At 49.0% G+C, this 55,340-nt stretch carries 67 protein-coding genes and 1 tRNA gene (1 of these 68 running past the window's edge); 31 read left to right on the forward strand and 37 right to left on the reverse strand.

Features of this window, described 5'->3' with window-relative positions; translation table 11 throughout:
* Both priS and QFX39_RS00010 read right to left on the reverse strand, forming a co-directional pair.
* Window positions 1-938, reverse strand: a 938-nt coding sequence (priS, locus tag QFX39_RS00005) for a DNA primase catalytic subunit PriS (RefSeq protein ID WP_300477107.1), incomplete at its 3' end; no start/stop codon positions are given.
* Between the two features lie 4 nt (window positions 939-942).
* Window positions 943-2,256, reverse strand: a complete 1,314-nt coding sequence (locus QFX39_RS00010) for a DNA primase (protein ID WP_300476086.1) — start codon at window positions 2,254-2,256, stop codon at window positions 943-945.
* A gap of 281 nt (window positions 2,257-2,537) precedes the next feature.
* On the opposite strand from QFX39_RS00010, the gene metG reads away from it, so the two are divergent.
* The 4 genes from metG to QFX39_RS00030 all read left to right on the forward strand — a co-directional run bounded on the left by metG (window position 2,538) and on the right by QFX39_RS00030 (window position 7,634).
* Entirely contained in the window at window positions 2,538-4,496 is a 1,959-nt protein-coding gene (metG, locus tag QFX39_RS00015) for a methionine--tRNA ligase (RefSeq protein ID WP_300476088.1), read from the forward strand.
* A gap of 53 nt (window positions 4,497-4,549) precedes the next feature.
* Complete coding sequence (locus QFX39_RS00020) at window positions 4,550-6,127, forward strand: DUF530 domain-containing protein (protein WP_300476091.1); 1,578 nt, start codon at window positions 4,550-4,552, stop codon at window positions 6,125-6,127.
* Between the two features lie 8 nt (window positions 6,128-6,135).
* A complete protein-coding gene (locus QFX39_RS00025) occupies window positions 6,136-6,600 on the forward strand; it encodes a DUF1699 family protein (RefSeq protein ID WP_300476094.1) in 465 nt (154 codons plus the stop codon).
* Between the two features lie 62 nt (window positions 6,601-6,662).
* Window positions 6,663-7,634 carry a multidrug transporter gene (locus QFX39_RS00030; protein ID WP_300476097.1) on the forward strand — a complete coding sequence of 324 codons (972 nt, stop codon included), beginning with the start codon at window positions 6,663-6,665 and terminating at the stop codon, window positions 7,632-7,634.
* A 116-nt stretch (window positions 7,635-7,750) separates the two neighbouring features.
* Here QFX39_RS00030 and QFX39_RS00035 read toward each other — a convergent pair whose 3' ends face one another.
* From QFX39_RS00035 to QFX39_RS00065, 7 genes are all read right to left on the reverse strand, one after another.
* A complete protein-coding gene (locus QFX39_RS00035) occupies window positions 7,751-8,632 on the reverse strand; it encodes a tetratricopeptide repeat protein (protein WP_300476100.1) in 882 nt (293 codons plus the stop codon).
* A 149-nt stretch (window positions 8,633-8,781) separates the two neighbouring features.
* Window positions 8,782-9,468, reverse strand: a complete 687-nt coding sequence (locus QFX39_RS00040; protein WP_300476103.1) for an RAD55 family ATPase — start codon at window positions 9,466-9,468, stop codon at window positions 8,782-8,784.
* Window positions 9,465-10,160 (reverse strand): RAD55 family ATPase, encoded by a 696-nt coding sequence (locus QFX39_RS00045; RefSeq protein WP_300476106.1) that lies wholly within the window; start codon window positions 10,158-10,160, stop codon window positions 9,465-9,467. The genes QFX39_RS00040 and QFX39_RS00045 overlap by 4 nt, the downstream gene beginning before the upstream one ends.
* Window positions 10,161-11,336 (reverse strand): ATPase domain-containing protein, encoded by a 1,176-nt coding sequence (locus tag QFX39_RS00050; RefSeq protein ID WP_300476109.1) that lies wholly within the window; start codon window positions 11,334-11,336, stop codon window positions 10,161-10,163.
* 2 nt (window positions 11,337-11,338) lie between these two features.
* Window positions 11,339-11,716: a roadblock/LC7 domain-containing protein gene (locus tag QFX39_RS00055; protein ID WP_013295793.1), complete on the reverse strand. Its 378-nt coding sequence runs from the start codon at window positions 11,714-11,716 to the stop codon at window positions 11,339-11,341.
* Between the two features lie 115 nt (window positions 11,717-11,831).
* Entirely contained in the window at window positions 11,832-12,359 is a 528-nt protein-coding gene (locus QFX39_RS00060) for a hypothetical protein (RefSeq protein WP_300476117.1), read from the reverse strand.
* 40 nt (window positions 12,360-12,399) lie between these two features.
* Window positions 12,400-12,843: a hypothetical protein gene (locus tag QFX39_RS00065; protein ID WP_300476121.1), complete on the reverse strand. Its 444-nt coding sequence runs from the start codon at window positions 12,841-12,843 to the stop codon at window positions 12,400-12,402.
* Window positions 12,844-12,921: 78 nt separating this feature from the next.
* On the opposite strand from QFX39_RS00065, the gene QFX39_RS00070 reads away from it, so the two are divergent.
* The 5 genes from QFX39_RS00070 to cobM all read left to right on the forward strand — a co-directional run bounded on the left by QFX39_RS00070 (window position 12,922) and on the right by cobM (window position 15,788).
* Window positions 12,922-13,335, forward strand: a complete 414-nt coding sequence (locus tag QFX39_RS00070; RefSeq protein ID WP_300476123.1) for a methyl-coenzyme M reductase family protein — start codon at window positions 12,922-12,924, stop codon at window positions 13,333-13,335.
* A 111-nt stretch (window positions 13,336-13,446) separates the two neighbouring features.
* Window positions 13,447-13,668, forward strand: coding sequence for a hypothetical protein (locus QFX39_RS00075; protein WP_300476126.1), 222 nt, complete (start codon window positions 13,447-13,449; stop codon window positions 13,666-13,668).
* A gap of 143 nt (window positions 13,669-13,811) precedes the next feature.
* Window positions 13,812-14,054, forward strand: coding sequence for a TIGR00304 family protein (locus tag QFX39_RS00080; protein WP_013295798.1), 243 nt, complete (start codon window positions 13,812-13,814; stop codon window positions 14,052-14,054).
* A gap of 10 nt (window positions 14,055-14,064) precedes the next feature.
* Window positions 14,065-14,937 (forward strand): DUF166 family protein, encoded by an 873-nt coding sequence (locus tag QFX39_RS00085; RefSeq protein WP_300476130.1) that lies wholly within the window; start codon window positions 14,065-14,067, stop codon window positions 14,935-14,937.
* Between the two features lie 119 nt (window positions 14,938-15,056).
* A complete protein-coding gene (gene cobM, locus QFX39_RS00090) occupies window positions 15,057-15,788 on the forward strand; it encodes a precorrin-4 C(11)-methyltransferase (protein ID WP_300477110.1) in 732 nt (243 codons plus the stop codon).
* Window positions 15,789-15,877: 89 nt separating this feature from the next.
* On the opposite strand, the gene QFX39_RS00095 is transcribed toward cobM, so the two are convergent.
* Window positions 15,878-16,261 carry a CopG family ribbon-helix-helix protein gene (locus QFX39_RS00095; protein ID WP_300476132.1) on the reverse strand — a complete coding sequence of 128 codons (384 nt, stop codon included), beginning with the start codon at window positions 16,259-16,261 and terminating at the stop codon, window positions 15,878-15,880.
* 116 nt (window positions 16,262-16,377) lie between these two features.
* On the opposite strand from QFX39_RS00095, the gene QFX39_RS00100 reads away from it, so the two are divergent.
* The 4 genes from QFX39_RS00100 to QFX39_RS00115 all read left to right on the forward strand — a co-directional run bounded on the left by QFX39_RS00100 (window position 16,378) and on the right by QFX39_RS00115 (window position 19,137).
* Window positions 16,378-17,265 (forward strand): zinc ABC transporter substrate-binding protein, encoded by an 888-nt coding sequence (locus tag QFX39_RS00100; protein WP_300476135.1) that lies wholly within the window; start codon window positions 16,378-16,380, stop codon window positions 17,263-17,265.
* Window positions 17,266-17,270: 5 nt separating this feature from the next.
* Window positions 17,271-18,017 (forward strand): metal ABC transporter ATP-binding protein, encoded by a 747-nt coding sequence (locus QFX39_RS00105; protein ID WP_300476137.1) that lies wholly within the window; start codon window positions 17,271-17,273, stop codon window positions 18,015-18,017.
* Window positions 18,018-18,022: 5 nt separating this feature from the next.
* Complete coding sequence (locus QFX39_RS00110) at window positions 18,023-18,829, forward strand: metal ABC transporter permease (protein WP_300476139.1); 807 nt, start codon at window positions 18,023-18,025, stop codon at window positions 18,827-18,829.
* Between the two features lie 101 nt (window positions 18,830-18,930).
* A complete protein-coding gene (locus QFX39_RS00115; RefSeq protein WP_013295805.1) occupies window positions 18,931-19,137 on the forward strand; it encodes a hypothetical protein in 207 nt (68 codons plus the stop codon).
* Here the strand turns inward: QFX39_RS00115 and rpiA are convergent.
* Genes rpiA through QFX39_RS00130 form a run of 3 tightly spaced genes read right to left on the reverse strand, consistent with a single transcriptional unit; the run spans window position 19,127 to window position 21,305 of the window.
* The gene (rpiA, locus tag QFX39_RS00120; protein WP_300476143.1) at window positions 19,127-19,804 is read right to left on the reverse strand and encodes a ribose-5-phosphate isomerase RpiA; all 678 of its coding nucleotides are present in this window, start codon (window positions 19,802-19,804) and stop codon (window positions 19,127-19,129) included. The two genes, QFX39_RS00115 and rpiA, sit on opposite strands and share 11 nt — an antisense overlap.
* A 13-nt stretch (window positions 19,805-19,817) precedes the next feature.
* Window positions 19,818-20,261, reverse strand: a complete 444-nt coding sequence (locus QFX39_RS00125; RefSeq protein ID WP_300476146.1) for a UPF0179 family protein — start codon at window positions 20,259-20,261, stop codon at window positions 19,818-19,820.
* Entirely contained in the window at window positions 20,262-21,305 is a 1,044-nt protein-coding gene (locus QFX39_RS00130) for an NAD(P)-dependent glycerol-1-phosphate dehydrogenase (protein ID WP_300476149.1), read from the reverse strand.
* Window positions 21,306-21,439: 134 nt separating this feature from the next.
* On the opposite strand from QFX39_RS00130, the gene proS reads away from it, so the two are divergent.
* The 4 genes from proS to thiD are packed head-to-tail and all read left to right on the forward strand — an operon-like array spanning window position 21,440 to window position 25,007.
* Window positions 21,440-22,837 (forward strand): proline--tRNA ligase, encoded by a 1,398-nt coding sequence (gene proS / locus QFX39_RS00135; RefSeq protein ID WP_300476152.1) that lies wholly within the window; start codon window positions 21,440-21,442, stop codon window positions 22,835-22,837.
* 12 nt (window positions 22,838-22,849) lie between these two features.
* Window positions 22,850-23,551, forward strand: a complete 702-nt coding sequence (locus QFX39_RS00140) for a hypothetical protein (protein WP_300476155.1) — start codon at window positions 22,850-22,852, stop codon at window positions 23,549-23,551.
* On the forward strand, window positions 23,548-24,219 hold the full coding sequence (gene cofC / locus QFX39_RS00145) for a 2-phospho-L-lactate guanylyltransferase (RefSeq protein WP_300476157.1): 672 nt from the start codon (window positions 23,548-23,550) through the stop codon (window positions 24,217-24,219). The genes QFX39_RS00140 and cofC overlap by 4 nt, the downstream gene beginning before the upstream one ends.
* Before the next feature lie 8 nt (window positions 24,220-24,227).
* A complete protein-coding gene (gene thiD / locus QFX39_RS00150) occupies window positions 24,228-25,007 on the forward strand; it encodes a bifunctional hydroxymethylpyrimidine kinase/phosphomethylpyrimidine kinase (RefSeq protein WP_300476159.1) in 780 nt (259 codons plus the stop codon).
* 311 nt (window positions 25,008-25,318) lie between these two features.
* On the opposite strand, the gene QFX39_RS00155 is transcribed toward thiD, so the two are convergent.
* The 3 genes from QFX39_RS00155 to QFX39_RS00165 all read right to left on the reverse strand — a co-directional run bounded on the left by QFX39_RS00155 (window position 25,319) and on the right by QFX39_RS00165 (window position 28,551).
* Complete coding sequence (locus QFX39_RS00155; RefSeq protein WP_300476162.1) at window positions 25,319-26,341, reverse strand: adenylosuccinate synthetase; 1,023 nt, start codon at window positions 26,339-26,341, stop codon at window positions 25,319-25,321.
* A gap of 81 nt (window positions 26,342-26,422) precedes the next feature.
* Window positions 26,423-27,751 (reverse strand): ATP-binding protein, encoded by a 1,329-nt coding sequence (locus QFX39_RS00160; protein ID WP_300476165.1) that lies wholly within the window; start codon window positions 27,749-27,751, stop codon window positions 26,423-26,425.
* 227 nt (window positions 27,752-27,978) lie between these two features.
* Window positions 27,979-28,551 (reverse strand): hypothetical protein, encoded by a 573-nt coding sequence (locus tag QFX39_RS00165; protein WP_300476168.1) that lies wholly within the window; start codon window positions 28,549-28,551, stop codon window positions 27,979-27,981.
* A 248-nt stretch (window positions 28,552-28,799) separates the two neighbouring features.
* Between QFX39_RS00165 and QFX39_RS00170 the strand changes: the two genes are divergently transcribed.
* Window positions 28,800-29,231, forward strand: coding sequence for a zinc ribbon domain-containing protein (locus QFX39_RS00170; protein ID WP_300476171.1), 432 nt, complete (start codon window positions 28,800-28,802; stop codon window positions 29,229-29,231).
* Window positions 29,232-29,256: 25 nt separating this feature from the next.
* On the opposite strand, the gene QFX39_RS00175 is transcribed toward QFX39_RS00170, so the two are convergent.
* Entirely contained in the window at window positions 29,257-29,712 is a 456-nt protein-coding gene (locus QFX39_RS00175) for an MGMT family protein (protein WP_300476173.1), read from the reverse strand.
* Window positions 29,713-29,760: 48 nt separating this feature from the next.
* On the opposite strand from QFX39_RS00175, the gene QFX39_RS00180 reads away from it, so the two are divergent.
* The 4 genes from QFX39_RS00180 (at window position 29,761) to QFX39_RS00195 (ending at window position 34,428) form a co-directional block, all read left to right on the forward strand.
* On the forward strand, window positions 29,761-32,007 hold the full coding sequence (locus tag QFX39_RS00180) for a PAS domain S-box protein (RefSeq protein WP_300476175.1): 2,247 nt from the start codon (window positions 29,761-29,763) through the stop codon (window positions 32,005-32,007).
* 44 nt (window positions 32,008-32,051) lie between these two features.
* Window positions 32,052-32,981, forward strand: a complete 930-nt coding sequence (locus QFX39_RS00185) for a magnesium transporter (RefSeq protein ID WP_300476178.1) — start codon at window positions 32,052-32,054, stop codon at window positions 32,979-32,981.
* Between the two features lie 65 nt (window positions 32,982-33,046).
* Window positions 33,047-33,433, forward strand: a complete 387-nt coding sequence (locus QFX39_RS00190) for a hypothetical protein (RefSeq protein ID WP_300476180.1) — start codon at window positions 33,047-33,049, stop codon at window positions 33,431-33,433.
* Window positions 33,434-33,567: 134 nt separating this feature from the next.
* Complete coding sequence (locus tag QFX39_RS00195; protein WP_300476182.1) at window positions 33,568-34,428, forward strand: sulfurtransferase; 861 nt, start codon at window positions 33,568-33,570, stop codon at window positions 34,426-34,428.
* Between the two features lie 25 nt (window positions 34,429-34,453).
* On the opposite strand, the gene QFX39_RS00200 is transcribed toward QFX39_RS00195, so the two are convergent.
* The 4 genes from QFX39_RS00200 to QFX39_RS00215 all read right to left on the reverse strand — a co-directional run bounded on the left by QFX39_RS00200 (window position 34,454) and on the right by QFX39_RS00215 (window position 36,489).
* Window positions 34,454-35,251 (reverse strand): type II CAAX endopeptidase family protein, encoded by a 798-nt coding sequence (locus QFX39_RS00200; protein WP_300476184.1) that lies wholly within the window; start codon window positions 35,249-35,251, stop codon window positions 34,454-34,456.
* A complete protein-coding gene (locus tag QFX39_RS00205) occupies window positions 35,241-35,459 on the reverse strand; it encodes a hypothetical protein (protein ID WP_300476186.1) in 219 nt (72 codons plus the stop codon). Before QFX39_RS00205 ends, QFX39_RS00200 begins: the two co-directional genes overlap by 11 nt.
* Before the next feature lie 71 nt (window positions 35,460-35,530).
* Window positions 35,531-36,091, reverse strand: coding sequence for a DUF2953 domain-containing protein (locus QFX39_RS00210; protein WP_300476188.1), 561 nt, complete (start codon window positions 36,089-36,091; stop codon window positions 35,531-35,533).
* An 8-nt stretch (window positions 36,092-36,099) separates the two neighbouring features.
* The gene (locus QFX39_RS00215) at window positions 36,100-36,489 is read right to left on the reverse strand and encodes a GerW family sporulation protein (protein WP_300476190.1); all 390 of its coding nucleotides are present in this window, start codon (window positions 36,487-36,489) and stop codon (window positions 36,100-36,102) included.
* A gap of 106 nt (window positions 36,490-36,595) precedes the next feature.
* On the opposite strand from QFX39_RS00215, the gene QFX39_RS00220 reads away from it, so the two are divergent.
* The gene (locus QFX39_RS00220) at window positions 36,596-37,090 is read left to right on the forward strand and encodes a hypothetical protein (protein WP_300476193.1); all 495 of its coding nucleotides are present in this window, start codon (window positions 36,596-36,598) and stop codon (window positions 37,088-37,090) included.
* Window positions 37,091-37,224: 134 nt separating this feature from the next.
* On the opposite strand, the gene QFX39_RS00225 is transcribed toward QFX39_RS00220, so the two are convergent.
* On the reverse strand, window positions 37,225-37,686 hold the full coding sequence (locus tag QFX39_RS00225) for a GyrI-like domain-containing protein (RefSeq protein WP_300476195.1): 462 nt from the start codon (window positions 37,684-37,686) through the stop codon (window positions 37,225-37,227).
* 70 nt (window positions 37,687-37,756) lie between these two features.
* Window positions 37,757-38,176 (reverse strand): EamA family transporter, encoded by a 420-nt coding sequence (locus tag QFX39_RS00230; protein ID WP_300476198.1) that lies wholly within the window; start codon window positions 38,174-38,176, stop codon window positions 37,757-37,759.
* 194 nt (window positions 38,177-38,370) lie between these two features.
* On the opposite strand from QFX39_RS00230, the gene galE reads away from it, so the two are divergent.
* The 3 genes from galE to QFX39_RS00245 are packed head-to-tail and all read left to right on the forward strand — an operon-like array spanning window position 38,371 to window position 42,583.
* Window positions 38,371-39,339 carry a UDP-glucose 4-epimerase GalE gene (gene galE, locus QFX39_RS00235; protein ID WP_300476201.1) on the forward strand — a complete coding sequence of 323 codons (969 nt, stop codon included), beginning with the start codon at window positions 38,371-38,373 and terminating at the stop codon, window positions 39,337-39,339.
* A 35-nt stretch (window positions 39,340-39,374) separates the two neighbouring features.
* Window positions 39,375-41,312 carry a hypothetical protein gene (locus QFX39_RS00240; RefSeq protein WP_300476203.1) on the forward strand — a complete coding sequence of 646 codons (1,938 nt, stop codon included), beginning with the start codon at window positions 39,375-39,377 and terminating at the stop codon, window positions 41,310-41,312.
* Between the two features lie 8 nt (window positions 41,313-41,320).
* Window positions 41,321-42,583, forward strand: coding sequence for a CPBP family glutamic-type intramembrane protease (locus QFX39_RS00245; protein WP_300476204.1), 1,263 nt, complete (start codon window positions 41,321-41,323; stop codon window positions 42,581-42,583).
* Between the two features lie 27 nt (window positions 42,584-42,610).
* Here QFX39_RS00245 and galU read toward each other — a convergent pair whose 3' ends face one another.
* The 4 genes from galU to QFX39_RS00265 form a co-directional block, all read right to left on the reverse strand.
* Entirely contained in the window at window positions 42,611-43,465 is an 855-nt protein-coding gene (gene galU, locus QFX39_RS00250; RefSeq protein ID WP_300476206.1) for a UTP--glucose-1-phosphate uridylyltransferase GalU, read from the reverse strand.
* A gap of 40 nt (window positions 43,466-43,505) precedes the next feature.
* A complete protein-coding gene (locus QFX39_RS00255; protein ID WP_300476208.1) occupies window positions 43,506-44,129 on the reverse strand; it encodes a hypothetical protein in 624 nt (207 codons plus the stop codon).
* 11 nt (window positions 44,130-44,140) lie between these two features.
* Entirely contained in the window at window positions 44,141-44,380 is a 240-nt protein-coding gene (locus tag QFX39_RS00260; RefSeq protein WP_013295836.1) for a hypothetical protein, read from the reverse strand.
* 119 nt (window positions 44,381-44,499) lie between these two features.
* Window positions 44,500-44,823: a DUF167 domain-containing protein gene (locus tag QFX39_RS00265; RefSeq protein WP_300476213.1), complete on the reverse strand. Its 324-nt coding sequence runs from the start codon at window positions 44,821-44,823 to the stop codon at window positions 44,500-44,502.
* A 148-nt stretch (window positions 44,824-44,971) separates the two neighbouring features.
* On the opposite strand from QFX39_RS00265, the gene QFX39_RS00270 reads away from it, so the two are divergent.
* Window positions 44,972-45,055 (forward strand) — tRNA-Leu (locus QFX39_RS00270).
* A gap of 79 nt (window positions 45,056-45,134) precedes the next feature.
* On the opposite strand, the gene QFX39_RS00275 is transcribed toward QFX39_RS00270, so the two are convergent.
* Together QFX39_RS00275 and QFX39_RS00280 are read right to left on the reverse strand one after the other, a co-directional pair.
* Complete coding sequence (locus tag QFX39_RS00275) at window positions 45,135-45,572, reverse strand: DUF371 domain-containing protein (RefSeq protein ID WP_300476216.1); 438 nt, start codon at window positions 45,570-45,572, stop codon at window positions 45,135-45,137.
* A 66-nt stretch (window positions 45,573-45,638) separates the two neighbouring features.
* Window positions 45,639-45,809 carry a hypothetical protein gene (locus tag QFX39_RS00280; protein ID WP_300476221.1) on the reverse strand — a complete coding sequence of 57 codons (171 nt, stop codon included), beginning with the start codon at window positions 45,807-45,809 and terminating at the stop codon, window positions 45,639-45,641.
* Window positions 45,810-46,028: 219 nt separating this feature from the next.
* On the opposite strand from QFX39_RS00280, the gene QFX39_RS00285 reads away from it, so the two are divergent.
* On the forward strand, window positions 46,029-46,469 hold the full coding sequence (locus tag QFX39_RS00285; RefSeq protein ID WP_300476224.1) for a GIY-YIG nuclease family protein: 441 nt from the start codon (window positions 46,029-46,031) through the stop codon (window positions 46,467-46,469).
* Here QFX39_RS00285 and QFX39_RS00290 read toward each other — a convergent pair.
* The 8 genes from QFX39_RS00290 to QFX39_RS00325 all read right to left on the reverse strand — a co-directional run bounded on the left by QFX39_RS00290 (window position 46,466) and on the right by QFX39_RS00325 (window position 52,214).
* Window positions 46,466-46,648: a hypothetical protein gene (locus QFX39_RS00290; protein ID WP_300476227.1), complete on the reverse strand. Its 183-nt coding sequence runs from the start codon at window positions 46,646-46,648 to the stop codon at window positions 46,466-46,468. The genes QFX39_RS00285 and QFX39_RS00290 overlap by 4 nt on opposite strands.
* A 1-nt stretch (window position 46,649) precedes the next feature.
* Window positions 46,650-47,447 carry a Ni-sirohydrochlorin a,c-diamide reductive cyclase ATP-dependent reductase subunit gene (cfbC, locus tag QFX39_RS00295; RefSeq protein WP_300476229.1) on the reverse strand — a complete coding sequence of 266 codons (798 nt, stop codon included), beginning with the start codon at window positions 47,445-47,447 and terminating at the stop codon, window positions 46,650-46,652.
* 22 nt (window positions 47,448-47,469) lie between these two features.
* On the reverse strand, window positions 47,470-47,940 hold the full coding sequence (locus QFX39_RS00300; RefSeq protein ID WP_147671836.1) for a CBS domain-containing protein: 471 nt from the start codon (window positions 47,938-47,940) through the stop codon (window positions 47,470-47,472).
* Window positions 47,941-48,143: 203 nt separating this feature from the next.
* A complete protein-coding gene (locus tag QFX39_RS00305) occupies window positions 48,144-49,334 on the reverse strand; it encodes a peptidase U32 family protein (protein WP_300476235.1) in 1,191 nt (396 codons plus the stop codon).
* A gap of 80 nt (window positions 49,335-49,414) precedes the next feature.
* Entirely contained in the window at window positions 49,415-50,818 is a 1,404-nt protein-coding gene (purF, locus tag QFX39_RS00310; protein WP_300476237.1) for an amidophosphoribosyltransferase, read from the reverse strand.
* A 39-nt stretch (window positions 50,819-50,857) separates the two neighbouring features.
* Window positions 50,858-51,700, reverse strand: coding sequence for a toprim domain-containing protein (locus tag QFX39_RS00315; RefSeq protein WP_300476240.1), 843 nt, complete (start codon window positions 51,698-51,700; stop codon window positions 50,858-50,860).
* Entirely contained in the window at window positions 51,701-51,883 is a 183-nt protein-coding gene (locus tag QFX39_RS00320; RefSeq protein ID WP_013295845.1) for a 50S ribosomal protein L37e, read from the reverse strand.
* A gap of 94 nt (window positions 51,884-51,977) precedes the next feature.
* Window positions 51,978-52,214, reverse strand: coding sequence for an LSm family protein (locus QFX39_RS00325; RefSeq protein ID WP_013295846.1), 237 nt, complete (start codon window positions 52,212-52,214; stop codon window positions 51,978-51,980).
* Window positions 52,215-52,444: 230 nt separating this feature from the next.
* On the opposite strand from QFX39_RS00325, the gene QFX39_RS00330 reads away from it, so the two are divergent.
* The 3 genes in view from QFX39_RS00330 to QFX39_RS00340 are tightly spaced (at most 23 nt apart) and all read left to right on the forward strand, a layout consistent with a single transcriptional unit that may run on beyond the window.
* Window positions 52,445-52,930, forward strand: coding sequence for an RNA-binding protein (locus QFX39_RS00330; protein WP_300476252.1), 486 nt, complete (start codon window positions 52,445-52,447; stop codon window positions 52,928-52,930).
* A 3-nt stretch (window positions 52,931-52,933) separates the two neighbouring features.
* Window positions 52,934-53,629 carry a 2-amino-5-formylamino-6-ribosylaminopyrimidin-4(3H)-one 5'-monophosphate deformylase gene (gene arfB, locus QFX39_RS00335; protein WP_300476255.1) on the forward strand — a complete coding sequence of 232 codons (696 nt, stop codon included), beginning with the start codon at window positions 52,934-52,936 and terminating at the stop codon, window positions 53,627-53,629.
* Window positions 53,630-53,652: 23 nt separating this feature from the next.
* Window positions 53,653-55,340: the 5' portion of a ribonucleotide reductase N-terminal alpha domain-containing protein gene (locus QFX39_RS00340; protein WP_300476258.1), read on the forward strand. Its footprint extends 433 nt past the window's final position; only the first 1,688 of its 2,121 coding nucleotides appear in the window; the start codon lies at window positions 53,653-53,655; the stop codon falls past the right edge of the window.

Genomic DNA, 55,340 nt, shown 5'->3' on the forward strand with positions numbered 1-55,340 from the left:
GGAACGGCACTCTTAAGGGGATCAAATGTCTCAGGGTTCTTAACCTCCATGCAAATCATGCTGACCTTTGAGTGGAGTGATGTGGGGAGTCTCAGTATCCTCTTGAGGTCAATTGTGACCTTGGCATCCACCATCTTCATGTTTATCCCTGCAATCCCGGCAACCAGCCGGGGGTAGACCCTTGGGCCTATCCTCCTCTTGAACTCCCCCCACCTGTCCTCAAGGAGGAGTTCCCTGTTCTTCACAACTTCACGGACCGTCCTTGCCGTGACATTCTCTATCCTCTCATCACCCCTCATGTGGAGGAAGACGTGCTTCGCCCTCTCTGTGAAGACCCTGTGGTACCCTAGGGGGATGGAGAAGTGTTCCATCTCATAGGATTCGCCGCTGTGTATGAATTTCCTCCTGGGCCTGCGTGCACCGGCGGTGTACCTCAGGATCTCAGCCCTCACCTCTGATCCAAGTTCCATGACCCCCGGGTCAAGGACCCTTATATGGTATCCCCTCCCCGAGTATACCACGTGCACGTCCCCCAGTCCCAGGTCACCCCTGAGGGTGTCAACCATCATGAGGACCAGTTCCCTTGCCTCATCAAGGCACGTTTCACAGACCCCCTCACAGTCACATGACCTCACAGGAAGGTCCTTGGCGTCCACGTCAAAGATGAGTTCAGATCGCTGCCATCCCCTCCTCTTACCCGGCTCCCTGTAGAATGCGACGGAGGAGTATGCTGCAAATGGGAACCTTGCCCTCATGAACCTTGAAAGGCGTTTCTCATCATCGAATACCCTGTACCTGTCGCTGGGGCCCCTGCCTGTGTGGTCAAATCCGAACTCCCTCATATGGATGTTCCTGGCTATGAATTCCGGGAGTTTCCTTACATCCCACTCTTCACGGTAGTACCTCTTCCTCTCAAGGGGTGTTGCGGCCTCAAAGATCCTATCAGTCCTCCCCTTCCTGTTCTGACTTCCCCCTGTGGAGCTCCCACCTCTTCCTGTTGTAGTAGGTGAGGGGGTTGGTGATCCTCCTGCAGAGCTCATCGGGTCTGCAGAGGTCGGGTAGGTGTATTTTGATCTTCTCGCAGCTCATGGGGGTGTACCATTTACTCTCACCCTCATGTTCGGGTTCCGGTTCATCATGAACCCCAAATCCCAGCTTCGCGGTTATGTTCAGCTTCTCCTGGGGGTCGTCCTCAAATAGGGGTGGTTCACACCTCTCTGCTGCCCCATATATTATGGGGAGTATCTCCTCCCTGATCACCCGCAGTTCAGGGTCAAGGTCTGAAACCTTAAGGGGTGTCCTGTCCCTGAAGACCGACGGGTATAACCTTGCATAGGATATGAATGAGGTGAGCAGGAGGACTATGGCGTCGTTCCTGTTACCGGACTTCACACCATCCAGGGTCCCCCTTATGCATGGGGGGAATGCATCCGGGACGAGTTTACCTGGCCCTGCAGATTTAACCGGCCCGCCCCTGAATGATGTGACCTCATTAACAGTCTCCCTTATCCTTTCTGCTGTTTCAAGGATGATGGGGTGGGGTTCCACTGTGGAGCTCATCTCAGCGACCCTCTCAATGTATTCCTCAGTCTTCTGCATTATTATACGGGATATCATTGTCTCCTTGAGTTCCAGACCCACAAGTGCCTCGTAGAGACTCCTGGGGTCCCTGTCAGTTATCAGATCCTGGAATGTCATGAGGAATTCATCCTCATCAATCACCACCCTCCCCCTGTGGAGTATGAGGTCCGTGAGCCTCAGCTTACCTGATCCGATGAGTTCTGATAGTTCCATCCAGCTGGTTCCTTCGGATCCAAGTTCAATGAGGACTTCCTCGATTATCTCATCCCTTTCACCTCCAAGGATCCTGAAGCGGTCCTCCACAAGGGCCCCTGTAGATTCAACAACCAGTCTTACCTCCCTCGACCCCCTTCTGAAACCTGCCCCTGCCGCCTGTGCAAGGACATAGAATGCAATTACATCGTACTCCTCTATTTCGGGGTTCATGAGGTATGCGTAGTCCCCATGGTCAAAACCCCTCCTCTGCCGCCTGAGGTACCATTCCAGTCTCTTGATGGCAAGGTCACCTATGCTCCCCGGGAGTAGTGAATTGTCATCAAGGTTCTGGCCCCTTGTACGTTTAACCGTATCGAGGAGTGCGCTGCTGACCTCAAATACCGTCTCAGGGGATCCATAGTTTCTTACAATTTCCCTGGCATCCTCTGAGAATGGGTTTATGAAAAGTGAAGACACCATGTTTAAACTGTTTACTGATATGACCCATAAAGATATGGGTACATGCTTCACAGTTACCATGATATAGCAGTTCAGCAAGGATTCTGCCCAGAAGCCATGAAAGGGCACATATAAACCTTGATGTTCTGAAGGGGCCCCTGAACTGGTTCCATGAAAATGGAGATGGTTTTAAATTCCCTCACATAAATTTATATAGAGGTAAACCGTAAATTTAAACTGTATCTTAATGATATTACCCCATCTTATTCTAACCCGTTTCATGATTCAAGGAGGAGTTTGAGTTGAGCAAAGTATTTATCACCTGCGCACTTCCCTATGCCAATGGGCCCACGCATCTCGGTCATCTGAGGTCAACCTACATACCCGCAGATATATATGCAAGGTACAGGCGGCTGCGGGGTGACGATGTCCTGTTTGTGTGCGCCACAGATGAACACGGGACACCCATAGCCGTCAAGGCAGAGAGTGAGGGCCTGGAACCCATTGAAGTTGCCACACGGTACCATGATATGATAAAACGCGACCTTGAGGAATGCGACATATCCTTTGACAGTTTCACAAGGACAACCGATGAGCTGCACTACGACATAGCCCAGAATTTCTTCCTGAAACTCTATGAGAAGGGTTACATATACGAGAAGGACATAAAGCAGCTCTACTGCAACAGCTGCCAGCGTTTCCTCCCGGATAGATACGTTGAGGGGACCTGTCCCCACTGCGGAGGTGAGGGTGCCCGTGGAGACCACTGCGAGAGCTGTGGAAGGCACCTTGAACCCCTCCAGCTTGAGGATCCCATGTGCATGGTGTGCGGGTCGGAGCCAGTGGTGAGGGATTCAAGGCACTACTTCTTCCGCCTCAGCCAGTTCCAGGATGAACTCATGGAATGGATTGAGGAATCAGATATGCCCTCAAATGTCAAGAACTATGCCCTGCAGTGGCTCAGGGAGGGCCTCAGGGACTGGATACTCACAAGGGACATGGACTGGGGGGTCCCTGTACCCCTTGAGGGAAATGATGGTAAGATAATCTATGTCTGGGGTGAGGCCTTCCTCGGATACATTTCATCTGCTGCAACCTGGAGCAGAAGAACCGAAAGGCCCTGGAGGGACTACTGGGATGCAGGCGCAGTTCACTTCATAGGAAAGGACATAATATACCACCACGCCATATTCTGGCCTGCCCTGCTCATGGCCTACGGGTGCAGAACTCCTGAGAACATCATAGCCGGGGAGTACCTCTCACTTGAGGGGAGGAAGATGTCCACCAGTAAGAACTGGGTTGTCTGGACATCAGATTTCCTTGAAAGATTCCCCAGGGACCTTCTGAGGTACTACCTCACAGTCAACGCCCCCCTGACCAGGGACACCGATTTCTCATGGGACGACTTCCAGAGGAGGGTCAACGATGAACTGGCGGATGTCCTTGGAAACTTCCTCCACCGGACATTCTCCTTCACAGGGAGGTTCTTTGATGGCAGGGTACCTGAACCATCAGAACTCACACCAGAGGACGAGGAGTTCCTCAACTCCATAAGAAGAGCCCCTGATACTGTGGGTGAGCTCCTGGAGAACTTCCAGTTCAGGGACGCCATGATGTCAGTGATTAAACTTGCAAAGAAGGGTAACAAGTACTTCAACGATCAGGAACCATGGAAGGCCATTAAGGAGTCACCTGAGAGGGCCTCAACATGCCTCTACCTCTGTAATCTCCTTGCGGCCAACCTCGGGAAACTCCTAATGCCCTTCATGCCGTCCTCAGCAGAGAGGGTGCTCTCCATCATGAACATGGAGGATGAATCATGGGGCTTTCATGAACCTGAACCGGGTAGGGTCGTAGAGAAGGCCCGGCCCCTCTTCTCAAAGATACCCGATGAGGTAATCGAGGAGGAGAAATCAAAACTCATCAAGGAGGAGGATAGTGTGTCTGAAACCGTGACAATCGATGACTTTGCAGCCCTGGACATCAGGGTGGGTATTATAAGATCAGCTGAGAGAATAGAGGGGTCAGATAAGCTCCTCAAACTCATGATAGACGTGGGTGAAAGGGAAATGCAGGTGGTTGCGGGTCTTGCAGAGAAGTACAGCCCCGAGGATCTCCTTGAAAGGAAGGTTACCGTCCTTGCCAACCTCAAACCCGCCAGACTCTTTGGTGTTAAATCTGAGGGTATGGTCCTTGCAACCGGTGAATCACTGAACATACTGGACCCCGGTGATGCAGGTATCGGTGAACGGATAATGTAGATGTGATACAACCTTCTGATAATTCGGTATGCTGTGCCTGGCTGGAGAATAGTATGAACGAATCAGGTCTAATTGCAAGGTCAGAAAGGTTTCTGGAGGGTATAAGGGATAGAAGGATCTCTGAAGACGATCTTAAGTCGCCGGAAGCACTCCTTAATCTTTACATCTACCTCCGGGGAAACCTTGAGGAGCTTCAGGATCTGAAGGAGGCCATGGAGCTGAGGGGCTTCAAGTACCCCTTCAGGTCAATATCCGGGTACAGCACCCACCAGTCCCCTGAAATCGCTGAGGACATCCATGACATAAAGAGGCACGCCCAGTACTTCCGCATGAAGGCATCTGTAAAGAAGAACCTCCTTGACAGGGTTAACTCCGCAATCTCATCCCACAGGATAGCCCTTGGTAACATTGAGGAGTACGTTTTCCTCACGTGCCATGAATGTTCAAGGACCCTGCGGCTGGGGGAGGTGGAGCTCCATGACCCGGCAGGGGGTGTTGAATGCCCCTGCGGATCAGATAACCTGAAGGTCAGGTTCAATGACCGGGCACTCTCCAGGCCGGAGATAATACCGCACCTCCCCCTCTCAGGGGATTACATGGTGAAGATGTCCGAGCTGAGCCTCTGGGCCAGAAAGGCCCTCAAGAAGATAATGAGGCTACTTAAAAATGAAAAGAAGGGGGCTGTAAGATCGGCCACCCTGGTTATAAGGGTCCTTGAGGATGGTAGGTGGATCAGAAGGCGCATAACCCTTGACAGTGAGGATGATGACTACGAGAGGATGCTGAGGCAGAGGTATGGGCCAAATGTGAGGGTGGAGCTGATACAGTTCCACAGGAAAAAATCCAGCATAGTGAATGACAGGTACACGAGGACCGCCCTTGCACTTGCATATGCCGGGCTATCCCAGAGGATAATAGATGAGATACGGGATGCGGTCTACAGGGAAAACCTGAGGGATTACGATGCCGTGGAGAGGTACCTGGAGATAGTCTTTGATGCCAGAACATATTCACCTGATCTCAGGATTTCCGAGGATGAACTCAGTGAGGTCCGATTGCAGAGGATGCACAGGCTAATCCATGAAGCAGGTCTTGGTGATGAGAACGGTAACCTGAACCCCCTGCTAAAGGAGGACCTGGAGACAATGGAGGAACTCAAGAGGGAGGTCTTCAGGGATGTTCCCGTGAACCTCATTCTCTGGGACGTTGCCTTTTACTACCTTGGAACATCCCTGGACCGCCGCTCCAAGTATTCTGGCCCCTTCCCCAACCTCAGACCCGTACTTGACAGGACACAGGTGAGGACCTTCGATGAGTTCAGTGAGGACGCCCTGGAACTCCTCAGAGGGTACTGGAACTGTGGAATGGTCTACATTGAGAACCTGGGGGATGTTCTCCTGAGGAAATTTGAAATTGAGGAGAAAATGAAGGGCCTGCACATGAAACCTGACCCCCTTGCATTTGGTGCTGCTGTGCTGCACATGGAGGCAGGTATTGATGCTGAAACATGCGCCGAACTCTTTCATGTGAATGTGGAGGACGTGGCCGATGAGGAGAGGAGCATTGAAAACCTGGGTAAGCCATCTACCGACAGGGCTAAAATGTTTCTTAACCTTATAAAAGGTGATTGAGTGGTTTTATGGCAGAAAAGATCCATTTGAATCAGCCCCTTACTTCAAGGCGGATAATTGAGATCCTTGAGAATAATCCTGACCTCAAGAAGATCACATGCCCCATAAGCCTCTATCACCGCACATCAAAGAGGTATCTTGAGGCCCTTGAGGAACTTGGAGTGGAGGTTGAACCCGTTAAGAGAATCGGGAGACCCCGGAAGTACACAGAAAAGGACGTTAAGATGGTTCAGAAACTTTTAAGGGAGGGTAAAACTCCAAAACAGATTTCGGGTATCACAGATATACCTCTGAAGACCGTCTACTATCTCAAGGGTGATATGAAACTGAAACGGGGCAAGAAGAGGAAGTATGACAAGAACACGCGCCTCAGAGTTCGTGAAATGGCCAGAAAGGGCGTTCCAGCCAGAAAGATTTCTGATGAGCTGGGGATACCCCTCAGAACAGTATACTATATAGTTAAGAATGGCTGATTATCTGAAAATTTATAAATGAATGGGTGCAGTTAATACTATAGGATAAAGCCGGTGATTTTATGGTTCTGAACTTTACACTTGAATATCCATCTGTACTTATCGTATCAATAATCTGCTGTATCATCTCATTTACATCAACGTATACAGTTATGCCAAAGCTCATAAGTAAACTCAAGGATGCCAACGTCGTTGGAAACGACATACATAAAATTTCAAAGCCCATCGTCGCGGAGATGGGTGGTATCGGGATACTCTTTGGGTTCACGATAGGAATGTTTCTCGGTATGTACTTTTTCCCGCGCCTCCACTACGAACTCATGGTGACGCTCCTTGTGATACTCCTCGTGGGTATAGTGGGGATGGTTGATGACCTTGTGAGGCTATCATCACGTGAAAAACTCTTCCTTCTATTCCTTGCAGGTCTCCCCATAATATGGGTGGCCCCCCCCAACGTTGGGATACTCTACATGATCATGATGCCCATTGCAGTCTCAATAGCATCAAACCTCACTAACATGCTGGCAGGCCTGAATGGTATTGAATCCGGTCTGGGTTCAATCGCAATGATATCCCTCACCGCCTCATGTATCATAATGGGCAAATACAATGTCTCCATAATAACCATGGCAATGCTCGGGGCCCTCCTGGCGTTCCTCATCTACAACAGGTACCCATCTAGGGTATTCCCCGGGGACGTGGGAACCCTAATAATAGGGGCCTGCATAGCCTCTGTTGCATTCATAGGTAGGATAAAGATAATAGCACTCATCGTCCTCCTCCCCAACATCATAGACGGTCTCCTGAAGTTCTACAGCGCAGGTGTCGTTGAGAGGCACAGGCACAGCCCCACAGAAATCTCAGAGGACGGTAAACTCATAGTACCCCCTGAGGGATTCAACTCCCTCATAAGGTGGATACTGAGAAGACCCATGACCGAGAAGAGGGTTGTGATGATAGTGTGGTCAATTGGGGTATTCTTCGGGGCCCTTGGGGTTATACTTGCATTCATACTCCCTCTGGACCCCTTCTAAGAATTTCTATGATGAGAAACTTTAGAACCTCAAGTGTTCAGGTACTAAGTCACCCGTCAGAGGCTTTAGGACCTGTTGTTGAGGTACCTCACAGCATATTATCTGCTTTTCTGACCTCAGAAACTGTAGAGCTTGTTGAGGAGCTCAAGGGTAACGGACTCCATCTCCCTCTCATCCAGTTTCTGGAATATTTCAACAGCCCCCCTGAAACCTGATGCAACACCCTCAGGGTTGTTCTCTATAAAGTCGAGGACCCCCATGAGGACCATTACAACGGCAAGTCCCATATCATTGTTTGTATTTTTGAAAAGATCCTCTGCCTTCTTAAGGTACTTTCTTGACTCGCTGAAATCCTCATTTTTAAGTGAATAGGCCCCCAGGAGCAGGAGCAATGACGCCTCTGTGGCTGTATCGCCAATATCCCTTGCAATCTGGTAGGCCTCCCTTATCTGGGATATGGAGTCCTCATAGGACTGTGACTGGTACATTGTAAGTGATTCAACCCTTTCCACGAGTCTGTCCAGGAATGGCTCGATGGCACCGAGGTCCACCTCTGCCATCTCAGGTTCAGCCTCCTCCTGGAGGCGGTTGAGGCTTGCTATATCTATGGCCTCCCTGATCTTTTCGACCTCCTTGATCTTTTCCCTCAGATCCTTTCTGAGTGGTGAATTAACAGAGTTATAAATCCGGAGCGCCTCCTTAAAGTACTCCATTGCAGTCTTGATTTTCCTATCACTGAGGTAGACGTCACCCATGGAGTCGAGGGCAAAAGCCATGAGCTCCTCGTCATTCATGTCCGAGGCCACCTTGTAGGCCCTTTCAAGGTAATCAAGTGCCTCACGGGTATCGCCCTCATCAGCATAAAAGGTGGCTATCCTTATGAGGGTGTCAAATTCCTCCTCAAGGAGTTCCTCAAGTTTGCGCAGGTACTTCTCCAGTGATTCGCCGCCCTCATCTCCCTTGAGAAAATCAAATATGCTCAGAATAATTAATATCATCTTCACAGCCCCGGATGTTCTAATAAAATATTATGTGGATATTAATTTAAATAGATATCCGCTAAAAGGAATCTGACAGTTAAACATCAGCCCATTGGAAATCTACAGCCAGAATCACCCCACAAATAAAAAGACATTAAGGAGTACCATCAGCCCACCAGAAGACCCTGTTCACCTATCCTGTAGGGCGCCTCCCTGGTCCCTGAGGGGGTACTGGCAGATATCATGGAGCCATCCATGCGGATATGCACATCAAAGAGGTCAGGGATCGCATTCTCTATTTCTGGATCAGCAACCCCCTCTGTGTAGGCCACCAGTCCTATTCCTTTAGCCTCCCTCACACGGTTATTGTAGGCCTTGAGCACCCTGAGCACAAGCCGCGGGGGGTTGAATGCCAGGAGAATTGATGCAGAGTCAAATGCTGAAAGGAATATGGCTGATTCCTGGTAGAGGCTCCTTGTGGCTATACCGACCTTGACCATGAGGTCTGTGGTGTTCTGAAGGGCCGAATACCTTATGTTCCCTGAATCCTGGGGTTTACCACCTCCAAGTCCTGTTGGGAGATCAATTACATGCATTTTATCACTGAAGGTCTGGATGAACCAGTTAAAGGCCATCGTATTCCTCTGCAGGTCCCTGTAACCATATTCTGCCGCTATGAAGAGACATGGGTTTCCAGCCTGGAGTCCCCTGTAGATGAACTCCATTGCAAGTACGGATTTGCCTGCCTTGGGGGGACCTGTGACCAGCATGACTGAACCAGGCTCCAGTTCACCCAGGATATCATCAAGTCCAGCTATACCGGTGGTGTAGTTCTCACTCATGATATCCCTCATGGGTTGACCTTAAGGCCCTTATCGTCTATGGTGTAGGGGGCACTGGCCCTTCCGACTCCTATCATGGCCTCAACTGTAAGTTCAGATCCATCGAGGTGTATTATGTTATCCACAACTGCCTTGAGCATGGTCTCAACCTTGGGGTCTGCTGATCCCTCGGTGTAGGTGACAATGGCAGTTCCGCCAGCGTCCTTGATCCTCATTATGTATGCTGTGAGGACTCGGACTATCAGCATCTCATCATTGAATGCCATTAGAGTTGTGAGGGAGTCCAGGACAGACCTGAATATGCTGTAGCCTGCAGTTATGTTCCTTATGGCAACCCCCAGTTTCACCATTATATCGGTAGGGTTATTCACAGATGATGAAAGATAGGTGTTGCCAGCATCAGATGCAGGTCCTGAGATGCTTGATATCGCGTCTATCACATATAGGAGTTCATTCTCCATGTAACTCTCAGCATCCATACCAAGAACCTGCATGTTCCTCTTGAGGTCCGCCAGGCCATAGTCTGTGGATATATAGAGACAGGGTTCACCCCTATCAGCACCCCCAGCCGCGAAACCATAACTGAATATTGATTTACCAACCTTCGGGGGCCCATAGACAAGTGTAACAGTATTTTCAGGGATCGCACCCCCACCAATGAGTTCATCAAGGCCCCTTATTCCTGAGGGAATTCTAACAATCATTTAACCACCATAGAGAAGTCCGAGGAGGGTTTCAAGTGCTTCTTTAACTCCCAATCCCTCTTTGAGTGAAACAGGTATTATAGGGACATCACCTCCAAGCTTCATCCTTGTTCTTATCTCATCAGGTGAGAGTGCCCCTGGAAGGTCCTGTTTATTGGCAACCACAACCTTTGGTATGGCCTCTGCCCTTGTCTTTCTTATCATCTCCTTGGCCCTAGCGAAGGTTTCAGGTGCGGTTGAGTCCACAAGTATGAATGCCCCAACAGCCTCCCTTGAGAGAACATCCAGTATTAGGTCGAATCTCTCCTGTCCTGGTGTACCGAAGATATCCGCCATGAACCCCTTATACTCGAGGTGACCTATGTCCATTGCAATGGTCGTTGGGAACGCCGAGAGGGCCTTTCTGTCAACAGAAACTGCTTTTGTGGATATGGACTTCACAAATGTGGATTTCCCTGAATTGTAGGGACCAGTCACCAGTATCTTGGGCACATAGACCTTAACTCCACCTGGCTGTACAACAAAGAAGAGAACCATGGTTTCAGGGGGCTTGGACCAGTCAGAATGGGCAACCATGAACCCCTGTCCTATTATGACCCTCTCCTCAATGGTCCTCAGATCAACGACACAGTCCATCAGTGATCTCAGTTTATCCATCAGCTCCCTTTCATAGTCCCATTCAGTGAAGAGGTAGACAAGGTTGACATCCAGTTCAGAGGCCCTCCTGTTCCATGCCTCAACAATTTCAAGGGTCTCACCGTTGCCCAGGTAATCTATTATTACAGATAGGCAGTTTATTACCCCCACACCACCAGGAATATCCTCTATTGCACTCAGAACTGTTTCCTTTATCTCTGAGTAATCACTGACAGTGTAACGCTCCTCTGATGGCATTCCAAGGAAGGGCGAACTTCCATCAACAAAAAACATGTTCCCATTCTCAATGTGGGCCTCTATGTCCCAGCCATAGGATCTGAATTCATATATTATGCTCTCAGGTTCCTCAACGTTGGTGAATATGAACCCCTTCCCACCCTCACCAAGGCGCCCGTTGAGCATCTGGTAACCGAATGCCTCATAGTCAACTCCGGGGGATGCCGAGAACATCACAGAAGCCCCCTCCCTCACTCCGCCGCCCAGGAGGTCGTCGAGTTTCGGGATGTAAGTCCTCTTCATGTTCACATCTCCCTTAGAATTTCATCAACCTGCGCTGCCCTTGAATCCATTTCAAAGAGCAGCAGACCAAGCTGTGCCTCCGGTTCTGCCAGGGCCGTGAATATGGCCTTCTCACCTGCAGGTTTGAGAATGATTATACCCTTCTCGGTTCTCACGGTTATCTCAGAAACGCCGCCAGTGTTCATCTGCCCTGATGCCGCCTCTGCAGCACCCATTATGGTTGAACAGAGGGCTGAGAATATCCTGGCATCAACATCTGGAGGTGTCCGTGCGTTTATGAGCAGCCCTTCCTTTGAAACAATACCTGCAGCCCTTATCTGACCGACCTGCATAAAAGCAGAGAGCACATCATCCAGTTTTTCCTTCTTTGTTTTGGCCATCAATACACCCCAGTGACTCGGTAACCGGTATCAGGAAGTGTCCCCGGCGATGAGTATTACAGTTTAATTATGTTGTTAACCCTTTATATCAGTTTACATCTGGCTACGGTGTAATCTAATGAGGAACCCACACCGCCTCAGATGTTGTGAAGACGTAGTGATATGAAAAGGCAGGGTTGTGGTAGGTACCGGTCAGGTTCTCTGTCCTGAAGGTCCGTGAGATGGATCTCCTCATACAGAAGTTCACCCTGTCAGAGAGGGACTCCCTCAGGAAAGACTCCATAGGTGGGCCAGAGAGCCATGCCCTCAGACGGAACTTCCTCCGCCCGTATGTGCTATTGTAGCCCTCGTCAATCATCTCAACCCTCAGAACCCTGACACCTGATGGCTGGAGTAGGGCCGGCTTCTGGTTCTGGTACTCTTCAAAGGTAACAGCAGGGTAGACTGCAAGGGTGTCAGTAGTAACCCCCTCCAGGGCCCCTGTTTTAGCAGCTGAATGGGCCGCCAGGAGTTCAAGCTGCATTCCAGCCTGACCAGAGATGAGTATGGCAATGAGGAGCCCGGCACCTGTAAGTAGCAGGTACTCAAGGGGTACCTGCCCTCCAGTGCAGCCATAGATATTATCTGCCCTCAGATTTGTCACAGATGAACCCCCCAGAGACTCCTCGTAGATATATCCAAGCTCAGAGCCTCACCTCCGAGACCATGAGGAGGGTCCTGTTATTTCTGCATGTGTTCCGTATTGAGTATTTCCTGCCTGCCTCAAGGTTAATTGATGCAGGGTTCCCCCTTGAGTCCGCAATGATAACAGGGCATATATCTGAGAACCCCCTGTAACCATCCGCCCAGCCATAGACCCCGGTTGAGTTGACCCTCAGCCTGTAGGCTGATGTGTGGTTGAGACGTGGTGGGAGTTCAACAACAACCTCACGGCCCGGGCCCCCTGCAACTGCAAGGTCAACGGCACATGCCACATCATCCATAAGTATGCGAAGTTCAAGAAGTCCCTCCTCATGGTGAACACCATCAATCCTTGAACCAGCAATGGCAACCATGGTGGATAAAAGCAGAACCATGAAAAATGTTGATGTTACGGCGTCAGCTAATAGAACTCCATGTGAATCCATGATAGTAATTAATAAATTTTTATATATAAATATTACTAACTGATGTATAGATATAGTTTGATGCACATAAACCCTTACATGTATTCCCTAGTGGTCTTCACAGGGGGGCCCCATAACTTCCATGAACTTGAGGAATTTGTTGAGGATGCCGGTGGCCTCATAATCCAGAGGGACACATTCAGCGTTCACAGGGGCCAGTACTTCCTGAGAAATGAGGTCAGAGTCCTGTGCATCATTCCCAGCGCAGATGAAGACACTCTCAGAGAGACCGCCCGCAGGATAAAGGGGGAAATAGAGGGCCTTGATGCTGATCAAGATGTCCTTGAGAGGATACAGTCCCTTCTTGAGGTCTATGATAGGCTCGCAGAAGAACCCTCATGGACCCCCCAAGAGGATATTGTGGCCGATGACGGCCTCCTTGATGAGATGGTTGACATGGAACTCATTGAGAGAAGAAAGATGGGCCATAGGGTTGAGTACCGTCTGCTATGAGATTCTATGCTGACAAAAATTCAGCGGGTCCATCATAACATCACAGGATCCATGTCATCCAGATTTATCTAGGTGGTCTTTAAGATTAGTATAGGAGCTGGAGGATTTAATATGGCAAATGAAATAAAACAGCTTGTGATAGGCATAAGTAGAGATGGAGAGATAATCGTAAAGAGTAACAGGGGGAGGATCTACCCGGTTAAGGTATCATCAGACCTCAGTTTCAGCTGTGAGGACCTCTTCAGGCACACCGATAGGGAACTCTACGCCACAATAAATACCGAGGTCCAGCCCTGGGAATGTGTGTCCATTGAATACGTGGAACCAGAGTAAAATCATCAGCTATTTATTTCATTCAGAGACATTGACTTAGCAGCCACTGACACACAACATACCACTTATAAAATGGGGAGTACAATAGCTGTACTGAGACCAGATACACAGTAATAGAATACAATACTTGAGTGGAGGATATCATGAGGGGAGAAATTCTCATAACCGCAGGAGTAATCCTTATAATCACAGGCATACTTTTAACATTCATTGGAGGAGCCCTCAGCGCCTCCCAGACAAGGGATAAGGGGGAGGTTAAGGCCGCGGGAGTTGTAATGATAGGGCCCGTGCCCATAATCTTTGGCAGCGACAGGAACATGGCCATCACAGGGGTTGTGCTCGCCCTGATCCTCATGGTGGTTGCATACATACTGTTCTACAGATAGGTGTGCTTCCATGAGGATCATAATGGTGGCCTGTGGAGAATACGGCGCCAGGGTGGTTAATACCGTCGCTGCCCATGGGCTGGCACCGGACATAGTGGCTGTATTTGATTATGATGACTATTCTGGTGAATTTCTGGATGATCCCTCATCACTTCTTCCCCCAGAAATCCCTGATGCAGATCTCACAGTAGCTGCGGGACTCTTCGGTGACCTTAACCTTGTAGCAGCTGAAATAGCCGTTGAATCGGGATCAAAGGCCCTCATAATTGAATCCCACGCGCCGGGTCAGCTTCCTGAAGGCCTTAAATCTGAAATTTCCAGGATGGTTGAATCAGTCGTCTTTCCATCACCCTTCTGTTCACTTGATACTACAGGAAATCCCTTTATTGACTCATTTGCCTCAGGATTCGGGAAGCCTGAGGTGGACATGGATGTGAAGGAGAGTGTCCTTGCAGTCAGGGTTAAAAGAAGCGCCCCCTGCGGTTCCACCTTCTACGTCGCAGAGAGGATAAGGGGGGTTCCCCTCCCTGAGGTGGATGTGGCTGCCGGTGAAGGATTCCACAACTACCCCTGCCTGGCGTCCATGGAAGCTGACCCTGTACTGGGGGATACCCACCTGCATGTTGCAGGTTACCTCACAAGGGAGGCCTTCAAGAGGGCTGCAGGTGTGCCGGGGGTTCATGCCCACGTGAACCCCAGGGAATGTCTGGGAGAGGATTGTGGCTTCCTCTGCATGGATGTCTGTCCCCTTGTCAGGTTATCCATGAATACCATAAGGAGGGGTGTGACTGCAGAGGTGGATCCCTTCTCCTGCGGTGCCTGTGAGAGGTGCGCCAGGGAGTGTCCCCAAGGGGCCATAGAAATGATAAACCCGCGGCCATGACGGGATCCACATGATAACACCATCAGGATGTAAAAAAGGAATAACACAGAGGAGAGGATAATCTGAAAGGCACAGAAAACCCTGAAGTTGATGAAAAGGTTACAGGTGAGGTTGTATTCATAGGTGCAGGTCCAGGAGACCCTGAACTCATAACACTGAAGGCCATAAGGGTTCTTGAAAGGGCCGAAGTTGTGATATACGCCGGTTCACTTGTAAACAGAAAGATCCTGGAATACGCGCCAGGTGCAGAGGTCCATAACAGCGCCCATATGAACCTTGATGAGATAACGGAGATCATGGTGGATGCCTGCAGGGCCGGTAAAACCGTGGCGAGGGTTCACACAGGAGACCCCTCCATTTATGGGGCCATCAAGGAGCAGATGAGGGTTCTTGATGAGAAAGGAATTCCATACAGTGTTATACCTGGCGTCAGTTCCGTTTTTGCAGCTGCAGCCGCCCTGGGGGCCGAACTTACACTTCCTGAGATTTCTCAGACCGTCATAATAACACGTCCTGCCGGAAGAACACCTGTGCCGCCCTCAGAGAGCATCGAGGAGCTTGCAAGACACGGTTCAACCATGTGCATATTCCTGGGTGTCCACATGATAGGGGACATTGCAGAAAGGCTAATGAAGCACTACCCACCTGACACCCCCGTTGCCGTGGTTAAAAGGGCCTCATGGCCTGACGAGGAGATTGTGAGGGGTACACTGGCGGATATATCCATGAAGGTACGTGAGGCCGGTATAAAAAAAACTGCCATGATAATCGTGGGAAGGGTTCTCGATCCAGGGGAGTTCAGAGCCTCCAAGCTCTATGACGCCGGATTCAGCCACGAATACAGGTCCTGAACAAATTTTATCCTCAACATTATTCTTCCTGAGGCCGACTTCAGCCACAGGTCCTACAGATTTTATTTTTTTTAGGTTACCCCCTGAAATCAGAATGTAAAGAGCTTTATGTGGGCCATTTTCCCGCAGGCCATGAACCTCTCTGTGAGTTCCCTCACCCTTGAGGACTCGCCCTCAATTATGAAGAGTTCCAGGCACTTCCCATCCTTGAGGTGACTGTGTATCTGGGTGCTGATTATATCCTCATAGTCATGTTTTATGTCTGTCACCATGTCCTCGGCATTTCTATGGTGTATTAGAAAGAGAACCGCGTTTATATCTCCCCTCAATTCCTGCATGTTTCTTTTCTCATCTATCAGAAGCCTTGCAGCAGCCCTTATAACATCGGATCTTCCTGAGAATCCCATCTCATCCCTAAGTGCATCTATCTCCGCGAGGAGCTTTTCACTGAGTGAAACACTGACCACAACCATGAATCACTCTATTTTAATAAGAATTTATATACTTTATGCTAAATTTTATTAAATTATGCTCCAGATATTAACAATTTTTATATGTTTTCAGAAACATAGATTAAGTGGGTGGTTGGATGGAAAGATGGAAGATAGGTGCAATTGCACTCATAACCATACTCTCCATGAGTGGAATGTACGTCTTCACATCAGAGACGTCAGATGAACCAGATCAGGAAAAACTGATTGTTGCGGTTACAGTAATGCCCCAGAAAGAGTTTGTGGAGGCAGTTGCAGGGGACCGGGCAGAGGTGGTTGTCCTGGTGCCAGAGGGCGCCGACCCACACACCTATGAACCCCAACCTGAGACACTCAGGAAGGTTTCAGAGGCAAGGGCATACTTCATTGTTGGATCCGGCCTTGAATTCGAAACCCACTACCTCGAAAAAATAAGGACACTTAACCCCAGTATGAGGATAATAAACACTTCAGAGGGGATAGAGTTCATCCCATCAGACATTGAAGATCCACATGAATCAGCCGAGAGCCCATACGACCCCCACGTGTGGACATCACCCAGAAACGCAATGGTGATGGTGAACAACACACTGAGGGGGCTCCAGGAGATTGACCCCCAGCACAGCAGATACTACAGTGAAAACGCTGCCACCTACCTTGAAAGGCTGCATGAACTGGACATGCGGATCAGAATGGAGCTTAAAAACAGAACCGGTGAGAGCATACTGGTCTACCACCCCGCCTGGGGCTACTTCTGCAGGGAATACGGGTTAAAACAGGTCGCAATTGAAAGGGAGGGAAAGGAACCCGGTCCGGCAACATTATCACAGATAATCCAGGATGCCAGAAGGAAGAACATAAGGGTTGTAATTGTATCACCACAGTTCAGCAGGAGAAATGCAGAACTCATTGCAGAGGAGATAGGTGCAGGAGTTGCCGTTGTGGACCCGCTGGGTGGAAACTACACAAGGAACATTGAGGAGGTACTGAGGGCTCTTAAGGGGTGATGGAAATGCTGGCAGTTGAGATGAGGGATGTGAATTACCATGTGAATGGCAGGCCCATACTTGAGGATATCAACCTTGAGGTGCCTGAAGGTGAGGTCCTCGCAGTAATCGGACCCAACGGTGGGGGTAAAACAACACTCCTGAAACTCATAACAGGACAGATAAGGCCATCTTCAGGAACTGTGAAGGTGCTGGGGAAAAATCCTGAGGATACCAGGGAAAGGATCGGATACCTCCCCCAGAGGAGTCACTTCAAGACAGATTTCCCCATAAACGTCCTCCAGACAGTCCTCATGGGCACATACAGGAGATTTGAGGCATATACAGACGATGATAGAAAAAGGGCCCTCAGATCCCTGGAAATAGTGGGGATGCTGGATTACAGGGATAGAAAAATTGGTGAGCTCTCAGGGGGTGAGCTGCAGAGGGTTTTCCTTGCAAGGGCCATTGTACGAAACCCAGCTCTTCTCCTCCTTGATGAGCCAACTGCAAGCGTTGACCCCGCCTTCAGGACCTCATTCTACAACCTCATAGATGGCTTGCGGGAGAGAATGACAGTTATCCTTGTATCCCACGATATCGGAACGGTCGCACAGCACGTGGACAGTGTGGCGTGCCTCAACCACAGGCTATTTGTTCATGGGACAGTGGAGGAGGCCGTCACCTGCCTTGAGGATGCATATGGCTGTCCAGTGGAACTCATAGCACATGGTATACCCCACAGGGTGCTCCATGAACACAGGGAGGGGTGATTGCCGTGCTTGAGATCCTAGAGTACCAGTTTATGAGGAACGCTGTGGTTGCAGCGGTACTTGTCAGCATAGCCTGCGGTATAGTTGGAAGCTACGTTGTGACCAAGAGGATAGTCTCAATAAGCGGAGGTATATCACATGCGGCATTTGGTGGCGTGGGGCTGGGGTACCTCCTGGGTATGAATCCGGTGACAGCGGCCATCCCCTTCACCGTTGCAGCCGCTCTCCTTATGGGTAAAATCACAAGGAAAACAGATATAAGTGAAGATACCGCGATAGGCATGCTCTGGTCAGCTGGTATGGCCCTGGGTATACTGTTCGTGAACCTCAGCCCTGGTTATGCCCCGGATCTTTTCAGCTACCTCTTCGGCAACATCCTCATGGTAAGCAGCGCAGACCTCTGGACCATGCTCGTCCTTGACCTCATCATAATAGCAAGTGCCCTCCTTTTCAACAGGGAATTTGTGGCGCTCTGCTTCGATGAGGAGTACGCAGAGGTCCTTGGTGTGCCTGCTGACACCTTTTACCTTTACCTGCTTTCACTGGTGGCCATAAGTGTCGTTGTACTCATAAAGGCAGCGGGCATAATACTTGTGATGGCACTGCTCACGGTTCCAGCGGCTGTTGCAAGGGACTTCAGTACAGATATGGGTGACATAATGATTAAGGCCTCAATCACAGGCATATTTGCAGCCATACTGGGCCTATGGGTTTCCTACTGGTTCAATATCTCATCAGGAGCCATCATAGTCCTTATCCTCACACTTCTATTTGGCGCGGCCCGGATACTGAAGTCCCTGAGGAGTTCATAAGATCTATGATCCTACCAAAAAATACAAAAAATAGATAAAACCCGGGATTCGCAGCAAGCATATCAAAAAATACATTAAAGAATTAGATGAAACCCTAGATTATGAAGTGCGGATCAGACCTCAGGGATACACTGAAATCAGCAATCGGTGACTACCTCAGCATCACACTCATAACCGGGAAGACGTACTACGGTGAGGTCAAGAGGGTTGAAACCGATTATCTGAGTCTAGAACTGAAATTAAGGGGTGGTAAAACAACCACCACAGTCATAATACCCCTTGCGCATATTGTGACGATCACCCTCTAGGCCTGAGAATCTCAACACCACCCTCAGTCCCCGCGATAACCATATCAGCAAGGCCTGCGAAGATACCATTCTCCACGACACCCGGTATACTGTTGAGCTCCACCTCAAGGTCTGCAGGGTCATCAATAACACCGAATGATGCGTCAAGGACAAAGTTACCGTTATCTGTTACAATGGGGCCGTCCTTCCCCTCACATGACCTGAGGGTTACAGTGGCCCCCATGGACTCGAGCCTCACCATAACGGGTCTGCAGGCTGCAGGGATGACCTCAACAGGGAGAGGAAATGCGCCCAGCCTATCAACAAGTTTTGATTCATCCACTATAACTATGAAGCGCCCTGCAGATGAGTCAACTATCTTCTCAAGTGTATGGGCAGCCCCACCCCCCTTTATAAGGTTGAATTGAGGGTCCACCTCATCTGCGCCGTCAACAGCCACATCGACGTCGTGTTCTGCAAGACTTGTGACCCCTATACCTGACTCTGCTGCAAGTAACATTGACTGGTAAGATGTGGGGACACCCATAACCTCCAGTTCCTCCTCCCTGACGCGCCTTCCAAGTTCCACTATGAAGTGGTGGGTTGTTGAACCGGTGCCGAGTCCGACGATATCCCCATCCTTTATCTCCTCAACCGCCCTTAGGGCGGCCATCCTCTTGAGATCCATTGTAGACTCCCATTCATTTTTTATTCAGGGGTTTCAAAAGAACCCTTCTCAGTTCATGACCGCCAGGGCACTGTTTTCCAGGTTTTCCAAGATTTTTTACAATCCTGCACCTGTCACCATCCCTGATGCCCTCAGGGAAACATAGATCATGCATGCTGCACTCCAGGTCACATTCAGGAAAATCGAATGAAATCACTGATCCTTCAAATGCTCCCTTTGCGTCTATGAGTGCCTCGACAGTGGATTTTTCAACCTCAATTACCTTCACCTTCTCTCCAAGGTGAACAGGGCACTTCTGGTACCTGTCCTTAACATCGGTTATCCTGTAGAGCCTCCCCTCCTCGAGGGGTCCTATGCATGTCGACCTGAACCTGCAATCCTCACATTCCTCTGCAGGTCCGCAGAAGAGGAACCTTGACCCCTTCCTTGCAAGTTTTTCGCCAATAAGAGTTATCAATCATATCACTTCCGTTATCTTTGCAAGCCTTTCAGCGGCCTCGCGGGTTAAACCTCTGTCTCCAAGGATTGTGTATCTTTCCTTTCTGATAGTGTGGGCCAGTGTAAGTGCCTCTATGATGTATTCAGGGTCGATGCCAAGTTCGGCTGCTGTTGTTGGGGCGTTTATCCTTGCCAGGGCATCCCTTATGAACCTCCAGTCCCCGCCGTGGAGGTGCATCATCATTATTGTCCCCACCCCGCACTGTTCTCCGTGAAGTGCAGGTTCGGGTGCCACCATGTCAAGGGCGTGGCTGAACTTGTGCTCCGAGCCACTTGCAGGCCTACTGCTCCCTGCTATGCTTATTGCTATGCCGCTGCTTATGAGTGACTTCACAGCTAGCCTTGCACTCTCCTCAAGACCCTCTTTTATGGCGTCGGCAGAGTTTATAATCATTTTGGCTGTCATGAGTGAAAGTGCAGCTGCTGATTCACTGTACCTCTCATTAAGAAGCCTGTGGGCAAGTTTCCAGTCCATTATGGCCGTGTAATTGGATATTATATCTGCACAGCCTGATGCAAGGAGCCTGAAGGGGGCCTTACTTATTACCTCAGTATCTGCTATCACACCGATTGGTGAAGAGGCCTCAAGGGATGCTGTGCCCTCACCGTTCCTTATGGATGCCCTGGGGGAGGCTATCCCATCATGGGATGCCGCTGTGGGCACACTTATGAAGTGCACGCCCTCAAGCGTGGCGGCCATCTTCGCAACATCGATAACCTTACCCCCACCCACACCAAGCACAAGGGAGGTGCCGTTGAGGCCATCCTGGACCTGGGACACCGAGGCCATGGTGGCATCCCCAACCGTGACCTGGTCAACCTCGAATCCAGCACCCTGCAAACTCTCAATTGCCGTCTCACCGGCAATTTTAAGGGTTCTGGGGCCCGTCACCACCATAACCCTTCCCTCGAATCTGAGGTCACTGCATATCCTCCCGGTATCCTCTATAACACCGGGCCCTGTGTGTATCTCCCTTGGTAGCTGAATTTTCCTTGGATCCATGTTAACCCTCTGATGGAGTATATTATTTAAGTAGGAGTAATAAAATAATTTTTGATTGGTGTTTATCTCCAGAGGAAAATATACTTTTGCAGAAATTTATCAGAAAAGACCCTAACTGTTATCATGGTGAAAAAATGACAGAGTTCAGTGAATGGTTCCACAATATTTTAGAGGAAGCTGAGATTATAGATCAGAGGTATCCGGTCAAGGGTATGCATGTATGGATGCCCCATGGATTCAGGATAAGGAAAAACACCCTCAATATCCTGAAGAGGATACTTGACAGGGACCATGAGGAGGTTCTCTTCCCGCTTCTTGTACCTGAGGATGAACTGGCAAAGGAGGCCATACACGTAAAGGGCTTCGAGGACGAAGTTTACTGGGTTACACATGGGGGCCTCAGCAAGCTACAGAGGAAACTGGCCCTCAGGCCCACAAGTGAAACCGTCATGTACCCCATGTTCGCACTCTGGGTCAGGTCACACACGGATCTACCCATGAGGTTCTACCAGATAGTTAACACCTTCAGGTATGAGACAAAACATACAAGGCCTCTGATAAGGGTACGTGAGATAACAACCTTCAAGGAGGCCCACACAATACATGCAACCGCCGAGGAGGCAGAGGAACAGGTTGAAAGGGCCATAGAGATCTACAGGGAATTCTTTGACTCCCTGGGAATCCCATACCTCATAACAAAGAGGCCCCCGTGGGACAAATTCCCTGGCTCAGACTACACGATGGCCTTTGACACCCTCATGCCCGACGGCAAAACCCTCCAGATAGGAACCGTCCACAACCTCGGGCAGACCTTTGCAAGGACCTTCGAGATAAAATTTGAAAACCCCGAGGGTGAGCATGAGTACGTCCACCAGACCTGTTACGGCTTATCAGACAGGGTCATAGCCTCGGTTATAGCTGTCCATGGGGATGAATCAGGTCTATGTCTACCCCCCGAGGTTGCAGCCCACCAGGTGGTTATAGTGCCTGTTATCTTCAAGAAGGCCGCTGATGAGGTCATGGAGACCTGCAGGGACCTCAGGGATAGGCTTGAGGATGCAGGTTTCAGGGTGCACCTTGATGACCGTGACCTCCGGGCAGGGAGGAAGTACTATGAATGGGAGATGCGCGGCGTCCCCCTGAGGGTTGAGATAGGGCCAAGGGACCTTGAAAATAATTCCGCGGTCATCTCCAGGCGGGACACCGGTGAGAAGATAACAGCAGACCTTGACGGTATCCAGGACACCCTCAGGGATCTCATGGCTGACATTCTCGAAAACCTTAGGAGAAGGGCCTGGGAGAGGATGGAATCAGAGATCCGTGAGGCAGGGACCATAGAGGAGGCCAGGAACATAATAGAGGAGAAAATGGGCATAATATCCTTCATGTGGTGCGGTGATGAGGAGTGCGGCATGGATGTTGAGGAGAAGGTCCGGGTGGATATCCTTGGGATACAGGAGGGTGGAAGCGGTAAATGCATGAACTGTGGTAGAGACGCCCCCTACAGGGCATACCTTGCCAGAACCTACTAGATGGGAGATTGGATGAACGCAAGAATCCTTCTTGTCATCAGCCTGATATTCATCTTCGCATTTCTGAGCGGAGGGATAGGCTACATCACACTGGGAGGTCCCGACCTTGCATCGGCCGTCAGCGATGGTAGTGCAGAGGTGATACAGAAGGGGAGCGCCGGTGACGTTCCGAATACTGTGGAAATAAGGAACACAGGAAATAAACCTGTACGGGTTGACAGCGGCACCCTCCTGGCCTCAAATACCTCGGGTGACCTTGTAATTGCCACAGGAACCCATGTGAGTCCCGGCTCTGCAGAGGATGTTCCCGCGTACTCGGTAGAACCCGAGGAGAGGACATTACAGGGGGTTAAACTGGAACCCGCCGGTAAAGCCCCGGCGCTCATGGTGGAGGTCCTCTCATCATCGAACCCCGCGGATCCGGCTGAGGCGTTCACCACACAGCTCAAGCTCTGGGTGCTTGCAAGGGGCGATGAACTCAACATATACCGTGGAGAGGTTTACGCCATGGTTAAAAAGAGGGATATGCGGTTCTACCAGCTGAGGGAGAACATCACAGCGGTGAGGTCAGGGCTCATGGATGAGTACGGGCTCACCGAGGAACAGCTCTCAGAGCTTAACATCACCAGCCCGATCCTCAACCAGACAGAAAGTCCCTTTAAACTGTTCTCGGTACTTGATGCCCTGAAGAACCAGATCGGAGCAAGACAATGAAGACCTGCGCCATAATACCGGTTTCAAGGTTTGCACATGCAAAGACGCGGCTATCCCCCACACTTTCACCATCAGAACGGGAGGGTCTGCTCAGGGCCATGCTGATGGATGTTTCAGAGGCCCTCAGGAGACACGTTGACCGTGTGCTGGTTATCAGTGCAGATGCAGATGTCCTTGAATACGCATACAGCCTTGGAGTCGATATACTTGAGGAGAAGGGCCGGAAGGACCTCAACGGTGCCCTTGAACAGGCTGCCGAGTTCTGCATACCAGAATTTGAGAGGGTCATGATAACACCCTCAGACATACCCCTCATAGGGAAAACCGATATCACTGAACTCCTCCACAGGGCATCCCACTTTGATGTTGTTATAGCCCCTGCCAAGGGTGGGGGGACCAACACCCTGATATTCAGGCCGGGGTCCATGAGGTTGAGGTTCGGTGACTGCAGCTTCTTTGAGCATGTGAGTGAAGCTGAGAGTAGGGGTCTCAGCGTCTCCGTGTATGACTCATTCTACCTTTCACTGGATGTTAACACAGCAGAGGACCTCGGGGAGATAATACTCCATGGAGAGGGGACCCATGCAAGGGAGTACCTCAGAAAGCTCAGTTTCACTGTGAGGCCCTCAAGGGGTTCTGACAGGCTTGAGGTTTCAAGATCATTCTAGGTGAGACCATGATGGCACTTTCAATCGCTGGTTTTGATCCATCAGGTGGGGCAGGGATCCTAGCCGATATCAAGACATTCTCTGCCCTTGGAGTTTACGGTGCAGGGGTTATAACCGCACTCACTGCCCAGAACGTGGGGAGGGTTTCGGGTGTAATGGCCGTGCCCCCCGAATTTGTCGCCGAGCAGATCGACCTTGTGATGGAGGACCTGGATATAGTGCACGCCAAGACCGGTATGCTCTACAGTGAGGAGATAGTGCTGACCGTTGCAGAGAAGATCAGGGAGTATGAACTGGAGGTTGTGGTGGACCCTGTGATGGTGGCGGCCTCAGGAGGCAGCCTATCTGCAGGTGGTTTTTCTGATGCGCTTAAAGATCATCTGCTCCCTGAGGCACTTATAGCAACACCCAATGTTGCAGAGGCAGAGAGGCTCTCAGGGGTCTCCATAAGGACCCTGGATGATGCGGTGAGGGCCGCGGTGGTCCTGGGTGAAATCTGCGATGTTATAATAACAGGAGGCCACCTGGGCGGTAATAATGTGATCTGCATTGACGGTGACGTGTCTGTGCTTGAGGGTGAACTGGTAGAGAGCAGGAACACCCATGGAAGCGGCTGCTCATTCTCAGCTGCAACCACCGCATACCTTGAGGCGGGTCTTGAACTGGCTGATGCCCTGAGAAAGGCCGGGGACTTTGTAAGGGAGGCCATAAGGCACGGGCACCACGGCACCCTAAACCAGTTCTGGATGTACGGTGAAAGGGTTAGTGCTGAAGACCTGAAGGACTGATTCAGAAAAGTTTCATATTTTATTTCTATTACAAAAGCTGTAGAAGCTACCTGTTTATCTCCAGAAAGGCAGCAGCATATCATTCCAGATACCGTCACTCTTTTTCATGGAAAAACTGAAAAATTTCACCTTCTTATTCATCAAAGTACTGATTCATCCCTCAAAAAATTATTTACTCAGAAGTAATTTACCTGAGTAAACTAAATTTATTCAGTTCAGTGAACCGGAATAAGTCAATAGGTCATGGAACCGGGATGAGAAGGGTGGGGTGAGAATCAGAAGAAAAAAACCCTGATCTAAACAGGAAATAATTAGAGCAGCTCATCCCTGAGGTCAATGGTATCCTCGAGGGATGGACCCGTGGATATTATGGTGACTGGCACCCCAGTTTCGGATTCTATTTCCTCTATGAAACGTTTCACTTCGGCTGAGAGGTCAGAGTACTCCCTGACACGTTCACATTGAGGGTAGAGTCTGTCGACACAGGTAACAGCGATCTGTGTTGCCCCGTTAATCATGCAGGATTCCCTGGCCATCTCCATGTCAAACAGGCCAATCCTCCTTCTTCTCCCTGTGACTGTCCCGTACTCCTCAAGGCCGAGCTCTTCTGCCTCCTCCTGGCTGATCTCAGTCGGGAAGGGGCCCTCACCAACCCTTGTGATGTATGATTTGAAGACCGCTATGACCTCATCAACCCTTGTGGGTCCAATACCCACATCGGCCGCGGCTGTGCTTGCGGTGGTGTCCTTGCTTGTAACATAGGGGTATGTGCCGTAGTAGAGTGAAAGGCCGAACCCCTGGGATCCCTCCACAAAGACGTCCTCCCCCTCATCAAGGGCCTCGTTGACCTCCAGGGGGACGTCTGTAAGGAAATCCTCCAGTTCACTCACCTCACGCGCAAGTTTCGCTGTCCTCATGACGCGGTCTGCATTGGCGGGTCCGCATCCTGTACCCGTGCTCCCTATCTTCTTGGAGAGGTAACTGGATGACTGGTCCTGCTCCTTGTGCTTCTTCTCTATTATGGCGCACCTGTAGTCGACACCTGTCCTCTCTGCCACACTGTACTTTGAGAGGTACTCCATTTCATGGAGGAAGACCTCAGGGTCAACCAGGACCCCGGCACCTATGAGGAGCCTTGCATCCTCATGGAAGAAACCTGAGGGTGTGAGGCGGAGCCCGTACTTATCACCCCTGAATTCCACTGAATGGCCCGCGTTGGGTCCCACCCCTGCCCTTGCTATTATTGATGGCTTGTCATTGTAACATAGATAGGTTATGCATTTACCTTTACCTTCGTCACCCCATCCTCCTCCAACTAAAACGGTGCACGTCATACTGATTCTCCTTAAAATTTCTGCCTCTCATATATTAAGGGGTATGCAATAAAAGTTTTTCCCAAAGTGCCACTGGGTTACTCATGCCTTCTTTCTTATTATCCTCTCAAAGAGCATGGGGGTGAATCTCCTCTGGAGTGCTATGAGCACATGCTGCTGGAGGGCCTCCTCCATGGTTTCAAGGGTCAATCTGTCCTCACCCTTCCTTATCCTCACGGCCTGGGCTATCTGGGCTATATCCCTTGCATGGGCAAAGGTTGGCTGGAGGCCCTCGCCTCCCTCGGTCATCGGCCTGTAGACCCTTGCAAATCTTTCAAGGACCTCGGGGTCGTATTCTTCCCCCATTGATTCAAGGTTGCGCCTGAAGACCTCCACTATCTCATCCACACTGGGTTTTTCAAGGTGTACATGCAGCGGCGCCCTCCTGAGGTGGGCCTCGTCCATTATTGTTATGTCAAGGTTGGTTGAGAAGGCGGGTATGAAGTGGGTGTGGACGACTATTGGGGACCCCTTAACGTAGATCATGTCCTTCTTGTTCTCCAGTGGGACGATCAGGCGGTTCAGGAGGGCGTTGTGGTCCTCCTTCTGCCTTCCAAGGTCGTCAATTAGCAGCACTCCACCATTGGCCTTTATTATGGGTGATGTCTCATATACTCCCTTGTTGGGGTCAAATCTGGTTTCAAGTTTCTCACTTGTAAGTTCGGACCCTGTGAAGACAAATGGGGCGTATATCTTAACCCATCTCGGGTCCTCTGGCTGTTCAGGGCATGCACGGTGGAAGTCAGGGTCATAGAACTGTATGACCTGTTCACTGAACTCCACATACCTTGGTATGAGCAGCGGGGGCAGAAGGTCTGACATTTTGCTTGTTATGAAGGTTTTACCTGTACCCGGCGGCCCGTAGATGAATAATCCCTTACCACCTATTGCTGCCTCGATGAGTGTCTTCTTTGCGCTTTCATTTCCCACCACGTCACTGAAGGCCTTATCTATGACCTCCTGGGGGATCATTATCGGGAATCTCCCCTCAAGCTGCCTGCCCATTATTTCAAAGTAGCTGTCATAGCTTACAGGTGCCATCCCCATGTAGGGGTTCTCCCTGAGGAGTTTATCAGCCTGTTTCCTCCCCTGTTTCTTGATGGTGTAGGTTACACTGGGGAAGAGGAAGCCCCCGCCTGTGGGGGCGCAGAGCTCATCCTTCTCCATCTCCTTGAGGCACTCCTCGAGTATGTCCACATGGAGACCGGTTATCTCATGTATCCTGTTAACCTGTATGCTACCATAGGTTGCTATGATCTTCAGAAGGAGGTTTTTTATGAAGTTAACTGAGAGGTCTATCTCATCCAGTGACTTTGGCTGTTTGAGCAGCTCAAAGAGTTCCTGCATTTTTTCATCATGGTAGTAATCCATTCAACCACTCCTCACCTAAGAATCTGTCTCTCTGATAATATAATAGGTTGGGTAACTTAAGCTTTGGCCATCAGTGAATCTGCCGCCGTACATTATGAGGAGCGGTTATGATTGTACCACTGCAGTTATGTCTCGCGTGAAGAGGAATGCCTCAAAAAAGGAGCTTGTGAACGTTTCACACCTGAGTCATTGCGCTTCAAATACAATTTCAATCGATGCGTGCCCGTTCACACACATATGAATTTCAGTTCATCGTCCAGTTCAATGTTTATCATATCCCTGTTGAGGTAGATCTCCTGGAGGATATCATCTTCCATGTGGAGGACGTATATGTCAGGCTCGATCTTTTCCATGAAGTCCTCAAATGTGTTATCTGCGAATTCTGTGAGTTTATCAACCACCGACCCCATCACATTCACCGTGAACTCGTATTCGGCTTCAAGGGGGTCCACGAATTCAAACACCATGTCCACGTCCAGCCAGCCAGGTTCCTGGAATGCCCTGGAGATTACAATGAAATACTCCTTATCAACTGAGATTGAGTCCCTCAGGTAGTCCCTCTTCTTTTCATAGATCCACCACATGAATGATCTGTGCGGCTCATGGTACCTCTCCTCTATGGCCTCCCTTACGAAACGGTCCATTAGTTCAGGGAGTTTCTCAAGGAAGACCGCCTCATAGAGTGTGTTGAAGACGATTATATACTCATCACGGAACCATATCTCCTCTATATGCCTGAGGTACCTCTCCATGATTGTCTGCTTTTTCTCATTATCCAGTTCAGCCAGTCTCAGAAACATCCCAAGCCTCCTTTAATTTTTGTGATGGGACCTCCCCACCCACCTGTGTGCTGCATAACCCCCATAATAAAGGTGAAAAAGTAAATAATTCCCATATATAAGTTTTTTGGTGGATTCAAGCTAATCATGGAACATCAGATGGAACACAGATTAACTGCGTTAAACTTACCTATTACGAAGATGACGGTTCTGTAAAAATTTTTACCCCAAAGTTATATAGTAGGGATAGAAGGTGCCAAGTGATTAAGATGCCAGAAAGAAAACACCGACCCCATATCAGAGAGGAGAAACTGGATAACATCAGAGGGAATATGAAAATTGTACGTGTAAACTGCGGGGCAGAGAACCCAAAGGACAGTAACTTCTGTTCAGGGTGCGGGAGAAACCTCAAGAGGAAAATCTGCGTCCGATGCAGTACCGAAAATGCCGATGATGCGGTATACTGCAGAAGATGCGGCATGAAACTTGAGGGTGACGTCCCGGAAGGTTACAGCACACTCCCCTGCAGGAACATGGAGGGACTCACAGCACCTGAATTCATAGTTATACTCCTATTCTCACCCCTAGCAGGTTTGATAGGATTCCTCATATGGTACGGTGAAAAGCCAAGGAAGGCACGGCAGTCCCTCTCCATAGCCCTGGTGATGTTCCTCTTTGCCATGATCATATTCCTTTTCTAGGGGCAATCCAAATCATTTTTTTATCCTAAAGGACACCCTCCATTTCAAGGAGCCTCCTCTTAAGATCACTGCCCCCCTGGTAACCCCCAGGGCTCCCATCGCTTCTTATAACCCTGTGACATGGGATGATAAGTGGAAAGGGGTTACCTGCCAGTGCCCCTGCCACGCTCCTTGGACCTCCACCTGCAGACTCTGCGACCTCGGCATAAGAGAGCGTGGAGCCCCTTGGAATGTCAGATACCACAAGGAGGACCCTCCTCTGGTATTCTGTGCATACCCCCCAGTCAAGTATCGAGAGGTCAAAGCGGACGTCCGCACCATCAAGGAACCTCCATATGGAACCTGTGAGTTCCGCCATGAACCCAGATTCCTGGCCACTGGAGGTACCATTATCCCCCTCAGATGCAAAGAAGATCCTCTGAACCCTGCCATCTCCACATAAAATAGCAACACATGCAAGTGGATGCCTCAGAATATACATACACTTAAATGTTCTGCTGTTAGTAATGTATTAATATGGGGGTGTTCTATGGACAGAAGCCTCAAGATATTCATCGCGGCCATGATCATTCTTTCGGTTATATCACAGTTTTCAGTCTTCAAAAATGACATTGTATCCCTGATAACAGTAATAACAAACCTTGCAGCGTTTTTGGGGCTTATATACGCCAGCATCTACGCCAGAAAGGTCTATCCCCACCTATACCTCACCCTGATACTTTTATCCGCTGGCCAGTTCTTTTCATTCCTCGGTGACCTTACCTGGTTCATACTTGAGAGCATACTCCTCCAGAGCCCATTCCCCTCAACTGCAGACGTATTTTACCTGATATACTATCCCCTATTCGCAGCCGGAATCTTCAGTATACCTGTAAGGAGGTATTCCGACCTCAGATCAATCACAGATCTCATGATAATCCTTATAGCATCCCTATCGGCGGCCTGGGTCTTCCTTGTTAAGCCAACAGTTCTTGCAGGAGGGGATCTCCTGGAGGTCGCTGTCTCAACACTCTACACCATCGGTGACCTCATCATAATTTTCATGCTCATGGATCTGATCATAAACAAGCTTGGCAAATTCCGCTCAAAAACACTTCATATATTCCTCATGAGCGTCATCGTTCTTATCATTGCGGATATATCATTCGTCTACCAGAACCTTCTCGGATCTTTGTCTGGAGGTCTGCAGGACCTCCTCTGGCCTCTGAGTTACCTGTTACTCCTGGTTGCGGTGGACGAGTTCTTCAGGGAGGACTGGTCAAAAGCAGTCTATGTTGAGAGAAAGCTCTCAATTATCACACACCTACCCCACATATTTATAGTGCTCTTCTACCTTTTAACAGTATACAGCATCCTTGAAATTGGTGTTTATCACTCTAATGAACTCATCCTATCCCTTGGGGTGATCATAGTACTCTTTGTCTTAAGACAGCACCTCTCCATGAGGGAAAACCTCACCCTTCTAAATGAGGTTGAGAATGAAAGGAAACGGACTGAGAATTACCTTGAGGTGGCAGGCTCCCTCATAATGGTGCTGGACGCCAGGAACCGGGTGAAACTCATAAACAGGAGGGGTCTTGAAATCCTTGAATGTGAACGTGGGGAAGTTGAGGGTAAAAACTGGTTCATGGTCTTCGTACCTCCTGAGGACCGTGAGTGGCGTGAGGAACTCTACAACAGCAAGATCAGTTCAGGTGAGTATGGTTACCACCTGACAGGAAATATAATAACCTGTAATGGTAAGAAAAAGACCGTTGCATGGCATGTCAGGTTTCTGAGGGAAAATGGTGAGTTCACCGGGAGCATAATTTCAGGTGAGGATATAACAGAGATTCAGAAGGCCAGAAAAGCCCTTGAGATGAGTGAGAAGAGATACCGGGAGATATTCGAACTGGCGCCGAGTCCAATAATCTCACTGGGAGAGGACCTCACCATAAGGGACTGTAACAACCGGGCGGAATCCGTTCTGGGCTACCAGAAGGAGGATCTTGAGGGAAGAAACCTCAGAGAACTCATACACCCGGAGGATTCAGAGGAAGAGGTTGAGGGAAGCCGGCGCCTCCTCAAAGCCGATGGTGAAATCATATATGCAAACCTCAAGCTTACACATGTTGGAGATGAACTCATCCTCATAGTGGAGGACCAGACCGATATAATCAGGTCCCTCAGGGAGAAGGAGCTACTGCTCCGGGAGATACACCACCGTGTCAAGAACAACCTCCAGATAATCTCAAGCCTCCTCAGCATACAGGAGCGCAAGGTGGAATCAGAGGAACTCTCAAGGGTCCTCCGGGAGAGCCGTGACCGTATAAGGTCCATTGCCCTTGTCCACGAGCACCTCTACCGCTCAACAGACCTCACAAACATAAGGATAAGGGACTACCTCATGAACCTTATCTCAAAGATAAGCCAGGGGCAGGTGGAGAAGGGCTCTATCATGATCGAGACAGATATAGAGGACCTTGAATTCAACCTTGAGACAAGCCTCCCTGTTGGACTCATAGTAAATGAACTCGTCACCAATTCACTGGAACACTCCGGTGCAGAGAACATCAAAGTGGAGTTAAGGGACCTCAATGGATGCTTTGAACTCGTGGTCTCAGATGATGGGAGGGGAGTTGAGTCCCCAGAGGTGCTTGAGGGATCAGGTAATATGGGATGGTACCTTGTAAGGGCCCTTTCAGACCAGCTTGACGCCGACATGAACATTGAAACAGGAGATGGTTTAACCGTCACCCTCAGGTTCAGGGAACTGGGATACACAGAAAGATACTGATACAGTAAAGAAACGATTAAAACTCCACACAGAAAAGGGGTATCATGAAGTTTCGAATAACAGACAGGATTCCATCAGCCACCCCCGATATGCCCACGGCTGATGTCCTCAGAAATGTAGGGGAAAAGGTTGGGGAATATGACAGCATAGACTACGTCTACATCCTTGAGGATGGTAAACTTCTGGGTGTCGCATCCATAAGGGAATTATTGTCCGCCGATGGAAAACTCGGTGACATTATGAAGAGGGATATTATATCATTAACCCCTGAAGATGACCCGTTTGATATACCCTACCTGGCACTTTCACATGGAATTAAGGCCATACCCGTGGTTGACCATGAGGGCAGATTCAGGGGTGTGGTGACCCATGATGAGATCATAAGGATACTGAAGATGGAGGCCGACCGGGACATCCTGCACTTCGGGGGAGTATTCCACAGGGTCATCGACCAGGACCCCGGGGCACTGAACATGGTGAGGTCAAGGGTACCCTGGCTGGTGGTGGGGGTCATAGGCGGTACCATAACAGCAGCCCTCATAGGGAGCTTTGAGGACCTCCTATCAGAGTTCATAGCACTGGCATCATTCATACCCATAATGGTTTACATGAGTGACGCCGTCGGAACCCAGTCAGAGGCCCTTATAATACGTAAGATCGCTGTGGACCCATCAATGAGACCCCTACTCTATATCAGAAGGGAGGTTATGGTGGCAGCAGGGATAGGGGCTCTCTCATCTGCCTTCGCCGGTTTGATGGCGGGTCTTACAAGGATGAACCCTTCACTGGGGTTGATCGTTTTCATATCAATGTTTTTCAGTGTTCTTGCAGCTGTTTTCATTTCCACCGCATCCCCCCTGGTATTCCGGAGGCTCGGCTTCGACCCGGCGGTTGCAACAGGTCCCCTTGCAACCATACTCAGTGACTTCACAACAACACTGATATACCTGAGTGTTGCATCATCACTCCTCTAACTAGTAGGGTGTCGAAGGTGGAGGAGTTATGCCAGCATCATCACTTCTGTAACAGGAGGCCTTTCATGGATCATGAAGAGAAAATTGAAGAACTGAAGTTTGAGATAAAGGAGAAGGATAAAAGGATAAGGGAACTTGAACTGAAGCTCGCTGAGTGCAGGGGACGTGTTGATGAGCTGAGGTCCGAGAAGTCAGAACTGCAGGAGGAGGTCAACAGGCTCCAAGTCATGAAGCTTGACCTCAAGCTCAGGAACATCCAGGAACTCGAGGATGAGAACAACCGCCTCAAGCACAGGATAGAGATAACCAAGGGCCTCCTCGACGATGCCCGGGAAAGAATTGAGGTTCTTGAGGGCGTTGTGGACGAGTTTCTGAATCAGGGTTTAACCGGGAGGTTGAGGGGCAGGGAACCTGAAGGTCTCATCTACTACAGAAAGAGGTTTGGGGACTGAAAAACGGCCGATAAGGATTGAAAATCATTCAACCATTAAATGCGCCTTCATTAATTTTTTTCATAATTTCAATGAAAAGATGTATATCCACCATGCAACATAATCTATACATCAGATGTTAGGAGTGATCAATAATGGAACCATATGGTGGAGGAGATGGCCGCGTAAGGTGGGTGACACCGGCGTGGCTCATGGAGAACCTTGAGGACGTTGCAGTAATCGACTGCCAGCCCAACATCCACGACTACATACTTGAGCACATACCAGGGGCAGTGTACCTAAACGAGGGCCTTTTCAGGGAGCCCCGTGGTATTGCACCCGCAATGTACATCCCTAAGGACGCCGCAGAATCGATATTCAGACAGGCAGGTGTTGAAAACAAGCCAACCGTTGTATACACCGCCACCGGCGGAGTCAAGGGATGGGGTGACGGACTTGAGCAGACAATGGTTGCCTACAGCCTTGCAAGGTTCGGACATGAAGAGGTCCTTGTACTGAACGGGGGACTTGCAGAGTGGAAGAAAGCCGGGGGAGAGGTGACAAAGGTCTTCCCTGAGGTGGAGGAATCAGATTTTACTGTTAAAGAGCAGGAGGACTTCTACATAGAGTACCCTGAGTTCAAAACTATAAAGGACGATGATGACGTCCTGGTACTTGATGCAAGACCCCCTGAGGTCTATGAGGGTCAGGGACCCTGGATAAAACCCGGGCACATCCCCGGTGCGGTTAACCTCCCATGGGCCAGCCTCATGGACGATGAAAACAAAACACTTCTGAAACCAGAGGATGAAATAAGGGAAATAGTGGAGTCTGTGGGGGCAACACCCGATAAGAAGATCATCTGCAGCTGTGGAACCGGAAGGGAGGCCACCAACGAGTTCCTGCTTTTCAAGTGGTACCTTGGATACCCTGATGTGAGGATATATGAGGGTTCATTCACCGAGTGGACCCAGATAGAGGACAACCCAACGGTAACGGGCCCCAACCCATACTGAAACCCTCAAATTCCTTTTTTTTGTTTTAAGTGAAGTCTGTTTTAAGCTCTGATCCTGCAAAGAGGAGCACCGCCAGGGCTGCGGATACATTGAGTATCATTAGGAACACTCCCCCTGCGATGGTTGACTGGACAGGGAAGAGGAAGTAGGAGAGGTTACCTGTTGTGTGGATTATCATGGCAGCCAGTATGCTCCCTGTTGAGTTGTAAACCCAGGTGTATATCACCGAGGCAGATATTATGAGGATCATGAAGCTCCAGAAGGGTACCTGTGACTGTATACTGCCCTGTATAAAGAACAGGGGTATGTGCCAGAGGCCCCAGATGATCCCAATTATTATTGCCGCATAGATGGGGGAGTGACTCTCCTGGAGCCTTGGAAGTGCATACCCCCTCCACCCGAATTCCTCCTGCAGGGGACCTCCAAGGAAGAATATGTAGAGGAACACCATGGGGACAAGCAGAGGGTTGGAGGTCCAGTAGAGGAAGGGCTGTGGGTCACCCCAGAGGACACCCAGGTAAAGTGAAAGAGCCGTGATAGCCGGGAAGAGGAGGAGGATTATGGCCCACCAGATCCTCGGGAAATCACGTTTAATTCCCTTCTTCAGAAATGCGACAAGCTCATCCCGCCCCCCGTACCTGTAGGTCAGGATAATTGCAGCAAGGGTCGGCCCAAAGGCTGCAGGGTTATAGGGGCTTCTGAGAAAGGACTGAATGGGTTCAGGGAATGTGAAGCCATTTGAGATCATTGCAACCGGTATCCAGAGTATCCATGAAAACAGAAAGGCTACCATTAAAAAGTCCGATATACGCTCACTCTTCAATGCAATCTCCTCCTGCACTTAAAATGTCATCCATTAACAGAACAGGGTATCTCAGATCATCCTCAATAACGATACACATTATAGGTTCCACTGAGACGGCATTTATAGTTTTTCCGGTTAAAGCAAAGGTTAACCTGAATACAGGTACAATAACCCTTCCACCCACGTTCAGGGCCTCAGCCGAATACGTGAAATCAACAATCTTCATTGAACACCACCACACGAAATTTCTGGAAACCAACAAAGCAATCAAAAATCCGCATAAATCTCACAAGTTCATTATAATTCCCTGAGTCCCATAACAAGGTCCCTGAATGGCTTCCTAAGGAGAAGCATGGTAAAAACCAGGACAGGTTTCAGTGGCCTGATGCTCATTTCAAGTTCCATTTTTCCGTTTATATCCCTGCTGAGGAAATCAGGTACCGCATTTATTTCAATGTTCCTTAAGGAGGATGTCAGTGCTGAAATGGTCCATAGGTAACCTGTAATGATTGCTGTGTCAGATGCATCACCGGTTCCCACCGAAACTCTTATCCCGAGCCTCCTTATGGTTATGGAGGATATCATTGCCCTTAACAGGTCCATTAGGTACCTTCTTGCCATCCAGATCCTTCTGAAAATCCTTTTCATGGCTGCAGGCTCCACTGCCCCCCCATCCCCCCTCTTAATTCCCCCATTAAAGCTTCTGGTTAAAATTCTAACCCTCCAGAGATTGACCCCTATTCTGAAGTCAGTTCTCCCCCCATCCCTGACAACCCTCAGGATAACAGTATACCTTAATATAAGGGCCAGTAAAAAGGCTGCAAGTGAAAATGAGATGATTATGAGGAGAATCTTCATGGGCTATCTCATTCTTCGCTCTCAGTTTCAGGTTCCCTCTTATCTGAAATCTCCCGTATTATATCTGTAACGGTGGATCCAAGTTCCTGTATGATCCTCCCGGTGCTCCCTGATCTGAGGTCAATCACCCTAACACCCTCCGGGCCCTCAACCCCCTTAAGGAGAACTATCATGGCCACTGGTTCAGCTCCAGCAGCAGCACCTGCACCGCTTCCAGAGCCTCCCTCAGACTCAGAGGATGTTCCCTCACCCATACCGGCACCGAACCCGACACCCATCTTCATGAGTGGTATCAGAACCTTATCCTCTGTCTCGATGGCATCACCCACAAGGTTCTTCACATCCAGGAGCTTGCGGAGCTCCTCAACTGTTGTTTTAATTGGTTCTTCAATTTTCATTTTAAATCACATTACACTGTATGTATGTTCAACCATATCAGCCTTACCTAGATCAAAACACTTATATGTGCCCCGTTTACAAAATGTTAACATTGGAGACGGTAAGATGGATATAAAAATCGTTGCTTTAATTGCTGTGCTTCTCATTGCAGGTGTCTCAGCAGGTGTTTACCTCTTCACCCCAACAGGGAGCATGCATAACATGGAAGTTAAAGAAAATGAAAATTTGAGTGAGAAAAAAAACACTACACCCGGTGCGGCCAAAATCATTGCAACCCAGATCGGTCCAAAGTCTGCAAAGCCAGGTACAAATGTCACCATTAAATGCAGGATAAAGAATGAAGGTACGGGACCAGCGAAGAACGTTACGATCGCATCACAGGACTTTGAAAGGTTCTTTGAGGTTATAGGCGCAGGAAAAGAGGTGGAGTTCGAGGCACAGATCTACATACCCACCGAGGAAGAGATTAAGATTGATTTCGGGGAAGAAGCCAGACTAACAAGCCCATACTTCATAGGTGGTTTCGGCGTAACCTACACTGATCTAAGGGGAAAACACAGTTTAACTTCCAATCCAGTGGAGATACCCCTCCAGCTCTAAATTTATTTTGTAAATTCCAGTTCTCTGGGGATGCCCTCCAGATCTATTTATTTCTATAACATTATAAAATCAGGGCCAAAATTTTATTTTATAAAAAAGAAAGAACCCATCAATCATAAAAAAGGAAAAATAAATCAATCAGGTTTTTTGACAGGAATCTGAACCTCTGTGAGAAGTTCCGATTCATCCACCTCCAGTGGACTGTTGAGGTAGACCTCAGTTACCGGACCTGTAATTTCATAGCCATTTTCAATGGCATAATCTATTAAAGCATGGATGGCAGGACCCACCTCAGTGTATGGCCCCTCATGAAGCGTTGCGAGGACCCTGTGGGCAGGTAAATTCTTTATCTTAATTTTTTCAGACGGCTCCGCCTCACCTGCAATGGAGACCCCAATCTCATAGACGAGTTCATCCTCACTCACATCCTCTGGACTGTTATAGTAGGTCCCGTATACACGTCCAGTCATCTGCAGCCCATTCTCTATGACCCACTCTGCAACCTCAGCTATGTACTGGGGTATACGGTCATAGCTACCCGAACACTCCCCGTAGGCAACCCGAACCCCTTCAACCATCTTCTCAGTTATCTCCATGAAAAACCTCCCCTTGAGTTATAGTTATGCGTCAAATGATAAAAATTTATCTAAAATGTGTTACCAAAGTTCACATCCGGACAAGCACCACACCCCCAACAACCATTAACAACCCGATGGCCTTCGCCGCCGTTACCCTCTCACCCAGGAGGAAAGCCGCAACTATGAGGGTGAATATGGGGAAGGCCGCAACCACGGGTACAACTATTGATGCCTCTCCTGATTTGAGTGCATAGTAATAAAAGAGCTGTCCCAGGAGGGCTGCTGATATACCATCCAGTGCCAGGAAGAACCATCCCCTTGGACCCACATCTGAGAGAGCATCCATGCCCCCGCTGAACATCACCCATGAGAGCATGACCACTGTTATGACGGAACTTCTTATTGTAAGTGCTATTCCAGGGTTAACGCCCTCAAGCCCTATCTTGCTGAAAATTGGGGCCAGACCAAACATCAATGCTGCAAAGAGCGCGAATACCAGGTAGTTCAATACATCACCTCTGAGGATATGTAACTCAAAGATATGTTGAATTTTTCCAATAAAATAATTTTAAGGAAAAGTCTTGATGGGTAAAAACAGTACAGAATTACGGAAAAAATCAATAAGGGGATCATGACTTCATTAGAAGTCCATCATCAATATTTATCTGCTCCCCCAACAATATGTTGATGTGTGGTGTAACAATGATACTCATAGTCGGCGGAGCAGGTTATATCGGTTCACATGTCAATAAGTTCCTCTCAGAGAGGGGATATGAAACCCTCATCCTGGATAACCTTACAAAGGGGCACAGGGAAGCTGTAAGGTGGGGCAAATTCATTGAGAGTGACCTGGGCGACAGAAAACTCCTTGGGAGGATCTTCACTGAATACGATGTTGAGGCAGTGATGCACTTTGCGGCTTTCACAGATGTGGGTGAATCTGTGCAGAAACCAGGGGACTACTACAGAAACAATGTGATGAACACCATGAACCTCCTTGATTCCATGCGGGAGAATGGTGTCAGCCGGTTCATATTCTCATCAACATGTGCAGTCTACGGCAACCCGGTCGAAATCCCGATAACCGAGGAACACCCCCTCAACCCCATAAGCCCCTACGGAAGGTCCAAACTCATGGTTGAGGAGATACTGAGGGACTACGGTGATGCATATGGCCTCAGCTATGTATCACTTCGCTACTTCAACGCAGCAGGGGCCGACCCTGAAGGAGAGATCGGGGAACTCCACGACCCTGAAACACACCTCATACCCATAGTACTGGACGCCGCAATGGGTCTGAGGGACTCTGTGAGGATCTTCGGGACAGACTACCCCACACCCGACGGGACATGCATAAGGGACTACATACACGTTATGGACCTTGCAGACGCCCACTGGAGAGCCCTTGAATACCTTGAAGGTGAAAGGATTGGAGTGTTCAACCTTGGAAACGGGAACGGGTTCTCTGTGAGGGAAGTCATAGAAACCTGCAGAGAGGTTACAGGTGCCAGTATAAGGGCTGTGGAGGATGAAAGAAGACCGGGAGACCCCCCTGAACTTGTTGGAAGTTCACAGAGGGCACGTAAAATTCTTGGATGGAATCCTATTTACACCAAACTGGGGGAGATAATCAAAACCGCATGGAACTGGCATAGGACTGCAAAAAAATGATTTGATATGTCCATATAATTCTCAGGGTGATGGAGATGAAAATTACCGTAACAGGGGATGTAACAGTTGACTGGATCCAGTGGCCTGTCAGGCAGGACGCTGGGGGTTCCATGTTCAACTGGAAAACTCACCTGGGTTTCAAGAGAAGGGCACTTGAGGGTGGTGCCCTCCTCACCGCAAGGATGCTCAGGAGCCTTGTGGATGTCAACCACCCATCACTATCGTGCAGACCTGAAAAAACGGATCCTTCAGAGTTTATACACTCATTTGCAGAGTTAAAGCCCTCAGGTGACGGCTACCACGTTAAGAGATTCATGGGCTACACAGGGCCAGATGATGGTCTCCCCTCGATGCCATTCAGATTCAGGGACGAGGATGCAGATATTGTCGTCATCGATGATGCAGGAAATGGTTTCAGAGAAATGAAGGAAAAATGGCCCTCAGCCATAATTGATGGTGACCCAACCACAGTACTCAAAATGTCATCCCCCCTATTCAGTGGCAGCCTCTGGGAGCACCTCCTTGAAAGGAAGCGAGAAAACCTTATCCTCATAATAACCATGGAGGACCTCAGGGAGTACGGTGCCAATATAAGCAGGAGACTCTCCTGGGAGAGGACAGCAGAGGACTTCATGTGGCAGATGAGGAACAACCCCACACTTAAGGACATACAGGACCTCAGGATGATCGTCCGCGTTGGACTGGAGGGCGCCATATACTATGATAGGGGTGATGCCAGGTTATTCTACCACCCACAGATATTCGAGGGCAACCTCATCGAGAGGGCCCCGGGTAAAATGCAGGGGTGCGGCTGTGCATTCACAGCAGGCTTCACAGCATCACTGAGCAGGGGACTTGAAATTGATGACTCTGTGAGAAGGGGCATGGCTGCTGCCGCCGAACTTCTTTCCCTGGGGTTTTCTGAGGAGCCCGACTACCCTGTAAGTGATATATTCATTTCAGGGGGTGATTATATCGGTGCCGTTGACATACCCCACCACCCCAGGGGTCTCTGGACGATCGCTGACTCACCACCACTCTTTGATATAGAGGCCGTTTCAAGGTACATTGTGATAAATGGTTACAGGAGAAAAAAGTGTCCACTTCCTGTTGCACACTTTGGTAAACTCATAACAGCCGACCGGAGGGAAATTGAGGGTTATCAGAGCATAAGGAATCTACTGATGGAATACATGAAAAATGAGAACCCTGAAAGACCCCTCTGTATCGGAGTTTTTGGTCCGCCAGGGGCCGGCAAGTCATTTGCTGTGAGCCAGCTGGCTGCAAGTGTGGAACCTGAGAGAATAAAACCCCTGAACTTCAACATATCCCAGTTCAGGGATGAGGATGACCTCATAGACGCCTTTCATCAAATAAGGGATGTGGTGCTTGAGGGTATGGTTCCCCAGGCATTCTTTGACGAATTTGACTCACCCATGATGGGTAAAAGGCTTGGATGGATCAGGTACTTCCTGGCGCCCATGCAGGACGGGGAGTTCAGGGAGGGGGACAGCATGCACCCCCTGGGTAAATCCATACTTGTATTTGCCGGTGGGACTAGCAGCACATTCCAGGAGTTCGAGTCGCAGGACCCTGAAATTCTGAGGGAAGCCAAGGTGAGGGACTTCATAAGCAGGCTCCGGGGCTATGTGAATATCATCGGTCCCGATCCACAGCACAGGCGAGACAAATTTTTTATGCTGAGGAGGGCAATACTCTTAAGGTCCATGTTTGAGAGGAAGACCCCGCACCTCTTTGATGGGGACGGCCGCCTCAGAATCGATGATGGGGTGCTGAATGCATTCCTCAGGATCCCAGAGTACAGGCATGGTGTGAGGTCAATGGAGGCCATACTCGAGATGAGCATGTTACAGGACGTTAAGAAGTTCGAAAAGGCTTCCCTTCCATCAGCTGGGCAGCTGGACCTTCACGTTGATGGGGAACTATTCCAGAGGATGGTCATGAAGAATTAGGTGGTAACTTGGAGAGGCGAAGGATTCTCAGACCAGAGGATTACATTGACAGGATCAGGTACCTGAATCTAAGGGCCGAGGAGTATGCAGAGGCAGGGGACGTGAAAAAAACTGCCGATACACTCTTCAAAATGGGGAGAGAATACCATAAACTTCAGAAAACTGATCTCGCCCTTGAAAGTTACAGGAACGCCCTTGAACTCTACAGGGAGGAGAACGATCCGCATGAGGCTGATGTATCATTCTGCATGGGCAAGATTTATGAAAGGAAGGGTAAGCTGAAGAGGGCAGGGTGGTTCTACAACCTTGCAGCGTCAGGTTTCAGAAGGGCCAACGATCTCAAAAATGAATCAGAGGCTGTTCTACACAGTGCAAGGGTTCTTGAAAGGCTTGGAAAGCATGATGATGCCATTGATGCATATAAACGTTATAATGAGATCTGTCTAAGGAACCAGGAGAAGGTCAAGGTACTCGTTGCATATGCAAAGATGAAGGAGCTGGAGGACCAGCTCAGTGATGAGTTCCTAAGGTACAACACCTCTGTGCTCCTCCTCTACCTCTCCATCCTTGTTATTGCAGAGTACACAACAACCTTTATAAGCATGAAGCTGGGCCTTGTGATTCACACAGTCCTTCTCTTTGCCCTATTTATCCACTCATCACTCTCAAAGAAAAAGATGAAGGTTCTCCTTGCCGCCATGATGATGCTTCCCATCATAAGGATCGTGGGACTTTCAATGCCCCTCACAGTTGTAAAGCACCTCTACTGGTACATAATAATAGCAGTCCCGCTTTTTGCGTCATCGGCAGCCCTCATGAGAACCCAGAACCTCACAAGGGACGACGCAGGATTGAACTTAAGGAAGTTACGCTGGCAGGTTGCAGTTGCACTTACAGGTTTTCCAATGGGGTACATTGAATACCAGATACTCAGGCCAGAGGCCCTCATCCCCCATCTTTCAGTTCAGAATTTCATCACTGGTTTTGCTGTTATGCTCATAGGTACTGGGCTTGCTGAGGAACTCCTTTTCAGGGGTATTGTTCAGAGGAACGCCGAGGATGTTATGGGGAAGGTTCCAGGACTCCTGTATGCGTCATTGCTATTCACGGCGCTTCACGTGGGCTGGAAATCCGGTTACGACCTTATATTTGTGTTCAGTGTCGCAGTGGTCTATGGTATTGTATTCCAGAGAACAAGGAGTATCGCAGGTATAACGGTATCCCACGGGATATCAAATTCCATACTCTTCCTTGTAATGCCGTTTTTATGAGTAAAAAAACCTTAAAAAATATATTTTTTAGTACCTGGAAATTAGGTCCCTGAGGTAATCAACCAGTTCAGACCTTATCTCATCATCCCCCATGGCAAATTCAAGGGACGTTTTAAGCCAGTCCACCCTGTTACCTATATCATAGGTTTTGCCCCTGAAGAGACAGCCATAAACTGTTTTAAGTTCCCTCATGGCATCGGTCAGCTGGATCTCACCCCCAAATCCCGGGGGAACGTTCTCTATGTGATCAAATATTTCATTCTCAAGGACGTACCTTCCCATTATGGCGAGATTCGATGGCGCCTCACTGACTGGGGGTTTTTCGACCATATTATCTATGCTGTAGATACCCTCACTGACCTCCTTTCCATCAATGATACCGTACCTTTCAACCTTATCCCCTGGGACCTCCTCAACGGCAATGGCGGAGGCACCGTACCTTTCATATATGTCCATGAGCTGACGGGTGCATGGAACATCAGAAGCGGTTATTGTATCACCAAGGAGAACCGCGAATGCGTCCTCACCATCTATGTGTTTTCTTGCACAGTATATTGCATCCCCGAGGCCCTTCTGTTCCTTCTGCCTCACAAAGTATATGTCTGCAAGGTCAGAGATGGCCTCAACCTCGTCAAGGTACTCCTTTTTGTTGTTCTTCCTGAGGAAATATTCAAGTTCAAAGGACCTGTCAAAGTGGTCCTCGATTGACCTCTTACCCTTACCTGTTATTATGAGGATGTCGTCTATGCCTGAAGCCACAGCCTCCTCCACAACGTACTGGATTGTTGGTTTATCAAATACAGGTAACATCTCCTTGGGCTGTGCCTTGGTTGCAGGAAGAAAACGGGTCCCAAGACCAGCTGCTGGTATAACTGCCTTCATGAAAAAACCTCCATTTAATAAAAAAAGAAAAAAAGTTTTTTTAACCACCCGCTGCAAGTGTGCATAGAACCGGAGGTGCCAGCTGTGTTATTGTAACGGTTCCGTCTGCGTTTACTGTGATTAGAAGTTCAACATACACTGACCTTATACCCTTGAGGAACTCAGCACCTTTTGTAGGATCCTGTGTCACGTTAACCTGGTTTGATGTTATACTGGATAATGGATAGAATACGTGTGAAGCTGTGAGGAGATAAGCGTTTGTCTCATCAGATATTTTGTCCTCTGTACCTGCATTGACTGTCATGTTGAGGGTTGCGTTTCCTGTTTTGTTTCCGTGCGGATCAAGCCACATTTTCATGGTGAATGTTGTTCCGGCAGGTAATGATCCATTGTAGCCAAGTTCCTTGGATAGGTCCACTGAGACCTTTCCGCCGGGCTGGGTCCATGAGTCAATGTAGATGTTTGTAAGTGACCCGTCGGCCTTCGATATATTCTCCACTACTGCCACGGCATGTACCTGGTGGTCAGTAGCGTGGTTGCTCATTGCAAGAAGTGTGTTGCCTGCTGCGGGGGGTGCCACTGTTGGATTCCTGGTCATAAGGACCGCCGCGCCCACTATGACAAGAATAGCCACAATTACCAGTATTAAAGCGTTTCTGTTCATCTTAACCCCCCTTAGACTATTGTTAGAACCCTGTATATTACGATAGCTGCGAATACTATGAGTAGCGGCAGGATTGCCACGTTGGATCCTGATACCATGGCCTTTATTGTTTCGTTTCCTGTTTCATCCGAGCTTAGAATCTCCTTGAGAGCCAGGAAACCTATCAGTGCAATCACTGCTATTATGCTGTATGTCATTACATCAGCGGTGGTTACGGTGGTGGTTGTTGTCGTTGTGACTGTAGAAATCATTTCTAACCTCCACTTAGTCTCTTTCTTAATGACAACTAATAAAGTTTTCTGTACAGTTAATATTTTCACTCGAGTGAAAGTATGACTCAAAATATTTTAAGTTTCCCATATACTAACACTCACCGTGGAAGTTTAACCCCAAATTTTTCCTCCAGCAGATCCCTGAAGGTCTCAGCATCAGTCCCATATAGCTTCAATGTTTTATGCCGGCTTTTATGACCTGATAATATCTCGGCGTTGGTATTAAAGGCAGCTGAAAATTCCTTTATTAACTCCCTGTTGGCCTTACCCTTCTCTGGTGGTGCCCTGATCTTAACCTCAATTCTCTTCCTCCACTCATTGTAAGATCTGACCTCGAATTTACCTGAAGCAGGGGATACTTCAATGTCCACAAGAAGATCATCACCAGTCTCCCTAAGACAGGACAGAATAATCACCTCCATTGATTCTGAAGCTGCATTCATAAACGATTTCTTTCCACCGCATCCTTAAAGAATGATCGCCTCTCTTTTCCCCCATCAGACCGCAAAGTTTAAATAGTAAAACATAGATACTTTGTTCCACTCCCCGTTAAGCACTGATTTTTCCCATGCAGGGGTGGTCGAGCGGTCAAAGGCGCTAGGTTGAGGGCCTAGTGGGGGAGTCCCTTCGCGGGTTCGAATCCCGTCCCCTGCACTCTTATTTTCATTATTGGCACTTTAAAATTTCATCTGAATTCCCGTTAACTTATTATAACTGGCAATCATGTATAAAATTAATCAGAATCATCATATTCAACTATTATTTCAACAGTGAGGTCCTTGCCCTCCATTAGATCCTTCACTAACCTTCTGTCAAGGTCACATGCAGCCTTATCAGCCCCTATCATGAGTGTTCTGCTACAGATGTAACTGCTCTTACGGCACACAATATCCGTTGGGTGATCCAGTGTGAGGTCAGGGTGCCCGTAACCACTTATTTCATCAAAACCATTTTCAGTGCGCAGCACTACCCTCACATGTGATGATTCCCTTGCTATGGCAGCCCTCACCTCCTCGGGGATTGTTGAAACAGAATCCGATGATGAAACACCTATTATGCAGTCTGCGGTTTTACCTATTTCAGGGTCAGCTGTGACCTCAAATGTTGTCCTGTGCTCTGCAGTAACGTTGGGGTGACCCCTCGCCCTCAGAGTGTACCTGACCTCAGCCATTCCACCACCACGTGAACTTGAGGTCCCTGCAGGGCCCCGCAAAAAGAGTTCAAATGGCAAAATTTACTACTCTGCCTTGGTACCTCCCCATAGGGCTACAAGCCCAACGATAATTTTAAGGGCAGCGTGCCATACCGGGTCCCTGAGAGCCGGGTACGGGATTCCCAGGTAACCCAGTATACCCATTACTACAAGTATTATACCAATTGTGTAAAGCAACCATTTTGCCACTGCCATGGTATCACCCCCAATACCTGGGTGCCCTGCAGAAACCAGAATATAATTAAATTATGAAAAAATATAAATTTTACTAAAAATTTCTTGCAATGATAATAACAGGTGAATTTATTACTGGATCCTATGATAGGTGACGTTGATTGATAAAATAAATATTAAAATTATTATGGAGTCAGCATGAAGGGTACCTACTGTCTTATCTATGGAGGGGTCCTATGAATGATATTAGGAGGCCAAGTCAGCATGAAGGGTACCTACTGTCTTATCATAAGGTGCAGCGGAACTGAAACCAGAATCGGAAGCCTCGGCAGGATAAGGTTTCCTCCAGGCTACTACGTGTATGTTGGATCAGGCTTTGGTTCACTGGAGGCCAGAATAAGAAGGCATCTGAGGGCTGAAAAGAGGATGAGATGGCACATAGACCACCTCTTAAGTGATGCAGAGGTTGTGTCAGTTTTCTACTCCACAGATAAGAGGAGACTTGAATGTGCAGTTTCAGAAAAACTTGAGGGAGACCTCTCTGTGAAGGGTTTTGGATGCTCCGACTGCAGATGCAGGTCACACCTCCACCACTTCGAAACAAGGGAGGAAGCTGAGAAGGCCGTTGAAAGGGCCTTCAGGGACCTGCATGCTGACCTGAAAAGATGGGATGAAGTCTAGGACCTCAAAAGCTTCACTCCAGCCCCCAGCATGAGGGCCCCAAATATGATTTTCAGGGTCGCATGCCACGTGGGTTCAGATCCAAGGGTGCTCGCCGGGTAAAGTGCCCAGACTCCCATGAGAACTATAACAGCACCCACCAGCAGGTGGAAGAGCCCAAGCTGCACATACCTCTCCATATCAATCATCTCCCTTGAAGTTTCTAAAGAACTCCTCAAACTCCTCAGGGTCCATGGGTTCAGGTACCGAGAATTCAGTGTTAAGGTAAACCTCGTCTGCCAGTTTCCTGTAAACATCTGCCTGTTCAGATTCAGGGAACCTCTCAATCACGGTCTTTGCCTCAATTTCACTCTCCTGGACAAGGGGGCTTCTTGGAACCACACCAATAACACGTGAACCTATCCTTGAGGCGAATTCAGAGACAATGTCAACCTCATTTCTGATGCCACGGCAGTTACAGATGACACCGCCAAGTTTACCCCTCAGTTTCTTTATACCCCTTGCAATGTTGTTTGCAGCGTAAAGGGACATGTACTCCCCTGAGGTTACTATATAGACCTCATCTGCAAATTCCTCACGGAGTGGCACCGCGAATCCCCCGCAGACCACGTCCCCGAGCACATCGTATATGATGACATCAATCTCCTCCTCGAATACTCCAAGTTTTTCAAGGAGGTTCATTGCAACGATCACACCCCTCCCGGCACACCCAACACCTGGTTCAGGGCCCCCTGACTCCACACACCTGACACCGCCAAAGCCCTCATGGATAACCTCAGAGACGTCAGGTTTACGGTTCTCCTTGAGGATATCAAGTACCGCAGGGAGCCTTTCACCGTAGAGTGTCCTTGTTGTATCCGCCTTTGGATCACAGCCTATAACAAGTACCCTGTACTTGGAGGAATAGGCGGCAGCCATATTCGATACAATCGTGGACTTCCCTATACCACCCTTACCATAGATTGCTATCCGCTTCATTGAGACACCGGCTCAGATTTCATCACTTAACAAATGCGCCTATTATATCGCCCCTTGTTATGATACCCACCAGTTCACCATCCTCAACCACAGGAAGCCTCTTTACATCATGCCGGTCCATGAGTTCAGCAGCATCAGAGATGGATGCATCAGGGTGCACCGTTACAACCCTATCACTCATTATCTCCTCAACCAGCATCATGGCCGCCTTCCTGATACCCTTTGCTATCTCATCGTATTCATGTTTCATCCTAACTGGAAGTTCAAGCAGGTCCAGGGGCGAGGGCATGAGTAGGTTCAGGCTGGGTGAATGGACCTCAATCAGCCTCATTATATCACCCTCACTGATAACACCCACGAGTTTACCCTCATCATCAACAACAGGGGCCCCGCTGATCCTGTTCTCCCTCAGTACCCTTGCAGCATCATGTATCTTACTGTTCCTCTTAACTGTTATGACGTCGGTCTGCATGGCATCCTTTACCCTTATCATTAACTCACCCCTCTTTAATATGTGGAGCATCACTTTTAAAAATAACAGTTACTGACGGATACCCCAGACATAACAGGATAATAGAGCCATACCCCCGTTCCCAGGTTAGACGGGTACATCAGAGACATTTAATGCAGTGGAACGCGCGCCAGAATTACCAGCCACAGTCACTTACATCAAAGAAATTATTCTGAGCACTAACCTCAATCCCTTCTAACCCTGCGGTATACGAGGTCCCCGGGGCGGACCCTTTCCTCCACAAGGAGACCTGCGCTGCCAGATTCAACCCTTTCCACCGGATCGCCATCAACCTGAAGGGACTCAACACTCTGTATGAGGGCCCCCGTTGTTCTGCCCTGTATTATGATCTCATCCCCAACCTCAAGTGGCCTCCACAGCCTCACTTCAGCGGCCCCCACCTTCCTGTAGTAGTTAACAACCTCCCCCACATCCTGCTTCACATAACGGGATATGTTACCGCCACTACCTGTATCTGGCTCAGAGAAGTACAAACCTGTGCCAAAGCCGCGGTTAAAGACACCCTCGAGTCTCTCAAGCCACCGGGAATCAAAACTCCAGTCACCTGAAAGGTAAGTGTCAATGGCCTCCCGGTAGACTGAGGTAACGGTTGCAACGTAATCCGCTGCCCTTCCACGTCCCTCTATCTTGAGGGCGTCGACACCGGCATCCAGGAGTTCAGGTATATGTTCAACCATGCACAGATCCCGGGGACTCAATATATAGCTCCTTATATCACCGCCAGGGGTCACCTCAAGGTCGAATTCTCCGTCCTCAGATACCAGCCTCCACCTCTTCCTGCATGGCTGAAGGCAGTCCCCGCAGTTGGCGCTTCTACCATAAAGGTATGAGCTGAGGTAGCATCTACCAGATATTGCTGTGCAGAGGGCCCCATGGACAAAAACCTCGATTTCAATGGGTGATTTTGCCGCAATGCTGGCGATTTCACGAAGGGAGAGCTCCCTGGATAGTATGGCCCTACTGGCGCCCATCTCCCCCAGTATCCTCAGCGTCCTTGTATTTGTAACATTCGCCTGTACACTGACATGGACATCCAGGCCGCATTCAGATGCAAGCTCCACAGCCGCAAGGTCAGAGGCTATCACCGCATCAGCACCCGCAGAGTAAAGCTCAGGGAATAATTTCTCGAGTCTCTCAAAATCAGAGTCCCTGAGGGCCGTGTTTGTGCATACATAGAGCCCTGCATCGTGGCTGTGGGCTATCTCCACTGCCTCAGCGACTTCACCGATACTGAAATTACCGGCCCTTGCCCTCATGTTACAGCCCTCAAGGCCCACGTAAACCGCATCTGCACCCGACTTAAGGGCTGCCATCAGGGATGGGAAGTCACCTGCAGGTGATAGAAGCTCAGGCATTTAGATCACGTTGAAAAATTTATTGAAACAGAAAAAAGTGAAATCAGACATCATGTCCACGTTAAATCTTTTATGCTTAGCTAGAGGCAGGACCTCAGTGCCTCATATTCCTCTATATCCGAGGGGAGAGGTGTCGGGTAGTCCCCATCCAGGCAACCCGTGCACAGGAAACCCTTCTTGATACCTATGGATTCAACGAGTGCCTCGATACTCAGGTAACCCAGGGACTCAACCCCTATTATCTTCCTTATCTCCTCAACATCCCTGCTTGATGCTATAAGCTCCTTCCTGGTTGCCATGGCTATACCATAGTAGCAGGGGGACTTTATGGGTGGGCATCCTATACGCAGGTGTATCTCCTCTGCCCCGGCATCCCTGATTATATCGATGAGTGCCCTGGAGGTCGTGCCCCTCACTATGCTATCATCGATGAGCACTATCCTCTTACCCTCAAGCTCTGACCTTATGGGGTTCATCTTGAGTCTAACCGCTGTTTCGCGTTCCTCCTGTGTGGGCATTATGAATGTGCGGCCAACGTACCTGTTCTTTATGAGCCCCTCACCGTAGGGTATCCCTGATGCACGGGAGTAGCCTATGGCCGCCGGGATGGAGGAGTCAGGTACCGGTACAACCACATCGGCATCGGCGGGGTGTTCACGGTAGAGGGCCTCCCCTATACTGAGCCTGACCCTGTAGACGTTCCGGCCGTCTATGACACTGTCGGGTCTTGCAAAGTAGACGTACTCAAACATGCAGTGGGCCCTCCTGGTGTTGGGTGCGTTGGCAACCCAGTAGGACTTGCCCCTGTTGAGGTGCAGTATCTCCCCTGGCTGAACATCCCTCACATGCTCGGCCCCTATAACATCAAAGGCCACGGTTTCAGAGGCAACCATCTGGGTGTTTCCCTTCCTTGCAAATGCCAGGGGTTTTATACCAACAGGGTCCCTTATGACGTAGAGGTCCCCATTGAAGAGGACCACGAGGGAGTAGGACCCGACAAGCTGCTCTGAAACCCTCTTTATGGCACCTATCATGTTGGGTTTTTTTTCATATTCCCTGCTCAGAAGGTGGCATATCACCTCTGAATCGGTGGTTGATATGAATGAGTGGCCCTCATCCTCCAGTTCATCCCGAAGCTCCATTGAATTTATTATGTCACCGTTGTGGGCTATGGCGATTTTACCTCCCTGGAATTCACTCCAGAATGGCTGGGAATTCTCAATTCTGGATTCACCGGTGGTTGAGTAACGGACATGACCTATACCGACATTCCCCTCGAGTTCATCCAGTTTCTCGGGGTTGAAGACGTCACAGACAAGTCCCATGCCCCTGTGGGTCAGCATGTCGCTTCCGTTGAACGTTGAGATCCCTGCGGATTCCTGTCCCCTGTGCTGGAGGGCATAGAGTGCATAGTAGATCTGGGAGGCCACGCTGATGTTTTTATCCTGTGAGTAAATCCCTACAATACCACATTTGTCTCTCACTTCAGATTCTCCCAACAAGAAGGTTTTAAGTTCCCGGGTCTAGGGTGATTCATCATCGGTTTCAGTGAACACCATGGCCGATTTAACTATTCTAAGCCACTCAACAGCATCCTCCCTTGATGGTGCCGCGATGAAGCCCTGGCCAAGGATTATGCCTTCAGGTTTGATGTGATCAGTTACAAAATAAATCTTCTCAGGGTCATCTGGTTCCTCTCCAAAGGTTTCTCTCCAGAGTTCCCCTATTGAGAAGGTCTCAAGAAGTTCCTTATCTTCAAGTTCAGAAAAACGAGTTTTGAGCCGGGAATAATCCTCCTCAAGGACCTTTAATTTCTCCTCGAGGACCCTTATCTCCTCTTTGAGGGATTCTGCTTCCCTCTCACCATCCTCAACTTCACCGAGGAGTTTAATATTTTCATCCCTGAGGGTACTGTTTTCGGCCATCAGTTCATTAAGCCTCTCCTGACACTCTTCAAGGCTCTCCTTCATGTTCCTCAGATTTTTAACACTGGAGAGTGTCTGGAGTCCGGCCCTTATGATGGCGTTTTCTATTTCCTCCCTTATGAGGTCAGGGTCGAGGTACTCGACGTCATGACCGTAGGGGAGTTTCATCCTCTCAATGTGCCCAACGTGACCCTTAAGGGCTTCACGGAATTTATCAGCCAGTTCCCGCCCTGTCTGGTCAACGTCAGTGGCTATGAGGACAATATCCGCACCCTCAACAGCCCTCATGGCTATTTCAAGGCTTGTTGTTGGCACTATGGATGATATGGTTATATGGTATTTGGCGCCGAGGGATACCCTCTGCAGTGCCCTTGAAACACTCTCAACGTCAGAGGCTCCCTCAACAATTATCCGCACATCAACAGGGCCCTTGTTATCCATTTATTTCAACCTTTGGCCTGTAATTTTTTTATTCTGCCAGCTGTAGCGCCTTATGCGGCGTGATTTACCAAAGCCGCATGCTGCACATACCTTCTTACGCACGTGGTATGAGTTCTTACCGCAGCGCCTGCACCTTATATGGAGATTCTTGTTACGTTTACCAAATGATGGAGTACCTTTCATGTTCTAATCCTCCTGAAAATCAGTTAAAACCTGTTAATTTAAATATATGCTTCCTTTATTCATATATAAATCAAAGCTGTATTCCCGGATCACCCTACGGGGATATGTAGACTATGTTATCTCCACGTATAAGGACGGTTCCAAGCCTCCTTGTGACCTCTCCGTCCTCCAGTTCCTCTGCATCATTCAGCACGAGGTTCATATGGAGATCAAAGCTTTTTAAAACTCCCCTGAATTCCCTGTCACCCTTAAGCTTGATGATCACAGGGGAATTCAGTGAATTACCCAAAGCATCAAGTGGTCTCTGTACGTTAACTCTCTGTGAACTCACATCTATCACCTATCCTAGATTAAAATATGGTCAGATTATATTTAAATCTAACTAACAAGCCAGAATCTTCCAGTCAGATACTCCATTTTTCTATTTTACTAGTATATAAGTTTTCTCACAACGATAATGGCATAAATCTTACTCTTTAAATAAATTGCAGATTAGAGGGTAAACTGGTTTAATGGATTAAACCATATAGATATGTAAGGTTCTCATGAAATTTCCAGGGTGTGAATGTGAAGATCAAAAAGAGGTACCATATAAAGAAAAAGAAAATGAAGGAGATTCTCGACCAGATAGGGGAATTCTCCCTGCTCATACCCAGAAAGGCCACCGTTGAGATAATAGAGACAGATGAAAACGACATAATACTCATCAATGGAGAGTCTCTCCTCATGTTCATGGGTGGAAGGGTCGTTCCCACCCTGAGGGGGGCCATCCATATGAAGGATATAGAAAAGGGTTATGTGGTGGTTGATATGGGGGCCGTGAGGTTCCTTGCAAACGGGGCCGATGTGATGAGTCCAGGTATAGTTGATGCTGACCCTGAAATTGAAAGAGATGACATCGTCATCGTGGTGGACGAAAAACACAAAAAACCCCTTGCAGTGGGAATAAGCCTCATAAGCGGACCTGAAATGATAGAAAATGACTCTGGAAAGGCCATCAAAACCATCCACCACATTGGAGATGCAATATGGGACCTGGAGGTGTGAAGGGTGGTTGAACTCAACCTTGATGCAGGTAATGTAATCTCAGGTGACGTCCACCGGGTGGGTATACTCGCCCTGGGTTCACACCTTGAGAACCACGGCCCGCTCCTCCCAATAGACACCGATGCCAAGATAGCATCCTACGTGGCCCTGGAGGCCTCCCTCAGGACAGGGGCAAAGTTCCTCGGGATAATCTACGGTGCAACCGAGTTTCCATATGTTAAACATGGCATCCACGTTGACAGGGATGAGCTCCTGGAAGGAGACCTGAAACCAGCCCTGAGAAAGGCCAGAAAACGCCTGAACATCGACGCAACTGTTATCGTAAATGGTCATGGCGGAAACCAGCTTGAGGACTTCATTGAGGATCTCATGGATGAACTTGACATGGAAATAATCTGGAATAACAGAATCGTTGAGATCGAGGGTCCCCACGCAGGAAGCGGTGAACTGTCCGCTGGAATAATACTGGGCATAGCGGACCTCAGGAGACTTGAAGAATGCAGACCAGAACTTTATCCTGAAATAGGAATGATAGGTCTCCGGGAGGCCAGAGAGGCTAATAAGGGTATTGATAGGGCTGCAAGAATCTGTGAAAAGGAGGGTATAAACCCTGACCCTGTTCTTGGCCAGAGAATACTTGATGATGCCATTGAGAGTGTCATATCCGATGTCAGGGAGCTCCTGGAGATGCTAACATAGAGGGCTCCATATAACTCTTAATGATGATAAATTTAACAAAAACCGCCCTGAAGGTGCTTGAGGAGAGGTACCTCCTGAAGAACGAAAGTGGTGATGTTGTAGAGACCCCTGAGGAGATGTTCAGGAGGGTTGCCCGGGCAGTTGCATCTGCAGATGAGATGTATAGTTCAGACAGCCATAGGGCAGAGGAACTCTTCTATTCGGTTATGCGGAATCTTGAGTTCCTCCCGAATTCACCCACCCTCATGAATGCAGGTACGCCGATAAACCAGCTCTCAGCATGTTTCGTCCTCCCCGTTGATGATTCAATTGAGAGCATATTCGAATCCCTCAGGAACATGGCAATAATCCACAAATCAGGTGGGGGCGTTGGATTATCATTTTCCAGACTCAGACCAAGGGGGGACACCGTTGCATCAACGATGGGCGTGGCCTCAGGTCCCGTGTCATTCATGAGGATATTCGACGTTGCAGTTGAGGTTATAAAGCAGGGTGGACGGAGACGTGGGGCAAACATGGGGGTGCTCCATATCAGCCACCCGGACATATTCAGATTCATAGACGCCAAGACATCAGAGGGGCCCCTCAGAAACTTCAACCTCTCTGTTTCTGTCCCTGACAGGTTCATGGAGGACGGGAAGATTGACCTCATAAACCCTAGGAACGGTGAAACCGTTGACTCAGTACCATCCAGGGAGATATTCAGGAGGATTGTAAAGGCCGCCTGGAGGTCAGGGGATCCCGGAATGATATTTGAGGACAGGATAAACCAGTACAATCCCACACCCTCCCTTGGGAGGATAGAGGCAACCAACCCATGCATATCCAGTGACACCCTGATAATGACCTCAGAGGGTCCCCTCCCGGTAAATGAACTTGAGGGCAGAGCATTCATGGCGGTTGTCAATGGCTCAGGGTATCCCTCCACTTCAGGATTCTTTAAAACAGGGCACAGAGAGGTTTTTGAGCTCAGAACCAGGGAGGGTTACAGTTTAAAGTTGACCCATGATCACCCGGTGCTGGTAATGGAGGATAAACCAGTATGGAAGGCCGCCTGCGACCTTGAAAGGGGTGATATGCTTGTTATGGACTCGGGGAGCAGTTTTAACTCAGGGGAGAGGTTCTCCACCTTTCTTTCCCTTAAAAGTAAGGGTTATGAGGATGTCTATGATGCCTGTGTTGCAGGTGCAAATGCCTTCACTGCCAACGGTTTCATTGTCCACAACTGCGGTGAGCAGCCCCTTCTCCCCTACGAGTCATGTAACCTCGGGTCAATCAACCTCTCATTAATGGTTTCGGCTTCCGGTGTGAACTGGGAAAGACTCAGAAGAACCGTCCATACAGCGGTGCACTTCCTTGACAACGTCATAGACGTCAACAGCTACCCGCTCCCTGAGGTCAGGGAGATGACACTCAAGACAAGGAAAATCGGTCTTGGTGTCATGGGATTCGCTGATATGCTCATAAAGCTGGGTGTCCCCTACAATTCAGGAGAGGCCCTTGGGGTGGCTGAGCGAATCATGTCCTTCATAGAGGGTGAAGCGAGGAGGGCCTCATCTAATCTTGCAGATGAAAGGGGATCGTTTCCGGAATTTTCAGGGAGCAAGTGGGATGAAATGGGGTTCGAGGGGATGAGAAACGCCACACTGACAACCATTGCACCCACAGGTTCCCTCAGCATAATAGCAGGTACAAGCAGCGGCATCGAACC

Origin of the sequence: Methanothermobacter sp. (genome assembly GCF_030055425.1) — an archaeon.
Lineage (GTDB): Archaea > Methanobacteriota > Methanobacteria > Methanobacteriales > Methanothermobacteraceae > Methanothermobacter.

Coding starts and splice junctions, on each gene's coding strand:
- thiD (WP_300476159.1), top strand. CDS start 24,228: ATGATGGCACTTTCAATCGCTGGTTTTGATCCATCAGGTGGGGCAGGG.
- QFX39_RS00275 (WP_300476216.1), bottom strand. CDS start 45,572: ATGGCTGAGGTCAGGTACACTCTGAGGGCGAGGGGTCACCCCAACGTT.
- rpiA (WP_300476143.1), bottom strand. CDS start 19,804: ATGGATCTCAAGAGGATGGCCGCCCTAAGGGCGGTTGAGGAGATAAAG.
- QFX39_RS00160 (WP_300476165.1), bottom strand. CDS start 27,751: ATGGATTACTACCATGATGAAAAAATGCAGGAACTCTTTGAGCTGCTC.
- QFX39_RS00070 (WP_300476123.1), top strand. CDS start 12,922: ATGTATTCCCTAGTGGTCTTCACAGGGGGGCCCCATAACTTCCATGAA.
- QFX39_RS00205 (WP_300476186.1), bottom strand. CDS start 35,459: ATGAAGATTGTTGATTTCACGTATTCGGCTGAGGCCCTGAACGTGGGT.
- galU (WP_300476206.1), bottom strand. CDS start 43,465: ATGAAGGCAGTTATACCAGCAGCTGGTCTTGGGACCCGTTTTCTTCCT.
- QFX39_RS00280 (WP_300476221.1), bottom strand. CDS start 45,809: ATGGCAGTGGCAAAATGGTTGCTTTACACAATTGGTATAATACTTGTA.
- cfbC (WP_300476229.1), bottom strand. CDS start 47,447: ATGAAGCGGATAGCAATCTATGGTAAGGGTGGTATAGGGAAGTCCACG.
- QFX39_RS00255 (WP_300476208.1), bottom strand. CDS start 44,129: ATGAACAGAAACGCTTTAATACTGGTAATTGTGGCTATTCTTGTCATA.
- QFX39_RS00285 (WP_300476224.1), top strand. CDS start 46,029: ATGATATTAGGAGGCCAAGTCAGCATGAAGGGTACCTACTGTCTTATC.
- QFX39_RS00240 (WP_300476203.1), top strand. CDS start 39,375: ATGAAAATTACCGTAACAGGGGATGTAACAGTTGACTGGATCCAGTGG.
- QFX39_RS00035 (WP_300476100.1), bottom strand. CDS start 8,632: ATGATATTAATTATTCTGAGCATATTTGATTTTCTCAAGGGAGATGAG.
- QFX39_RS00105 (WP_300476137.1), top strand. CDS start 17,271: ATGCTGGCAGTTGAGATGAGGGATGTGAATTACCATGTGAATGGCAGG.
- QFX39_RS00065 (WP_300476121.1), bottom strand. CDS start 12,843: ATGGATTCACATGGAGTTCTATTAGCTGACGCCGTAACATCAACATTT.
- QFX39_RS00300 (WP_147671836.1), bottom strand. CDS start 47,940: ATGATAAGGGTAAAGGATGCCATGCAGACCGACGTCATAACAGTTAAG.
- QFX39_RS00195 (WP_300476182.1), top strand. CDS start 33,568: ATGGAACCATATGGTGGAGGAGATGGCCGCGTAAGGTGGGTGACACCG.
- QFX39_RS00140 (WP_300476155.1), top strand. CDS start 22,850: ATGAACGCAAGAATCCTTCTTGTCATCAGCCTGATATTCATCTTCGCA.
- cofC (WP_300476157.1), top strand. CDS start 23,548: ATGAAGACCTGCGCCATAATACCGGTTTCAAGGTTTGCACATGCAAAG.
- QFX39_RS00190 (WP_300476180.1), top strand. CDS start 33,047: ATGGATCATGAAGAGAAAATTGAAGAACTGAAGTTTGAGATAAAGGAG.
- galE (WP_300476201.1), top strand. CDS start 38,371: ATGATACTCATAGTCGGCGGAGCAGGTTATATCGGTTCACATGTCAAT.
- QFX39_RS00075 (WP_300476126.1), top strand. CDS start 13,447: ATGGCAAATGAAATAAAACAGCTTGTGATAGGCATAAGTAGAGATGGA.
- QFX39_RS00170 (WP_300476171.1), top strand. CDS start 28,800: ATGCCAGAAAGAAAACACCGACCCCATATCAGAGAGGAGAAACTGGAT.
- QFX39_RS00155 (WP_300476162.1), bottom strand. CDS start 26,341: ATGACGTGCACCGTTTTAGTTGGAGGAGGATGGGGTGACGAAGGTAAA.
- QFX39_RS00025 (WP_300476094.1), top strand. CDS start 6,136: ATGGCAGAAAAGATCCATTTGAATCAGCCCCTTACTTCAAGGCGGATA.
- QFX39_RS00020 (WP_300476091.1), top strand. CDS start 4,550: ATGAACGAATCAGGTCTAATTGCAAGGTCAGAAAGGTTTCTGGAGGGT.
- QFX39_RS00290 (WP_300476227.1), bottom strand. CDS start 46,648: ATGGAGAGGTATGTGCAGCTTGGGCTCTTCCACCTGCTGGTGGGTGCT.
- QFX39_RS00305 (WP_300476235.1), bottom strand. CDS start 49,334: ATGCCTGAGCTTCTATCACCTGCAGGTGACTTCCCATCCCTGATGGCA.
- QFX39_RS00040 (WP_300476103.1), bottom strand. CDS start 9,468: ATGAGGGATATCATGAGTGAGAACTACACCACCGGTATAGCTGGACTT.
- QFX39_RS00175 (WP_300476173.1), bottom strand. CDS start 29,712: ATGTATATTCTGAGGCATCCACTTGCATGTGTTGCTATTTTATGTGGA.
- QFX39_RS00030 (WP_300476097.1), top strand. CDS start 6,663: ATGGTTCTGAACTTTACACTTGAATATCCATCTGTACTTATCGTATCA.
- QFX39_RS00095 (WP_300476132.1), bottom strand. CDS start 16,261: ATGGTTGTGGTCAGTGTTTCACTCAGTGAAAAGCTCCTCGCGGAGATA.
- QFX39_RS00055 (WP_013295793.1), bottom strand. CDS start 11,716: ATGGCCAAAACAAAGAAGGAAAAACTGGATGATGTGCTCTCTGCTTTT.
- QFX39_RS00085 (WP_300476130.1), top strand. CDS start 14,065: ATGAGGATCATAATGGTGGCCTGTGGAGAATACGGCGCCAGGGTGGTT.
- QFX39_RS00265 (WP_300476213.1), bottom strand. CDS start 44,823: ATGGAGGTGATTATTCTGTCCTGTCTTAGGGAGACTGGTGATGATCTT.
- QFX39_RS00180 (WP_300476175.1), top strand. CDS start 29,761: ATGGACAGAAGCCTCAAGATATTCATCGCGGCCATGATCATTCTTTCG.
- proS (WP_300476152.1), top strand. CDS start 21,440: ATGACAGAGTTCAGTGAATGGTTCCACAATATTTTAGAGGAAGCTGAG.
- QFX39_RS00185 (WP_300476178.1), top strand. CDS start 32,052: ATGAAGTTTCGAATAACAGACAGGATTCCATCAGCCACCCCCGATATG.
- QFX39_RS00320 (WP_013295845.1), bottom strand. CDS start 51,883: ATGAAAGGTACTCCATCATTTGGTAAACGTAACAAGAATCTCCATATA.
- QFX39_RS00010 (WP_300476086.1), bottom strand. CDS start 2,256: ATGGTGTCTTCACTTTTCATAAACCCATTCTCAGAGGATGCCAGGGAA.
- QFX39_RS00225 (WP_300476195.1), bottom strand. CDS start 37,686: ATGGAGATAACTGAGAAGATGGTTGAAGGGGTTCGGGTTGCCTACGGG.
- QFX39_RS00220 (WP_300476193.1), top strand. CDS start 36,596: ATGGATATAAAAATCGTTGCTTTAATTGCTGTGCTTCTCATTGCAGGT.
- QFX39_RS00050 (WP_300476109.1), bottom strand. CDS start 11,336: ATGAAGAGGACTTACATCCCGAAACTCGACGACCTCCTGGGCGGCGGA.
- QFX39_RS00165 (WP_300476168.1), bottom strand. CDS start 28,551: ATGTTTCTGAGACTGGCTGAACTGGATAATGAGAAAAAGCAGACAATC.
- QFX39_RS00080 (WP_013295798.1), top strand. CDS start 13,812: ATGAGGGGAGAAATTCTCATAACCGCAGGAGTAATCCTTATAATCACA.
- QFX39_RS00130 (WP_300476149.1), bottom strand. CDS start 21,305: ATGGATCCAAGGAAAATTCAGCTACCAAGGGAGATACACACAGGGCCC.
- QFX39_RS00215 (WP_300476190.1), bottom strand. CDS start 36,489: ATGAAAATTGAAGAACCAATTAAAACAACAGTTGAGGAGCTCCGCAAG.
- QFX39_RS00210 (WP_300476188.1), bottom strand. CDS start 36,091: ATGAAGATTCTCCTCATAATCATCTCATTTTCACTTGCAGCCTTTTTA.
- QFX39_RS00115 (WP_013295805.1), top strand. CDS start 18,931: ATGAAGTGCGGATCAGACCTCAGGGATACACTGAAATCAGCAATCGGT.
- QFX39_RS00100 (WP_300476135.1), top strand. CDS start 16,378: ATGGAAAGATGGAAGATAGGTGCAATTGCACTCATAACCATACTCTCC.
- QFX39_RS00315 (WP_300476240.1), bottom strand. CDS start 51,700: ATGGATAACAAGGGCCCTGTTGATGTGCGGATAATTGTTGAGGGAGCC.
- QFX39_RS00260 (WP_013295836.1), bottom strand. CDS start 44,380: ATGATTTCTACAGTCACAACGACAACAACCACCACCGTAACCACCGCT.
- QFX39_RS00045 (WP_300476106.1), bottom strand. CDS start 10,160: ATGATTGTTAGAATTCCCTCAGGAATAAGGGGCCTTGATGAACTCATT.